Annotated in this window: 55 protein-coding genes and 1 tRNA gene (2 of these 56 only partly in view); 31 read left to right on the forward strand and 25 right to left on the reverse strand. The window is 42.9% G+C overall.

Annotated elements, in window-relative coordinates; translation table 11 throughout:
- Both R2Q85_RS04795 and R2Q85_RS04800 read right to left on the reverse strand, forming a co-directional pair.
- On the reverse strand, window positions 1-707 hold the 5' portion of the coding sequence (locus tag R2Q85_RS04795; protein WP_316810608.1) for a class I SAM-dependent rRNA methyltransferase. The gene continues 478 nt to the left of window position 1, outside the view; the window shows 707 of its 1,185 coding nt (coding positions 1-707); its start codon is at window positions 705-707; the stop codon falls past the left edge of the window.
- A gap of 255 nt (window positions 708-962) precedes the next feature.
- Window positions 963-1,598: a LysE family translocator gene (locus R2Q85_RS04800; RefSeq protein ID WP_316810609.1), complete on the reverse strand. Its 636-nt coding sequence runs from the start codon at window positions 1,596-1,598 to the stop codon at window positions 963-965.
- Between the two features lie 99 nt (window positions 1,599-1,697).
- On the opposite strand from R2Q85_RS04800, the gene R2Q85_RS04805 reads away from it, so the two are divergent.
- From R2Q85_RS04805 to R2Q85_RS04820, 4 genes are all read left to right on the forward strand, one after another.
- Entirely contained in the window at window positions 1,698-2,033 is a 336-nt protein-coding gene (locus R2Q85_RS04805) for a tRNA-binding protein (protein WP_316810610.1), read from the forward strand.
- A complete protein-coding gene (locus R2Q85_RS04810) occupies window positions 2,034-2,507 on the forward strand; it encodes a nucleoside deaminase (RefSeq protein ID WP_316810611.1) in 474 nt (157 codons plus the stop codon).
- Between the two features lie 117 nt (window positions 2,508-2,624).
- Complete coding sequence (locus R2Q85_RS04815; protein WP_316810612.1) at window positions 2,625-3,230, forward strand: superoxide dismutase; 606 nt, start codon at window positions 2,625-2,627, stop codon at window positions 3,228-3,230.
- 214 nt (window positions 3,231-3,444) lie between these two features.
- Window positions 3,445-4,563, forward strand: coding sequence for a lactonase family protein (locus R2Q85_RS04820; protein ID WP_316810613.1), 1,119 nt, complete (start codon window positions 3,445-3,447; stop codon window positions 4,561-4,563).
- A gap of 27 nt (window positions 4,564-4,590) precedes the next feature.
- Here the strand turns inward: R2Q85_RS04820 and R2Q85_RS04825 are convergent, their stop codons facing one another.
- Window positions 4,591-5,523: a hydrogen peroxide-inducible genes activator gene (locus R2Q85_RS04825; RefSeq protein ID WP_316810614.1), complete on the reverse strand. Its 933-nt coding sequence runs from the start codon at window positions 5,521-5,523 to the stop codon at window positions 4,591-4,593.
- Between the two features lie 39 nt (window positions 5,524-5,562).
- Entirely contained in the window at window positions 5,563-6,492 is a 930-nt protein-coding gene (locus R2Q85_RS04830; RefSeq protein ID WP_316810615.1) for a GDP-L-fucose synthase, read from the reverse strand.
- Between the two features lie 117 nt (window positions 6,493-6,609).
- On the opposite strand from R2Q85_RS04830, the gene trmB reads away from it, so the two are divergent.
- Genes trmB through R2Q85_RS04845 form a run of 3 tightly spaced genes read left to right on the forward strand, consistent with a single transcriptional unit; the run spans window position 6,610 to window position 8,158 of the window.
- Window positions 6,610-7,260 carry a tRNA (guanosine(46)-N7)-methyltransferase TrmB gene (trmB, locus tag R2Q85_RS04835; protein WP_316810616.1) on the forward strand — a complete coding sequence of 217 codons (651 nt, stop codon included), beginning with the start codon at window positions 6,610-6,612 and terminating at the stop codon, window positions 7,258-7,260.
- Window positions 7,260-7,586 (forward strand): MGMT family protein, encoded by a 327-nt coding sequence (locus R2Q85_RS04840; RefSeq protein ID WP_316810617.1) that lies wholly within the window; start codon window positions 7,260-7,262, stop codon window positions 7,584-7,586. The genes trmB and R2Q85_RS04840 overlap by 1 nt, the downstream gene beginning before the upstream one ends.
- 11 nt (window positions 7,587-7,597) lie before the next feature.
- Window positions 7,598-8,158, forward strand: a complete 561-nt coding sequence (locus R2Q85_RS04845) for a DNA-3-methyladenine glycosylase I (RefSeq protein WP_316810618.1) — start codon at window positions 7,598-7,600, stop codon at window positions 8,156-8,158.
- Here the strand turns inward: R2Q85_RS04845 and R2Q85_RS04850 are convergent, their stop codons facing one another.
- Both R2Q85_RS04850 and R2Q85_RS04855 read right to left on the reverse strand, forming a co-directional pair.
- Window positions 8,159-8,854: a hypothetical protein gene (locus tag R2Q85_RS04850; protein ID WP_316810619.1), complete on the reverse strand. Its 696-nt coding sequence runs from the start codon at window positions 8,852-8,854 to the stop codon at window positions 8,159-8,161.
- 53 nt (window positions 8,855-8,907) lie between these two features.
- A complete protein-coding gene (locus tag R2Q85_RS04855; protein ID WP_316810620.1) occupies window positions 8,908-9,681 on the reverse strand; it encodes a hypothetical protein in 774 nt (257 codons plus the stop codon).
- Between the two features lie 126 nt (window positions 9,682-9,807).
- Here R2Q85_RS04855 and polA point away from each other — a divergent pair, with 126 nt between their 5' ends.
- Window positions 9,808-12,627 carry a DNA polymerase I gene (gene polA, locus R2Q85_RS04860; protein ID WP_316810621.1) on the forward strand — a complete coding sequence of 940 codons (2,820 nt, stop codon included), beginning with the start codon at window positions 9,808-9,810 and terminating at the stop codon, window positions 12,625-12,627.
- 252 nt (window positions 12,628-12,879) lie between these two features.
- On the opposite strand, the gene R2Q85_RS04865 is transcribed toward polA, so the two are convergent.
- The 3 genes from R2Q85_RS04865 to R2Q85_RS04875 form a co-directional block, all read right to left on the reverse strand.
- Window positions 12,880-13,557: a metal-dependent hydrolase gene (locus tag R2Q85_RS04865; protein ID WP_316810622.1), complete on the reverse strand. Its 678-nt coding sequence runs from the start codon at window positions 13,555-13,557 to the stop codon at window positions 12,880-12,882.
- Window positions 13,558-13,585: 28 nt separating this feature from the next.
- Entirely contained in the window at window positions 13,586-13,891 is a 306-nt protein-coding gene (locus tag R2Q85_RS04870) for a YbaB/EbfC family nucleoid-associated protein (protein WP_316810623.1), read from the reverse strand.
- A gap of 72 nt (window positions 13,892-13,963) precedes the next feature.
- Window positions 13,964-15,106: a M28 family metallopeptidase gene (locus R2Q85_RS04875; protein WP_316810624.1), complete on the reverse strand. Its 1,143-nt coding sequence runs from the start codon at window positions 15,104-15,106 to the stop codon at window positions 13,964-13,966.
- Between the two features lie 109 nt (window positions 15,107-15,215).
- Here R2Q85_RS04875 and R2Q85_RS04880 point away from each other — a divergent pair, with 109 nt between their 5' ends.
- The 10 genes from R2Q85_RS04880 (at window position 15,216) to argH (ending at window position 25,906) form a co-directional block, all read left to right on the forward strand.
- On the forward strand, window positions 15,216-16,418 hold the full coding sequence (locus R2Q85_RS04880) for an FAD-dependent oxidoreductase (RefSeq protein ID WP_316810625.1): 1,203 nt from the start codon (window positions 15,216-15,218) through the stop codon (window positions 16,416-16,418).
- 339 nt (window positions 16,419-16,757) lie between these two features.
- Complete coding sequence (locus tag R2Q85_RS04885) at window positions 16,758-17,459, forward strand: GNAT family N-acetyltransferase (protein WP_316810626.1); 702 nt, start codon at window positions 16,758-16,760, stop codon at window positions 17,457-17,459.
- Window positions 17,460-17,475: 16 nt separating this feature from the next.
- Window positions 17,476-18,669 (forward strand): argininosuccinate synthase, encoded by a 1,194-nt coding sequence (argG, locus tag R2Q85_RS04890; protein ID WP_316810727.1) that lies wholly within the window; start codon window positions 17,476-17,478, stop codon window positions 18,667-18,669.
- Window positions 18,659-19,630: an N-acetyl-gamma-glutamyl-phosphate reductase gene (argC, locus tag R2Q85_RS04895; RefSeq protein WP_316810627.1), complete on the forward strand. Its 972-nt coding sequence runs from the start codon at window positions 18,659-18,661 to the stop codon at window positions 19,628-19,630. Before argG ends, argC begins: the two co-directional genes overlap by 11 nt.
- A 114-nt stretch (window positions 19,631-19,744) precedes the next feature.
- On the forward strand, window positions 19,745-20,878 hold the full coding sequence (locus R2Q85_RS04900; RefSeq protein WP_316810628.1) for an aspartate aminotransferase family protein: 1,134 nt from the start codon (window positions 19,745-19,747) through the stop codon (window positions 20,876-20,878).
- A complete protein-coding gene (locus R2Q85_RS04905; RefSeq protein WP_316810629.1) occupies window positions 20,875-21,837 on the forward strand; it encodes an acetylornithine carbamoyltransferase in 963 nt (320 codons plus the stop codon). Before R2Q85_RS04900 ends, R2Q85_RS04905 begins: the two co-directional genes overlap by 4 nt.
- A gap of 5 nt (window positions 21,838-21,842) precedes the next feature.
- On the forward strand, window positions 21,843-22,634 hold the full coding sequence (argB, locus tag R2Q85_RS04910) for an acetylglutamate kinase (protein ID WP_316810630.1): 792 nt from the start codon (window positions 21,843-21,845) through the stop codon (window positions 22,632-22,634).
- A gap of 2 nt (window positions 22,635-22,636) precedes the next feature.
- Window positions 22,637-23,455 (forward strand): pyrroline-5-carboxylate reductase, encoded by an 819-nt coding sequence (gene proC / locus R2Q85_RS04915; protein WP_316810631.1) that lies wholly within the window; start codon window positions 22,637-22,639, stop codon window positions 23,453-23,455.
- Between the two features lies 1 nt (window position 23,456).
- Window positions 23,457-24,524, forward strand: coding sequence for a M20 family metallo-hydrolase (locus R2Q85_RS04920; RefSeq protein ID WP_316810632.1), 1,068 nt, complete (start codon window positions 23,457-23,459; stop codon window positions 24,522-24,524).
- A gap of 50 nt (window positions 24,525-24,574) precedes the next feature.
- Complete coding sequence (gene argH / locus R2Q85_RS04925) at window positions 24,575-25,906, forward strand: argininosuccinate lyase (protein ID WP_316810633.1); 1,332 nt, start codon at window positions 24,575-24,577, stop codon at window positions 25,904-25,906.
- A gap of 2 nt (window positions 25,907-25,908) precedes the next feature.
- Here argH and R2Q85_RS04930 read toward each other — a convergent pair whose 3' ends face one another.
- Complete coding sequence (locus R2Q85_RS04930) at window positions 25,909-27,489, reverse strand: peptide chain release factor 3 (RefSeq protein WP_316810634.1); 1,581 nt, start codon at window positions 27,487-27,489, stop codon at window positions 25,909-25,911.
- Between the two features lie 83 nt (window positions 27,490-27,572).
- Window positions 27,573-28,916, reverse strand: a complete 1,344-nt coding sequence (locus R2Q85_RS04935) for a DUF6600 domain-containing protein (RefSeq protein ID WP_316810635.1) — start codon at window positions 28,914-28,916, stop codon at window positions 27,573-27,575.
- Between the two features lie 300 nt (window positions 28,917-29,216).
- Between R2Q85_RS04935 and R2Q85_RS04940 the strand changes: the two genes are divergently transcribed.
- A complete protein-coding gene (locus R2Q85_RS04940) occupies window positions 29,217-29,930 on the forward strand; it encodes an SAM-dependent methyltransferase (protein WP_316810636.1) in 714 nt (237 codons plus the stop codon).
- On the opposite strand, the gene nadD is transcribed toward R2Q85_RS04940, so the two are convergent.
- From nadD to R2Q85_RS04955, 3 genes are read right to left on the reverse strand one after another with little or no spacing between them, the layout of a single operon-like run.
- Window positions 29,927-30,499: a nicotinate (nicotinamide) nucleotide adenylyltransferase gene (gene nadD, locus R2Q85_RS04945; protein ID WP_316810637.1), complete on the reverse strand. Its 573-nt coding sequence runs from the start codon at window positions 30,497-30,499 to the stop codon at window positions 29,927-29,929. The two genes, R2Q85_RS04940 and nadD, sit on opposite strands and share 4 nt — an antisense overlap.
- A 5-nt stretch (window positions 30,500-30,504) precedes the next feature.
- Complete coding sequence (gene gmk / locus R2Q85_RS04950; RefSeq protein ID WP_316810638.1) at window positions 30,505-31,074, reverse strand: guanylate kinase; 570 nt, start codon at window positions 31,072-31,074, stop codon at window positions 30,505-30,507.
- A 6-nt stretch (window positions 31,075-31,080) separates the two neighbouring features.
- Entirely contained in the window at window positions 31,081-31,944 is an 864-nt protein-coding gene (locus tag R2Q85_RS04955; protein ID WP_316810728.1) for a YicC/YloC family endoribonuclease, read from the reverse strand.
- A 110-nt stretch (window positions 31,945-32,054) separates the two neighbouring features.
- On the opposite strand from R2Q85_RS04955, the gene R2Q85_RS04960 reads away from it, so the two are divergent.
- Window positions 32,055-32,765 carry a hypothetical protein gene (locus R2Q85_RS04960; protein ID WP_316810639.1) on the forward strand — a complete coding sequence of 237 codons (711 nt, stop codon included), beginning with the start codon at window positions 32,055-32,057 and terminating at the stop codon, window positions 32,763-32,765.
- Between the two features lie 2 nt (window positions 32,766-32,767).
- On the opposite strand, the gene rnc is transcribed toward R2Q85_RS04960, so the two are convergent.
- From rnc to R2Q85_RS04975, 3 genes are read right to left on the reverse strand one after another with little or no spacing between them, the layout of a single operon-like run.
- A complete protein-coding gene (gene rnc / locus R2Q85_RS04965) occupies window positions 32,768-33,496 on the reverse strand; it encodes a ribonuclease III (RefSeq protein WP_316810640.1) in 729 nt (242 codons plus the stop codon).
- Window positions 33,497-33,505: 9 nt separating this feature from the next.
- Entirely contained in the window at window positions 33,506-34,759 is a 1,254-nt protein-coding gene (gene fabF / locus R2Q85_RS04970; RefSeq protein ID WP_316810641.1) for a beta-ketoacyl-ACP synthase II, read from the reverse strand.
- A 28-nt stretch (window positions 34,760-34,787) separates the two neighbouring features.
- Window positions 34,788-35,024: an acyl carrier protein gene (locus R2Q85_RS04975; RefSeq protein WP_008241990.1), complete on the reverse strand. Its 237-nt coding sequence runs from the start codon at window positions 35,022-35,024 to the stop codon at window positions 34,788-34,790.
- A 157-nt stretch (window positions 35,025-35,181) separates the two neighbouring features.
- Between R2Q85_RS04975 and R2Q85_RS04980 the strand changes: the two genes are divergently transcribed.
- The 3 genes from R2Q85_RS04980 to R2Q85_RS04990 all read left to right on the forward strand — a co-directional run bounded on the left by R2Q85_RS04980 (window position 35,182) and on the right by R2Q85_RS04990 (window position 37,309).
- Window positions 35,182-35,601 carry an IPExxxVDY family protein gene (locus R2Q85_RS04980; RefSeq protein ID WP_316810642.1) on the forward strand — a complete coding sequence of 140 codons (420 nt, stop codon included), beginning with the start codon at window positions 35,182-35,184 and terminating at the stop codon, window positions 35,599-35,601.
- Window positions 35,602-35,742: 141 nt separating this feature from the next.
- A complete protein-coding gene (pyk, locus tag R2Q85_RS04985; protein WP_316810643.1) occupies window positions 35,743-37,173 on the forward strand; it encodes a pyruvate kinase in 1,431 nt (476 codons plus the stop codon).
- A 48-nt stretch (window positions 37,174-37,221) separates the two neighbouring features.
- Window positions 37,222-37,309 (forward strand) — tRNA-Ser (locus tag R2Q85_RS04990).
- 135 nt (window positions 37,310-37,444) lie between these two features.
- Here R2Q85_RS04990 and R2Q85_RS04995 read toward each other — a convergent pair.
- Complete coding sequence (locus R2Q85_RS04995; protein WP_316810644.1) at window positions 37,445-38,332, reverse strand: winged helix-turn-helix domain-containing protein; 888 nt, start codon at window positions 38,330-38,332, stop codon at window positions 37,445-37,447.
- A gap of 182 nt (window positions 38,333-38,514) precedes the next feature.
- Here R2Q85_RS04995 and R2Q85_RS05000 point away from each other — a divergent pair, with 182 nt between their 5' ends.
- Window positions 38,515-39,057, forward strand: a complete 543-nt coding sequence (locus tag R2Q85_RS05000; RefSeq protein WP_316810645.1) for a hypothetical protein — start codon at window positions 38,515-38,517, stop codon at window positions 39,055-39,057.
- A 146-nt stretch (window positions 39,058-39,203) separates the two neighbouring features.
- On the opposite strand, the gene yiaA is transcribed toward R2Q85_RS05000, so the two are convergent.
- Window positions 39,204-39,671, reverse strand: coding sequence for an inner membrane protein YiaA (yiaA, locus tag R2Q85_RS05005; protein ID WP_316810646.1), 468 nt, complete (start codon window positions 39,669-39,671; stop codon window positions 39,204-39,206).
- A gap of 131 nt (window positions 39,672-39,802) precedes the next feature.
- On the opposite strand from yiaA, the gene R2Q85_RS05010 reads away from it, so the two are divergent.
- From R2Q85_RS05010 to ppsA, 3 genes are read left to right on the forward strand one after another with little or no spacing between them, the layout of a single operon-like run.
- Window positions 39,803-41,302, forward strand: coding sequence for a hypothetical protein (locus R2Q85_RS05010; protein WP_316810647.1), 1,500 nt, complete (start codon window positions 39,803-39,805; stop codon window positions 41,300-41,302).
- 53 nt (window positions 41,303-41,355) lie between these two features.
- Window positions 41,356-41,823 carry a MarR family winged helix-turn-helix transcriptional regulator gene (locus R2Q85_RS05015; RefSeq protein WP_316810648.1) on the forward strand — a complete coding sequence of 156 codons (468 nt, stop codon included), beginning with the start codon at window positions 41,356-41,358 and terminating at the stop codon, window positions 41,821-41,823.
- Window positions 41,820-44,435, forward strand: a complete 2,616-nt coding sequence (ppsA, locus tag R2Q85_RS05020; RefSeq protein WP_316810649.1) for a phosphoenolpyruvate synthase — start codon at window positions 41,820-41,822, stop codon at window positions 44,433-44,435. Before R2Q85_RS05015 ends, ppsA begins: the two co-directional genes overlap by 4 nt.
- A gap of 18 nt (window positions 44,436-44,453) precedes the next feature.
- On the opposite strand, the gene R2Q85_RS05025 is transcribed toward ppsA, so the two are convergent.
- Window positions 44,454-46,349, reverse strand: coding sequence for a beta-N-acetylhexosaminidase (locus R2Q85_RS05025; protein ID WP_316810650.1), 1,896 nt, complete (start codon window positions 46,347-46,349; stop codon window positions 44,454-44,456).
- Between the two features lie 340 nt (window positions 46,350-46,689).
- Here R2Q85_RS05025 and R2Q85_RS05030 point away from each other — a divergent pair, with 340 nt between their 5' ends.
- Entirely contained in the window at window positions 46,690-47,385 is a 696-nt protein-coding gene (locus tag R2Q85_RS05030) for a LytTR family DNA-binding domain-containing protein (RefSeq protein ID WP_316810651.1), read from the forward strand.
- Here the strand turns inward: R2Q85_RS05030 and R2Q85_RS05035 are convergent.
- The 5 genes from R2Q85_RS05035 to R2Q85_RS05055 all read right to left on the reverse strand — a co-directional run bounded on the left by R2Q85_RS05035 (window position 47,382) and on the right by R2Q85_RS05055 (window position 51,618).
- Window positions 47,382-48,113 (reverse strand): MIP/aquaporin family protein, encoded by a 732-nt coding sequence (locus tag R2Q85_RS05035; protein ID WP_316810652.1) that lies wholly within the window; start codon window positions 48,111-48,113, stop codon window positions 47,382-47,384. The two genes, R2Q85_RS05030 and R2Q85_RS05035, sit on opposite strands and share 4 nt — an antisense overlap.
- 32 nt (window positions 48,114-48,145) lie before the next feature.
- Complete coding sequence (gene glpK / locus R2Q85_RS05040; protein ID WP_316810653.1) at window positions 48,146-49,636, reverse strand: glycerol kinase GlpK; 1,491 nt, start codon at window positions 49,634-49,636, stop codon at window positions 48,146-48,148.
- Window positions 49,637-49,804: 168 nt separating this feature from the next.
- Window positions 49,805-49,981, reverse strand: coding sequence for a hypothetical protein (locus R2Q85_RS05045; RefSeq protein WP_015809985.1), 177 nt, complete (start codon window positions 49,979-49,981; stop codon window positions 49,805-49,807).
- Window positions 49,982-50,125: 144 nt separating this feature from the next.
- Window positions 50,126-50,770, reverse strand: a complete 645-nt coding sequence (locus tag R2Q85_RS05050) for a porin family protein (RefSeq protein WP_316810654.1) — start codon at window positions 50,768-50,770, stop codon at window positions 50,126-50,128.
- A gap of 239 nt (window positions 50,771-51,009) precedes the next feature.
- Window positions 51,010-51,618 carry a porin family protein gene (locus R2Q85_RS05055; RefSeq protein ID WP_316810655.1) on the reverse strand — a complete coding sequence of 203 codons (609 nt, stop codon included), beginning with the start codon at window positions 51,616-51,618 and terminating at the stop codon, window positions 51,010-51,012.
- Between the two features lie 414 nt (window positions 51,619-52,032).
- Here R2Q85_RS05055 and R2Q85_RS05060 point away from each other — a divergent pair, with 414 nt between their 5' ends.
- The 3 genes in view from R2Q85_RS05060 to R2Q85_RS05070 are tightly spaced (at most 41 nt apart) and all read left to right on the forward strand, a layout consistent with a single transcriptional unit that may run on beyond the window.
- Window positions 52,033-53,739, forward strand: a complete 1,707-nt coding sequence (locus R2Q85_RS05060) for a glycoside hydrolase family 3 protein (protein WP_316810656.1) — start codon at window positions 52,033-52,035, stop codon at window positions 53,737-53,739.
- A gap of 41 nt (window positions 53,740-53,780) precedes the next feature.
- Window positions 53,781-57,002, forward strand: a complete 3,222-nt coding sequence (locus R2Q85_RS05065; RefSeq protein ID WP_316810657.1) for a UvrD-helicase domain-containing protein — start codon at window positions 53,781-53,783, stop codon at window positions 57,000-57,002.
- Window positions 57,003-57,004: 2 nt separating this feature from the next.
- Window positions 57,005-57,671, forward strand: the 5' end (the start) of a protein-coding gene (locus R2Q85_RS05070; RefSeq protein WP_316810658.1) for a PD-(D/E)XK nuclease family protein. Its footprint extends 2,189 nt past the window's final position; the window shows 667 of its 2,856 coding nt (coding positions 1-667); its start codon is at window positions 57,005-57,007; its stop codon lies beyond the right edge, outside the window.

Genomic DNA, 57,671 nt, shown 5'->3' on the forward strand with positions numbered 1-57,671 from the left:
CTGTTTAAGGTAAATCCTCCGCTGTAGCAGAAACAATCCAGTACGGATTTACCCCTGGTATAGTCGGCCAGGATTTTCCGATTGTCCCGCTGGTCACAATAGAAGCCGGATTTCTGGCCATCGGCAATGTTGATGTGGTATAGGATGCCGTTTTCTTTGACTTCAATAAATTCGGGCGGGATTTCTCCCCATAAAAGACCCTGTGTAGCTTCCAGGTTTTCATGTTTGCGTGCCCCGGCATCACTTTTATCGAATATCCCTGTTGGGTTTAGCAATTCCCTGAGGATCTCGATGAGTGTTGCTTTTACGCTTTCCATGCCTGCACTTAATATTTGCAGGGAGAGAAAACCGGCATATTTATCTATGATCAGGCCAGGTAAAAAATCTGCTTCACTGAATACCAGCCTGCAGGTGTTGGTCTGTTCGTTTAATACATGGGTCCGTGAGGCAATGGCGGCTTTGAGTTTTTCCAGGTACCAGGGTTTGTTTATGCTGGTGTTTTCATCCCATTCCAGTAAACGAAGGGCTACTCTGGATTGATCGTTGTAATAAGCATAAGCCAGAAATTCTTTTGCTGCTGACCTTACGGTTACCACTTCACCGTTCGCCGGTTTCCCGTTTATTTTATCAATTGCGCCAGAAAAGATCCAGGGGTGACGGAGTATAGCGGCTTTTTCTTTGCCTTTTTTTAGGATTACATCGATCATTTTGCAAATATAAAGGTAAAAAATTGGTATCTCCTCTAAGGCTGCATAATTCGCAGAAAAGGCGAAAAGACGCTATGCCTTAGAGGAGATACCAATTTTTTGGAAAATGAATAATCCTCTAAGGCTGCATAATTCGCCGAAAAGACACTATGCCTTAGAGGAGATACCAATTTTTTGGAAATTCTACACCTCTTGGAAGATGTATAACCTTGCCAGCACTCATCAGAGGCTTAAAAAAAGCAAAGGGAAGTTATTTTATTTTTCTTTGCTTAGGGCCATTTTTATAGCGAGTGAGGCTAAGATACTTGCCATAAACCATTTCTGGATTTTTACCCAGCCGGGACTTTTTGAAAAAAACAGGGCAACTTTTGATGCAGTTAAAACGATGATGAAGTTAACTGTAAAGCTGATGCTTACCTGGGTAATGCCCAGTTGCAGGCTTTGTGTGAAGACAGAGCCATATTCCGGTTTGATAAAATAGGGGAAGAAGGACAAATAGAATACGGCAACTTTAGGATTCAGCACGGTGGTGAGTACGCCGATCTTGAACAATTTGGCAGGCCTGTCGTTTGCCAGGTCTTGCCTCAGTTCAAAAAGACCTTTTCCGTTGGGCTTAATGGCCTGGTAAGCGAGGTACAGCAGGTACATTACCCCCAGCGTTTTGATGGTGGTGTATACAAAGGGGACGGCAAAAAGTACTGCCGTAAGGCCTGCAGAAACCATAATGATGTGAAAAAGAAAGCCGGATATGATCCCTGCGAGTGAAATTAATCCCGATCGCTGGCCCTGGGTAATGGAACGGGAAATTAAATAGATCATGTTAGGGCCGGGGCTGATCACCAGGAGCAGGGCAGCCAGTGCAAAATAGGAAATTTCCTGGAGTGGTATCATTTGTGTAGAAATCAGAGGGTTAAGGAAATACTTTACAAATATATAGAGAACAGCAGAGATATGGTAGGCAGTACTGCTGATTAGTTGTAATTTTATCGCATGGAAGAAATCAGCTGGAACGATTTTGAAAAAGTGGAACTGCGTGCAGGGACAATCCTGGAAGTATTCGATTATCCTGAAGCCAGGAAGCCGGCGTATAAGGTCAAAGTAGATTTTGGTGAATTTGGAATTAAAATGAGCAGCGCCCAGATTACCACCTTGTATACCAAGGAACAGCTGATTGACCGGCAGATCGTTGGTGTGGTAAACTTTCCGAAAAAACAGATCGGAAAGTTTATGTCAGAATTCCTGGTAACGGGTTTTGCTGATGAAAATGGGGCTATTGTGCTGACAACTTTAAATGGTAAAGTGCCGAATGGCAGTAGAATGATATAAATGAGCTATTATAATTTTTCAGAAGAAAAGAACCCTGCGGCAGAAGATGAACATTTTATGCGTTTGGCTTTACAGGAAGCCCAAAAAGCATATGACCTGAAGGAGATCCCTATTGGGGCTATTGTGGTTTGCAAAGGCAAAATAGTAGGACGTGGGCATAATTTAACAGAACAGCTGAATGATGTGACTGCACATGCAGAAATGCAGGCTTTTACGGCAGCAGCTCAAACGCTGGGTGGTAAATATTTAAAAGAATGTACACTTTATGTGACCATTGAACCTTGCGTAATGTGTGCCGGTGCAAGTTACTGGACACAGATTGGGAAACTGGTTTACGGTGCCTCAGAGCCTAAAAGAGGTTTTACGACCAAAAGTGTTCAGTTGCTGCACCCAAAAACCGTTTTAAAGGCCGGAGTTTTAGCAGGGGAATGCGGGGCATTAATGACCAGATTCTTTGCAGATAAAAGGGATTAAACTTGACAAAGTATTGAACAAAACTTAACCCCCGATTGTTATATTTGCTGTTGAAGCCCATTGGCATGGACCAATTGGCCGGGAATAATAAATTTTTTAAACTTAAATCATACTAATATGGCTTTTGAATTACCTGCGTTACCATACGCAACAGATGCATTAGAACCGCATATCGATAAACAAACTATGGAAATCCACCATGGTAAACATCACCAGGCTTACGTTACCAATCTCAATAAAGCTTTAGAAGGCAAGCCGGAAGCTAGCCAAAGCATCGAAGAAATTGTTAAAAACATCTCTAAATTCCCGGTAGCAGTAAGAAACAATGGTGGTGGTCATTTTAACCACTCTTTTTTCTGGGAAGTTATCGGCCCAAATAAAGGTGGCGAGCCAACAGGAGAACTGGCGGATGCGATCAATGCAGCATTTGGTTCATTTGCTGACTTTAAAACTAAATTTGCTGATGCAGGAGCAACCCGCTTCGGTTCAGGCTGGGCCTGGTTAAGCGTTGGCGCTGACAAGAAATTAGTAGTTTCTTCTACACCTAATCAGGATAATCCTTTGATGGATGTAGCTGAAGTAAAAGGAACACCAATTTTAGGTATGGATGTATGGGAACATGCGTACTACTTAAAATACCAAAACAGACGTCCTGATTATATCGCTGCTTTCTGGAGCGTTGTAAACTGGGATGCAGTAGCAGAACGTTTCAAAAAAGCGTAGTTTATTTCCTGTTTGATACAGGATCAATGATATAAAAGAGGCCCCGGTATTTACACCGGGGCCTCTTTATTGTTAGAATATAAATAGATCTTAATAGAAATACCCCAAATTGCTCAATGGGGGAGTTAATTCCCTTGTAATCGATTAAATCCAGCTATGGCAACTACATAAATTTCTGTAACTTAGCTTTTAACAGCTAACCTCTAACGTTGAAATGTTGCGTAAATTTTGCCTGCTCATTTTTCTTGTATTTCCTGTTTTTCTTGAACTGAAGGCCCAGGAAACACTGCTTTTTATTGGATCTTACAACATGGATAAGGGCCTGCCCGGAATTTATATTTACAGCTTTGACAACAAAACCGGCAAGCTGTCCAGGATTACCGAATACGCAGGTGTACTCAACCCCTCGTTTCTGGCCCTGTCGAAGAATGGCAGATACCTATATGCCTGTACAGAATCGAGGGCAGCAGAGCGGGGTAGCGTAAGCAGTTTCAAATTTGATGGACAGCGGCTTTCTCTGATCAGCCAGCGTTTAACAGGCGCGGCAAACCCGGTTTACGTTGCCCTGGACAAGGGAGAGCAATGGCTGCTAAGCGGAAGCTATACTGGTGGTGGTGCGGCTGCGTTTCCCTTAATGGAAAACGGGGAGATTGGCGCAGCGGCACAGGTTTTTCTTTTTCAGGACAGCAGTATCCGGCCTCAGCAAAAGTCTGCGCATGTCCATTCGGTCAACTTTTCACCAGACCAGCAGTTTGTTTATCTACCCGATCTTGGGGCCGATAAGATCCGACGCTTTAATTTCAATGCTTCGTCGCCAATGCCGCTCAGCAAAGAAACCTACAGCGCAACGTCCGCAGGCAGCGGGCCCAGACATATGGCTTTTCATCCCAATGGCAGATTTGCTTACTGTATATCAGAACTTTCAGGAGCAGTAACTGCTTATTTGCTAAGCAATGGCAGGCTGGATTCCATTCAGGAAATAAAACTGCATCAGCAGTTTTATCAATCTTACAGCAGTGCAGATATTCATCTTTCTCCGGACGGGTTGTTTTTATATGCATCCAACCGTGGAAAAGAAAATAATATCGCCATACTTCGTCTGGATCCCAGTACCGGTTTGCTTTCAACAGTTGGTTACCAATCTACTGAAGGGGAACATCCGAGAAATTTTACCATAGATCCTACGGGAGCGTTTTTGTTGGTTGCCAACGAATATAGTGGCGATGTTATTGTTTTTAGGCGCAATCTGAAAACAGGTTTATTGTACAGAACCGGGAACAAGATTGCAGTAAAAGGCCCTTCTTGTTTGCTTATGCGGAAGTATGGGAAATGACATGCTGTTCTGCAACGCATCTAAATTTTACAGGCTAACAACATCCCTTTTCCTTTTCTGTTTCATGGCTTTCGGCACAACAGCCAGGATCTCTTCTTTCAACGCATTTAACATTCTTTTCTTGATGAAGTTTTTATGCGTTACCAAACTGATTTCACGCACTGGTTCAGGCGATTTGAAATGTCTTACCTTACTGAGCTGTTTGCTGCTCAGTTCTTCCAGCGCCAATTCCGGAAGCAGCGTAGCCCCATTGTTCATATCTACCATGCGGATCAGCGTTTCTACACTTCCCGTATTGTAAGTTAAGCCTTGCAGCCGGTTGTGTTTGGTAGAACGGCAAATGTTTAAGACCTGCGAACGCATACAATGCCCTTCATTTAATAACCAGATATTTTCATCTTCCAGGTCATTGGCATCTATGGTCTTCTTTTTATACAGTTTACTGTTTTTACTGATATAGGTAACGAAGTTCTCGTAATAAAGGGGCTGCTCCTCCACCACAGCGTCTGCAAGAGGGGTAGCCAGGATCCCGCAATCCAATACACCTGTTTTGAGGTGATGGATGATGTCTTCGGTGGTGTATTCCCAGATCAGCAGCTTTAAATCCGGAAATTTCTCCATCATGGCAGCAATCACTTTAGGCAATAAATACGGGGCTACAGTGGGAATAATGCCTACTTTAAGTTCGCCGGTCACCTCCTGTTGCTGGTTGCTGATGATTTCTTTGATCTTTAAGCTTTCCTGTAAAACCAGTCGCGCCTGTTCAATGATCTGGGCACCGATCTCGGTAGGTACAACGGGCTGCTTGCTGCGGTCAAAGATTTTTACCTTGAGCATTTCTTCCAGTTTTTGGACCTGCATGCTCAAGGTAGGCTGGGTAACAAAGCATTTTTCTGCGGCACCAACAAAGCTCCTGTAAGTATCTACTGCTACAATGTATTCCAGTTGTACGAGTGTCATATAGCTAAAGTTTATTTGTCTTTAGCAAAGGTATCAGTTTTAACTATGTTTAGCTAAGAAATCGGCATAAGCTAATTTTATCCCTTCTTCCAGTGCGATCCGATGTTTCCATCCAAGGGCATGCAGTTTGGATACATCCATTAGTTTACGAGGAGTGCCATCGGGTTTACTGCTGTCAAAAGTAAGTTTTCCTTCAAAGCCGACGATGTCCTTGATCAGGAGGGCAAGGTCTTTAATTGTCAGGTCTTCGCCGGTACCAATGTTGAGGAACCCGGCTTCACTGTAATTCTGCATCAGAAAATAGCAGGCATCTGCAAGGTCGTCGGCAAAAAGAAATTCCCGCATCGGGGTTCCGGAGCCCCAAATGGAAACTTCGGCACTGCCACTTACTTTGGCTTCATGAAACTTGCGGATCAGTGCAGGTAAAACATGGGAGTTCTGCGGGTGATAGTTATCGTTATAGCCGTAAAGATTGGTAGGCATTACAGAAATGAAATCGCAGTTGTATTGGGCGCGGTAAGCATCGGCCATTTTAATGCCCGCAATTTTGGCAATGGCATAGGGTTCATTGGTTTCTTCGAGCAGGCCGGTAAGCAGGTAATCTTCCTTTAAGGGCTGAGGGGCAAGCTTAGGGTAAATACAGCTGGAACCCAGGAACATCAGTTTCTTTACCTTGTTTTTGTAGGCCTGGTGGATCACGTTGTTCTGGATGCAAAGATTTTCATATAAAAAATCGGCCCGGTAGGTATTGTTGGCAACAATGCCGCCTACTTTGGCAGCAGCCAGAAATACGTATTCAGGTTGTACCTTCTCAAAAAAATCAGTTACGGCCTGCTGGTCACGAAGGTCAAGTTCGGCAGATGTCCTGACGATCAGGTTTTCAAAACCTTCATTTTGTAATTTGCGGTAAATGGCAGAACCAACCATTCCCCGGTGCCCTGCAACATATATTTTTGCGTTTTTTTCCACGTATGCCTTAATAATTGATGCAAAAGTACGAAATAGAATTAAACCCTGTGGCCGAAGCTTGAAATCGGTCATTTAAATTGAAACAATTTCTATAAGTTTGCATAAAATATTTAAGCAGTGGGTAAAGATAAATTAAGAAAATTTGCCGAAATAGATACTTTTCCAAATGTTTATCAGCTGGATGAAGGTAAGGAACTGAAGGGCAAATGGGCGGCACAGCATTTTAAAAATGACCATCCTGTTGTGCTGGAACTGGCATGTGGTAAGGGAGAATATGCGGTAAGTTTAGCCAGGATGTTTCCTAAAAAGAACTTTATCGGTGTGGACCTTAAAGGGAACAGGATATGGCGGGGTGCCCGTACCGGGGTTGATGAAGGTATTGCGAACCTGGCCTTTTTAAGGATACAGATTGAGGATATTATAGATTTTTTTGGGGAGAATGAAGTGGATGAGATCTGGATCACTTTTCCTGACCCCCAGCCTCAGGACAGCCGTGAAAAGAAACGCCTTACCTATCCCGGGTTTTTAGACCGCTATAGAATGTTTTTAAAGCCCGGAGGTAAAATTAATTTGAAAACCGACAATGATGGTTTGTATCTTTATACGGTAGAGAAGGTGGAAGAACTGGGGTTAAAATGCCATAAAAAGACAGACCAGCTGTATAAATCTGAGCTATATGACGATGTGCTTTCTATTAAAACCCATTATGAGCGGATTTATTTGAAGCACGATAAAAATATCAATTATATACAATTCTCTTTTGCATAATGGAGCAATCGTTTTACGATCAGGTGTTTGAATTGGTGAGGTTAGTTCCGAAAGGGAGGGTAACCTCTTATGGGGCAATAGCCAAAAGCCTGGGTGCAGGCGGATCAGCGCGCATGGTAGGTTATGCCATGAGCAATGCGGGACTGGCTCATCCGCGGGTTCCGGCACACCGGGTGGTAAACAGCAGCGGATTGCTTACGGGGAAGTTTCACTTTAACCCGCCGGAATTGATGCAGGAGCTCCTGAAGCAGGAGGGCATTGTGGTAAAGGACGATAAGGTCCAGAATTTTAAGAAATTGTTCTGGGACCCACTTTTGGAATTATAACAAAATATATAATGGCAGATGTGATTAGATGCGGCTGGTGCGGAGCCGATCCGCTTTATGTAAAATATCATGATGAAGAATGGGGAAAGCCTGTTTATGATGACAAAATACTTTTTGAATTCCTGATCCTGGAGGGTGCGCAGGCTGGCTTAAGCTGGATCACCATTTTAAGAAGGAGGGAAGGCTACCGGAATGCATTTGCGGATTTTGATGTAAAAAAAGTGGCTGCATTTGATGAAAAAGATGAGGAGCGGCTGATGAATGATCCTGGTATCATCAGAAACAAGTTAAAAGTGAAAGCTGCCATTAACAATGCCCGGCTTTTTATAGCCCTGCAAAAAGAATTTGGTTCTTTTGCGGATTACATGTGGGGTTTTCTTCCTGATAAAAAGCCGGTCCAGAATCCCATTAAGACCTTAAAAGATGTTCCTGCACGTACAGAAATATCTGATGCCATTAGCAAAGACATGAAAAAAAGAGGTTTTAAGTTTTTTGGCACCACCATTTGTTATGCCCATATGCAGGCAACCGGAATGGTGAATGACCATGTTGCAGATTGTATCTGCAGATAATTAGTTCTTGTGCATTGCATTATAGGCTGCCACAAAAGACCGGATCAGTTTGGAATCAAAGCTTTCGGTTGCTTTAATGCGCTCGGCCAGGTCCTCGTCATTGGTCAGCTTTAGCAGCAAGGTATTTTTAACCTGTTGATTTTTACTGTCAGCGTTTCCCGCATCTGCCGGTAATTCCAGCATAGGACCTGTTCCAAATTTTTCTATAAAGTAGGATGTTGGCGCTGCTGACCTTGGCTGCTGCTCTTCCTGCCGGTTCCTGCCCCCGCCAATGGTAATGCCTACTCCGCCTCCCAGACCACCGAAGCCGCCCGTTCCTCCGCCAATGCCTATGCTCGGTCTTACCCTCGTCCTTTTTGGCTGTACTTCTTCAACACCGGTACTGCCCCCAATGCTGTAAAGGTTTACCGCACCTTGTTCCAGGAGCTTAAAAAAGCGGTGCTCCATCCTTTTTTTGATCACAATGGGCTTGCTTACATAAGTTTCACCGTTCCATAAAAACTCCTTGATGTCTTTCGCTTTAAACTGTGAAAGGGATTCATCTTCATTTTTAAGGATAACGGTCGAAAAATCAGTGCCCTGTATGGTTCCCCTGATAAAATTTCCTGCAGAAATGACCACAGCATCCTGCGCTTTTACTGCGATTGATGTGCTTAAAAGTGCAAGTAGCAGGAGATGTATTTTTATTGAGCTCATAACGATCAAATAACGGAAATTATTCGGTTTTTGTTATGATGAAGCACCAACAATTATTTAAATATGGTTTGAAGATCCCCGGTTTTTACTTCCGGGTGTACTTTTACAAACTTTTGAAAAGCCAGCTTCATTTGATCATAGGCATATTGCTTGGGGTTTTTAACATCCTTTGCGTAAGCATAAAATTTGCTGATCATATACAGGTGTCCCAGGTGTGTTTTAAGGCCCTGGTCTGCCCCGGCATCGGCCATTGCTGCACTGAGCATGTCAGGATCAATAAATGGAGCCGTACCCATATTCTGGTAGATGTAAGTTAACAGCTGAATTTTGGTTTCTTTTAAGGCAAATGCATCGGGGGCGGCATCAATTTCTTCAACCTGTTTAACATAGGGCGCAAGTTCTTTTGCCAAAATAGGTGTGGTTAATGCCACCAGTCCTTCAGGGACGAAATAGCTTGCCTCTTCCTTATACGGATCAACAAAAAGCCTGATGGTGTCTGTTGTGCCGGGTTTAACCAGGGTGTAGCAGTCTACAATGCCATCCCCGTTTTTATTTCTGGTGCTGAACCTTTTTGAAAAGTCGAGGGGTTGACCATCCGGCCATCTGTAACTGTTCTTTAACTTTTGCATTTGGACCTGCATCTTGTTTTTATCGGCTATGTACTTAAATGCTCCTGAGGGAATTGGCGCTGCCTTCGTTCCGTAACCGGGCTTAACTTTGTTTTCAAGACCATTGAAAATGATGATCTTTAACAGTTCGGCGGATGGTAGTTGCGATTTAGCTACAATTGCCGAAGACATTAGCAATAGCGTTAAGATTTTCTTCATAGCATTGGTTTTCTAACAGGATGCATTAATGTATGAAATTTCATAAGATTGGAGAAAAATTATTTCGAGGTGTTAATTTGATCAGCAGAGTATTAGTACCTTTATCGGAGTAACATTATAGAGCATATGAAAAAACTTTTTCTTCTTGACGGTATGGCGCTGATTTACAGGGCGCATTTTGCACTGAGTAAAAACCCAAGGTTTACTTCAACTGGGATCAATACTTCAGCAGTAATGGGCTTTGCCAATACCTTGATGGAAGTGCTGAAAAAGGAGAATCCAACACATATAGCCGTAGTTTTTGATACAGAAGCCCCAACCGAAAGGCATACCGATTTTGAAGCCTATAAAGCACACCGGCAGGCCATGCCTGAAGATCTTTCGGCTGCGCTTCCTTATATCTTTAAGCTGATCGAAGGATTCAGGATCCCGGTGATTACAAAAGATGGTTTTGAGGCGGATGATATCATCGGAACTTTGGCTAAAGAAGCAGAGAAAAAAGGCTTCCAGGTGTATTGCATGACCCCGGATAAAGATTTTGCCCAGCTGGTATCAGATAATATTTTTATTTATAAGCCGGCACGGATGGGCAATGAGATGGAAATATTAGGGGTTAAAGAGATACTGGCCAAATGGGAGATTGATCATGTGGAACAGGTGATCGATATTCTTGGTTTATGGGGAGATGCCGTAGACAACATTCCCGGCATTCCCGGTATCGGAGAAAAAACAGCAAAAGCACTCATCAAACAATATGGTTCTGTAGAAAACATCATCGCCCATTCACATGAACTTAAGGGCAAGCAACGGGAGAACGTGGAAACCTATGCTGAACAGGGGATGATCTCTAAAAAACTGGCAACCATTATATTAAATGTTCCGATAGAATTTGACGAAAAATCATTGGAAATAGAGGAGCCAAGCAGGGAATTACTGGAGCCGTTATTCGCCGAGCTGGAATTCAGGACTATTGGAAAAAGGGTATTTGGGGAGGGTTTCAACAGAGGAACAACAACAGTCATTTCCCAGCAAACAGACCTTTTTGGAAACGTAGTCAGCGAAACCATCAGTTACGTAGAAACTGTTGTGCAAGTGGAACAGGAAACCCTTGACCTGGCAGAAACCAAGCCGCTCAACACCATCGAGAACACCAGACACCATTACCAGATTGCAGATACGCCTGAGCTGCGGAGCACATTGATTGAACTGTTGCTGAAGCAGGAAAGTATTTCCTTTGATACCGAAACAACAGGTACGGATGCAAACCTGGCCGAACTGGTTGGCCTGTCCTTTAGCATTAATCCTGGTGAAGGTTATTATATCCCGGTGCCGGCCGAACGGGAAGCTGCACTGCCAATTGTAGAAGAATTCAGGGTGGTATTGGAGCATGAAGGGATTGCTAAAATAGGGCAGAATATTAAATATGACATGCTGATCCTGAAATGGTATGGTATATCGGTAAAGGGCATTTTATTTGATACCATGCTGGCCCATTACCTGATTGATCCGGACACCCGCCACAACATGGATGTGCTGTCGGAGAATTATTTAAATTATTCGCCGATCTCTATCACTACGCTCATTGGCGCAAAAGGCAAGTCCCAGGGTAATATGCGGGATGTTCCTGTAGAAAAAGTAGTGGATTATGCGGCTGAAGATGCGGACATCACCTTGCAGCTGGCCAATATTTTCAAGCCCTTGCTGAAGGAGTTAAATGCTGAAAAACTGGCGACCGAGGTGGAGAACCCCTTGATCTATGTACTCGCGGATATCGAAAAGGAAGGGGTCAGGATTGATATGGACACCCTGATCAACTATTCAAAAGAACTGGAACTGGACATCAGGAAGTTTGAACAAAGCGTTTATGATAAATGTGGGATTAAATTTAACCTGGCCTCGCCGAAGCAATTGGGTGAAGTGCTTTTTGATAAATTGCAGCTTGATCCTAAAGCAAAAAAAACAAAAACTGGGCAATACCAAACCGGCGAAGATGTGTTACTGGCGCTGGCGCATAAAAGTGACATTGTGCAGGATATCCTGGATTTTCGCCAGCTGCAAAAATTGAAATCAACTTACGTTGATGCCCTGCCCTTGCTGGTTAATCCAAAAACCGGGCGTGTGCATACCAGCTTTAACCAGGCGGTGGCAGCAACAGGCAGGTTAAGTTCTAACAACCCGAACCTGCAGAACATTCCCATCCGCACAGAGCGGGGCAGGGAGGTGCGAAAGGCTTTTATTCCGAGAGATGAAAATCATGTCCTGCTTTCAGCGGATTATTCCCAGATAGAACTGCGCATTATTGCCGACATCAGTAAAGAGGAAAATATGCTGGAAGCCTTTAATAATGGAATAGACATCCATACGGCAACAGCAGCCAGGGTTTATGGTATTGCTATTGAAGATGTAGACGCAACACAGCGCCGTAATGCCAAAGCGGTGAACTTTGGTATCATTTACGGGCAATCGGCTTTTGGCTTGTCCCAAAATCTGGGTATTCCACGTAAGGAAGCGGCAGAGATCATAGAACAGTATTTTGCGCAGTACCCCGGCATTAAAAAGTACATGTCTGATACGATGAACTTTGCCCGTGAAAATGGTTTTGTGGAAACCATTCTGGGCAGGAGAAGGTATTTGCGTGACATCAATTCTGCGAACCAGACGGTTCGCGGCTTTGCGGAACGAAATGCGATCAATGCCCCGATCCAGGGTTCTGCTGCAGATATGATCAAGGTAGCGATGATCAATATCCATAAAGACATTCAGGACCAGGGCCTGCAATCTAAAATGACGATGCAGGTACATGATGAGTTGGTGTTTGACGTATTGAAATCGGAGGTTGATGCCATGAAAAAGATCATTGCACACCGGATGAAAACTGCCATCAAAACGACTGTGCCGATTGAAGTGGAGATTGGTGAGGGAGAAAACTGGCTGGCTGCGCATTAACTTCGTAAATACTGAAAAAATAAATAGAATCACTAGTATAAAAAATCATGGAATGATTCGCCTCGCCAAATCTTAGGCCCTGAAGAAGGGCAAAGATTTGAATGTCGGCTCATCACACCATAATTTTTTTGAAATTTATCAAAAAAAGCATGCGTACTATGAAAAGGCCTAGCGTCTTTCCCGATTCTTCATCGGGAATTATGCAGCCTTTGAATAGTAAGCTTGCTTTTTTAATTTCTACTAAATTTCTTACTACAGTTCTATAGTTTCGCCAATTGCAGGTAGCAACAGCGTCTTATTTTCTCTTTTAAATTTAGCCACCGCCTCAGTAGTATCGATCTGGATTGGGGGAAAGGTATTGTAATGCACTCCAATCACTTTTTCACATTCCAGGTATTTGGTAGCAATCAGGGCGTCGTCTACATCCATGGTGTAATGTCCGCCAATGGGAAGGATTGCATAATCCAGGTTATAGAGGTCGGCAAGGAGTTTCATTTCCAGGGTCAGTGCAGTATCTCCGGCAAAATAAATGGTTTTTCCGCCCAGTTCCAGTACAAAACCGGCGGGATTTCCGCCGTAGCTTCCGTCTGGATTACTGCTGGAGTGTACTGCCCAGACAGTACGCAATGCCCCAAAGTCAAATTTAGATTTCCCAAAGTTGATATCCGTTACATTTTTTACACCCTGCTTTCTGATCCAGTCGGCCACTTCAACCAGGGCAATAACATGGGCATTGGTTTGATTGGCGATCTGTACAAGATCTGCAATATGATCAGCATGCCCATGGCTGACCAGCACATAATCAGCTTCAATGCTTTTAATGGCAATGTCTTTAGCAAGTGGGTTATGGGAGATGAAAGGATCAAAAAGAAACTTTTTGCCATCAGCCTCCAATAAGAAACACGACTGGCCGTAATACGTATATTTCATGAGCTATTATTTTAAAGGTTATCGTTTACTAGCGGCCAAACATACCGCCCAAACCGCCAAGCATATCCTTGGTTGCAGCCTGCATTTCTGTCGCACTTACCTGTTCGGCCTGTGTTAAGGCCTTGTTTATGGCGGTAAGCAAGAGTTCTTCCAGTTCTTCTTTATCGGCTTCTTTGTAAAATTCTTCCTTAATTTCTACAGCGGTTATGGCTTTGTTTGCTGTGGCAGTGATGCGTATAGCTCCGCCTTCAACTTCGCCAAAAACTGAAATGGTATCCAGTCTTTTTTTTATTTCATCGGCCTTTTGCTGTGCGGCCATCAGTTTATCGAACATAATGTGTTTTTTTATTAAACAACGAAATTAATGGAAATTGGTTTAAAAATGTTGATGAATTAAAAAGAAGGCTTACCTGATCAGTTCCCGGTTAAAATCCACAAAAAGTTTAAAAAGGTTGTTGTATGCTGTGAACGGCAATGTTGCAGGCCGGTCATAAATGTCGTGATAAGCGCGGATACCTCCGTTAGTATAAATAAAAAATGCCGGAACACCCTTTTCAGAAAAGAAATAATGATCGCTGTTGGCAGCCTTGCCCCTGGGGTTAATTTTTGCAAGGTAGCTATTGGCGGCGTTAATTTTATTCAGCAGGGCAAACTCTTTAGGATGGAAGGCGGCATTAACCACTGTTATGCCGGTTTCTCCAGTGCCTACCATGTCTACATTAATTAAGAAACGAATTTTGTCCAGTGCTGTCAGCGGATGTTCAGTAAAGTACCTGGAACCCAGCAGCCCGGCTTCTTCTCCGGCAAAACAAAGGAAAGCTATGCTGTAAGGGGCCGGGTTGGCTGCATAGTATTTAGCCATGCTGAGCAAAAAGGAGATGCCACTGGCATTGTCATTGGCCCCTGGAAAGTAAGTGTGTGCTCCCATTCCTCCAAGATGATCGTAATGGGCTGTCAGCACAATCAAAGAATCGGGCCGGCTGGTTCCTTTTACCATTGCACAGATATTTGCAGCTTTAAAATCAGGAACAAATTGATTTTCTATGTTTAGCTCGAAACGATCGGGTTTTTCTGTTGCAGTTTTCAGGACCTGAATGCCAGTATGATCAGCTTGTTCAGTACTTACTGACCAGGTAAGCTTGTCTTTCAGGGTAATGATGAGCTTTTCCTGAGCCGAAATAAAGACTGTGCTATCTTTTTGTTCCAGCTTTCCGCTTGCCTTTTTTCCTTTGCTTTCGGGCGTCAGGATAAAATCTTTGCCTGCAGTAAGCGCTTTCCCGTTAATTTTGAGCGACATTTTTCCCGGAAAAGTATTTACAGGGAAGGAAAAGGTTTGCTGGAAGCTGTTGCCATTCATTGGTATTAATCCGTATGCTTCAAACTGTGCGGTGATGTAGTCAGCGGCTTTACCCAGGCCATTTTTGGTGTAACCCCGGCCCCACATGGTTTTAGCTGTCAACCTGTTAAGGATCTTTTTAGCCAGACCGGGGTCCTGCGAAAAAGCGGGTCTGGAAATGAGCAGGCATAGCAAAAGCAAGCATTTCTTCATATGTCTCTTTGTGTTGTTAGGGTAAATATATAGAAATGAGCTATAAATAATAATAGCCTGCTGAAACAGATTGCGCAAAGTGGTGTTATAAAGAAGCTAATTTAAAATTATGGATATACGTTCTAACGAACCCTTCTGGCTGGTAAAAAATGGGATTAAATATACTTACCCTTCCTTAAGAGCAAACCTGGACTGTGAAGTTTTAGTGGTTGGGGGTGGAATCACCGGGGCCTTAATGGTGCACGCCCTGATCAAAAAGGGCTATAACACTGTTTTGATTGATAAAAGGGAAATTGCCAATGGCAGTACCTCGGCTACTACATCCATGTTGCAGTATGAAATAGATGTTCCGCTGTATAAATTAAAAACCTTAATTGGCGAACAGGGCGCAATAGCCAGCTATAAAGCTTGCAGAACTGCCATTTATAAATTGGAAAGCCTGGTACAGGAGATCGGGTCTGAATGCGGATTTGAAAAGAAAGACTCTGTTTATTTTGCAGGCCGGCGTAAGGACATCTCCTGGCTGAAAAAGGAGTATGAAGCACGTAAGTCGGCAGGTTTTGAAGTAAGGTGGCTGGATAAAGAAGAATTATCTACAGCCTATGGCCTGCTGGCAGAAGGGGGAATCTTATCTGCCGATGGGGGTAGCCTGGATGCGTTTTGCCTGGCGCACGAGTTGTTGCACTATAATTCAAAGAAAGGCTTAAGGGTTTTTGATAAGACGGAATTGAAAAAGGTAAAGTATGAAAAGGATGGCATTCGGGTAACCCTGGATACCGGGGCGGAACTCAAAGTGGGAAAAATTATTTATTGCACAGGCTATGAAACGCAAAGTATGCTGCCGGATAAAGTGGTGAACTTAAAAAGCACCTATGCCATGATCAGTGAAAGTGCAGACCCGCATGCGAAAGTCTGTGAAAATACTTTATTCTGGAATACAGATAGCCCTTATCTGTACATGCGGACCACTGCAGACGGACGGTTGCTGGTAGGCGGGGAAGACGAAAATTTCAAAAATGCCACCAGAAGGGACCTGTTACTGAATAAAAAGAAAGACAAGCTGATCAAAACCTTAAAGAAGTACCTGCCTGATGTCACCTTTATTGAAGACTTTTGCTGGTGCGGAACTTTTGGGGAAACAAAAGACGGCTTACCCTATATTGGAAGGCATCCTAAGTTCCCTGATAGTTATTTCCTCCTGGGTTTTGGAGGGAACGGAATTACCTTTTCGGTGACCGGTGCAGAGATGATCACAGACATGATGGAGGGAAAGCCCGATTTATTGTCGCATTATTTCAGGTTCCAGCGTTAAATTAAATGCATTATTTCATTATAAAAATGTAAAAAAATAAAAAACGTATTGCACAACTCGATATTTATTTAAACCTTTGCGCCTCAACTCATTCAAAAAATTATTATACACAGAAAATGATTAAGCACATAACACATAAACTTTCTATTGTTGAAGCAAAAAATATTGCTTCGAGAAGTTTGTTTATTGAGCGCTTGCGACCCATATTTTTTGTGACAACGAACCGGCAAAACTATACGCCGCGGATCTGAGTATTCTTTACAACAGCTCATTTACGAAGAGGATTGCCTCTCAAAAAACAATTAATCAGAACATTTATATTTTTTCGTTATCATATTAATGAATATAAACGATTTTATAGTGCAGGTTGCACTTCCTGAACATCGTGTCTTTGCAGAAGAAATCTGTGACGAGATGGCTGAATCGGCAAAAGCACGAGGTACAGGTATCGCTAAACGCTCTCCGGAGTACGTAGCAGCTAAGATGGCTGACGGTAAAGCCGTTATTGCCTTTCACAAGGATGGCTCATGGGCAGGATTCTGCTACATAGAAACCTGGACACATGGACAGTTTGTAGCCAATTCCGGGCTGATTGTAAGTCCCAAATACAGAAAAGCAGGTCTGGCTCATGCCATTAAAGAAAAGATCTTCGAACTTTCGAGACAGAAATATCCGAAAGCTAAAATATTTGGCCTGACAACAGGTCTGGCCGTAATGAAGATCAATTCTGATCTGGGTTATGAACCGGTTACCTATTCAGAACTTACCCAGGATGAAGAATTCTGGAAAGGGTGCCAGAGCTGCGTGAACTTCGAAATCTTAAAAATGAAGGAGCGTAAAAACTGTATGTGTACCGCCATGCTGTACGATCCGGTAGAACAAAAGCATGATGCGGCAAAGAAATTTGCCGAAGAACTGCACAAGAACCCGACATTGTACGAGCGTTTTATGAGCATTAAGCAACGACTGGTGCTCAAATCGAAACCCAATAAGAAGAGGTTAAAGTCTCTGTTTTTTATATTTACTGTATTATTTAAATAGCTGTTATATTAAGATGATGAAGAAGAAGGTTGTTTTAGCTTTTAGCGGAGGTTTGGATACCTCGTTTTGTTGTATTTATCTTGCTCAGGACCGTGGACTGGAAGTTCATTCTGTAATTGTAAATACAGGTGGTTTTTCTGAGGAAGAATTAAAGGAAATAGAAAAGCGTGCTTATGCGCTTGGGGTAGCTTCTCATGCAGTGGTTGATGAAACCGATAACTACTATAACAGTTGTATTAAATACCTGGTGTTTGGTAATGTGTTGAAAAATGCTACTTATCCGCTTTCTGTTAGTGCAGAGCGTGTGAGCCAGGCTACCGCAATTGCCAATTATGTAAAAAAGATTGGTGCCGATTATGTGGCCCATGGCAGTACCGGTGCCGGAAATGATCAGGTGCGTTTTGACATGATCTTTAACATCATCATCCCTGATGTAGAGATCATTACGCCGATCAGAGATTTGAAATTATCCCGCGAAGCGGAAATAGAATACCTGAATGCTCATGGTGTGGAATACAGCGCTGAAAAAGCAAGGTATTCGATCAACAAAGGATTGTGGGGAACTTCAGTTGGCGGAAAAGAAACGCTGACCTCTAACGAAACCCTGCCTGAAGGAGCCTGGCCTACCCAGGTTTCAGAAACACAAGCACGTAGATTGGAGCTGAGCTTTGAAAAAGGAGAACTGGTAGCCGTTGATGGTGAAAGTTTTGAACCGGTTAGGGCAATCCAGAAATTGCAGGCCATTGCACAGCCTTATGGTATCGGCAGAGACATTCATGTGGGTGATACGATCATCGGGATCAAAGGACGTGTAGGTTTTGAAGCCGCCGCCCCTGTATTGATCATTAAGGCCCACCATACGCTTGAAAAGCATACCTTGACCAAGTGGCAGCTTTCCTGGAAAGAGCAGTTGTCTTCTTTTTATGGCAACTGGCTGCATGAAGGACAATTTCATGATCCGGTTATGCGCAACATAGAAGCTTTTTTAACTGACACGCAGAAAGTGGTTAGCGGAAAGGTATTTGTAGAGTTACTGCCTTATCGTTTCAATATTATTGGTATTGAATCTGAACATGACCTGATGAGCAATAAATTTGGCAGTTATGGCGAGATGAACAATGCCTGGAGCGGTGAAGATGTAAAAGGGTTCTCTAAAATTTTTGGCAACCAGGTGATGATCTGGCATAAAGTAAACAATCATGAAGATTAAAGCAGGTATAGTTGGCGGGGCCGGGTATACGGGAGGCGAAATGCTCCGCATACTGGTAAACCATCCATCGGTTGAAATTAAGTTTGTGCACAGCAACAGCAACGCCGGCAATCTGATCTCTGATGTGCATACCGATCTGCTTGGAGATACGGATTTAAGGTTTACAGATGTGCTTTCTCCTGAGATTGATGTGTTGTTTCTGTGCGTTGGTCACGGGGATGCAAAAAAATTCCTGGATGCCAACGATATTGCAACAGGGATAAAAATCATAGATCTTAGCCAGGATTTCAGGCTAAAGGCCAATGCGGGTGCCAAATGGGTTTATGGCTTGCCAGAACTGAACCGTGAACGCATTAAAAATGCCAGTTATATTGCCAATCCGGGTTGTTTTGCTACCTGTATCCAGCTGGGGCTATTGCCTTTGGCGGCTAAGGGCCTGTTGAAAGGCGAAGTGCACATCAATGCCACTACCGGATCTACCGGGGCGGGACAAAGTCTGTCTTCCACTTCACACTTTAGCTGGCGCAACAATAACCTGTCGGTATACAAGGCTTTTGAACACCAGCATCTGAATGAGATTGGGGAGAGTTTAAAACAACTGGACCCTGTATTTAACCAGGTGATCAATTTTATTCCGCAACGCGGAGATTTTACCAGGGGTATTCTTGCAGCGATGTACCTGGAGAGTGATTTGACAGCAGAAGAGGCCCAGCGCATTTATGAAGATTATTACGCGGAACATGTTTTTACCCATGTGAGCAGGAAAAATATTGATTTAAAACAAGTGGTAAATACGAATAAGGCACTGGTACATGTGGAAAAGCATGGCAGTAAGCTCTTTATTGTGAGCGTAACTGATAATTTGTTAAAAGGTGCAAGCGGACAGGCGGTGCAGAATATGAATTTAATTTTTGGATTGGAAGAGGGGACAGGACTGCGGCTTAAAGCAGCGGCGTTTTAATTAAACCCGCTGCGCTATTCTTAGCCCGTCTCCCGGCACCAGAAGAGATCTCTCCTGGCGTCGGGATGACGAAAAGTAGAGCACACCATTATTCAAACATTAAAAAACAAAAAAATGAACTTATTCGACGTATATCCATTAAATAATATAGAAATAGTAAAAGCATCAGGCAGTAAGGTATGGGATGCTGAAGGCCAGGAATATTTAGACCTGTACGGTGGTCATGCGGTTATCTCTATCGGCCATACACATCCGCATTATGTGAAGCGCTTAACTGAACAGCTCAACAAGGTTGGCTTTTATTCTAATTCTGTTTTAATCCCTTTACAGGCGGAACTCGCAGAAAAACTGGGTAAGGTTTCCGGTAAAACAGATTACCAGCTGTTTTTGTGTAATTCGGGCGCAGAAGCTAATGAAAATGCTTTAAAGCTGGCCTCGTTTTATAACGGCAGAAAAAAAGTAATTGCATTTAAAGGGGCTTTTCATGGCAGGACTTCTTTAGCGGTGGCTGCCACAGATAATCCAAAGATCATTGCCCCGGTAAATGAAACGGATAACATTGTCTTTTTACCACATAACGATGAGCCGGCCTTAGCGGCAGCTTTTGCGGAATATGGGAATGAAATTGCTGCGGTAATTATTGAAGGTATACAAGGCGTCGGCGGTATTAAAGAGGCTTCGGTCAGTTTTTTGCAAAAGATCCGTTCGCTCTGCGATCAGTACAATGCCGTTTACATTGCCGACAGTGTGCAGTGTGGCTATGGCAGGACAGGAAAGTTTTATTCGCATGATTATGCGGACGTTGATGCCGATGTATATACCATGGCCAAAGGTATGGGTAATGGCTTCCCGGTTGCGGGTATTGCGATTGCCCCTAAATTTAAACCATGGCATGGTATGCTGGGTACTACCTTTGGTGGCAATCACCTGGCCTGTGCTGCCGGTTTAGCGGTACTGGAAATTATCGATCAGGATAACCTGATGCAGAACGCAGCGGAAACAGGCAGCTACCTGATCACTGAACTAAAGAAAATAGAAGGGGTAAAAGAAGTGCGTGGGCGCGGTTTAATGATTGGCATAGACTTGCCGGAAAGCGCTGCAAACGTAAAGAAAGACCTCTTGTTTAAACATAAGATCTTTACCGGAGAGGCAAAGCCAAATGTAATCAGGCTGTTGCCTGCTTTAAACTTAACGAAAGAACAGGCAGATCAATTTTTGAATGACTTTAAAATCGCTTTAAAAGGATGAACCAATTTACCTCAGTGAATGATGTGCAGGACCTTAACCAATTGGTTAAAGACGCGCTTGCCCTAAAGGAAAACCCGTATGCGCACCAGCATTTAGGCAAAAACAAGACCCTTGGTCTTGTTTTTCTGAACCCAAGCCTGCGTACCCGTTTAAGTACGCAAAAAGCTGCCCTTAATTTAGGGATGAATGTAATGGTGATGAATATGGATAAGGAAGGCTGGGCATTGGAAACACAGGATGGTATAGTAATGAACGGGACTACTGTAGAGCACATCCGTGAAGCCGCGGCAGTAATGGGACAGTATTGTGATATTTTAGGCTTGCGTTCTTTTCCTAAGCTGCTGAACAGAGATGAGGATTACAACGAAGATTTTTTCAATAAATTTATAAAATATTGTAAGGTACCTGTGGTCAGTTTAGAAAGCGCTACACGACATCCATTACAAAGCCTGGCAGACCTGGTTACGATACAGGAAACCTGGAAAGCCGAAGGTAAGCCTAAAGTTGTGCTGGCCTGGGCACCACACATTAAAGCATTACCGCAGGCAGTACCGAATTCATTTGCTGAGTGGATGTGTAAGGCACAGCAGGAAGGTCTGCTTGATTTTACCATCGCGCAGCCTAAAGGATATGAACTGAGTGAAGACTTTACACCGGGTGCCCGTTTAACCGATAACCTGGATGAAGCTTTGGCTGGCGCGGACTACATTTATGTGAAAAACTGGTCGAGTTATCAGGAATATGGTAAGGTACTTACCTACCCTGAGGGTTGGATGCTGAACAATGATAAATTAAAAGGCACCAATAATGCGAAAGTGATGCATTGCTTACCGGTACGCCGGGATCTGGAACTTTCTTCTGAAATACTGGATGGGCCTAACTCTTTGGTCATCCATGAAGCAGGGAATCGTTTGTGGGCTGCACAGGCCGTATTGAAGCAAATGCTGGAGCAACTATAAATCCTATGAAGAAGATACTCAACGTAATTAAAATAGGGGGGAATGTAATTGACAACTCAGAAAAACTACATCAGTTTTTGCTGGACTTTACAGCGCTTCCGGGGGATAAGATTTTAATTCATGGTGGCGGAAAGATTGCCACTGAACTGGGTACTTCTTTGGGTGTTGAAGCCAAAATGGTGGATGGCAGACGCATTACGGATATAGAAACGCTTAGGGTGGTTACCATGGTATATGCCGGGCTGATCAACAAAAATATGGTAGCGCAGTTACAGGCCAAAGGTTGTAATGCAATCGGACTTACCGGAGCAGACGGAAATGTCATCAAAGCGGTAAAGCGCCCCGTAAAGGAGATAGACTATGGTTTTGTAGGTGATCTGGATGCTACATCTGTTTCAACCGGGACACTGGATAGCCTGTTAAGCGCAGGATTCGTGCCCGTACTTTGCGCCATTACGCATGACGGAGCGACACAGTTGCTGAATACGAACGCGGACACCATTGCTTCGGCAGTGGCAGTGGCCATGTCCTCCTTATATGAAACCTCACTGATCTATTGTTTTGAAAAGCGGGGGGTAATGCGGGATATAGAGGATGAGGATTCCCTGGTTGCAGAGATCAGGATGAGTGAATTTGATACTTTAAAAAATGAGGGTGTGGTTTCGGGCGGAATGATCCCTAAATTGCACAATGCTTTTGAAGCCATAAAAAGTGGGGTTGCTGCCGTCTATATTGGTAAAGCTGATGAATTACCGCAGATTAACGGAGGCAATTTCGGAACCAGATTAATTCAATAATTATGAACAAGTTTAAAGGCAGGGTTGCCATTTTGGGAAGCGGAAATATTGGTATTTCTTTAGCTAAAGGTCTGGTTAAATCTAATTATGCGGAGGCGGGTCAGATCCGTCTGACAAGAAGGAATGTTGCTGGTTTATCCGCTCTTGCAGAACAAGGTTTTGTAGTTAGTGCAGATAATGCTGCGGTAGTTGCTGATGCGGATATTGTTGTTTTAGCCGTATTGCCCCAGCAACTGAACCATTTGCTGGCACAGATCGGGGAGGTTGTTGATGCACAGAAACAGGTATTTATTTCAGTTGCATCTGGTGTGAGCTGTGCCGATATCCGGAATAAGCTCGGGGAAGAAGTGCAGGTGATCAGGGCAATGCCAAATACGGCAATTGCGATCGGTCAATCGATGACCTGTGTAGCTACCGATAATGCAAGCCAGGAAAACGTGGAAGAAGTAACCCGGATGTTTGAGACGGTGGGATCTGTAGTTAAAATAAATGAAGACCTGATGACTTCCGCTACGGCGCTTTGTGCCTGTGGTATTGCTTTCTTTTTACGGGCAATAAGGGCTGCATCGCAGGGTGGGGTAGAGATTGGTTTTCATGCAGATGAGGCGCTGAAAATGGCGGTGCAAACGGCCAAAGGTGCGGCAGATCTGCTCTTGCTGATGCAATCGCATCCGGAACAGGAAATCGATAAGGTGACTTCCCCTAAGGGTTGTACCATAGCCGGGCTGAACGAGATGGAGCACAATGGGTTTAGCTCGTCCTTAATTAAAGGCATTAAACTTTCGGCCATTAAGGCAGGTGCTTTATACACAAAAGAATAATATGATAGCGCAACTGCAAAAAGATAGCATCGAATTGTTGAAACAATTGATCAGCATCCAGTCGTTTAGTAAAGAAGAAGACAAAACTGCTGATGCAATTGAGGCTTTCCTGCAGCAGCGGGCTATAAAAACGAACCGTAAGCTGAACAACATATGGGCCTATAACAAACATTTTGATGTTGCTAAGCCAACTTTGCTTTTAAATTCACATCATGATACGGTAAAGCCGAATTCAGGCTATACACGCGATCCTTACGCGCCGGCAGTTGAAGATGGGAAATTGTATGGGCTGGGCAGCAATGACGCCGGAGGATGCCTAGTTTCGCTTATAGCAACCTTTTTGTATTATCATGAGCAGGAAGACCTGAACCATAACATTTGCCTGGCTACCACTGCAGAAGAAGAGATCTCGGGCAATAATGGCCTGGAGTGTGTACTCCCGGATCTTGGGGAACTTGAATTTGCCATTGTAGGGGAACCTACATTGATGAACTTGGCCATTGCCGAGCGTGGTTTACTGGTTCTGGACTGTACCAGTCATGGAAGGGCCGGACATGCTGCGCGCGAAGAGGGGGACAATGCCATTTACAAGGCGCTAAAGGATATAGAGTGGTTCCGTAACTATCGTTTTTCAAAGGTTTCCGAAATGTTTGGCCCCTTAAAAATGTCGGTTACCATCATCAATGCGGGTTCGCAGCACAATGTGGTACCGGCAACCTGTACTTTTACTGTTGATGTCAGGGTTACAGATGCCTATACCAATGAGGAAGTGTTAAAGATCATCCGGACCAATGTGGATTGCGAAGTTATGCCCCGTTCCATCAGGCTAAAGCCTTCCTCCATTGATAAGGCGCATCCCATTGTACAATCCGGTCTTGCGCTTGGAAGAACTACCTATGGTTCGCCTACTACTTCAGACCAGGCCTTACTGAGCATCCCTTCCCTGAAGGTTGGCCCGGGCGATTCCGCACGGTCACATATGGCTGATGAGTATGTTTACCTCAGCGAAATTGAAAAGGGAATTGAACTTTATATAGACATGCTAAAGCCGGTTGTTAAGGGTAAATAGCATTAAATTTAGAAACAGGAGCCTTTTTTGGCTTTCATAATACAAGATACATGAAGATCTGGCAAAAAAACATTGATGTAAACAAGGATATTGAAACTTTTACGGTAGGTAAAGACAGGGAGCTGGATTTGCAGATGGCAGCTTTTGATGTGCTGGGTTCATTGGCACATGTAGAAATGCTGGAAAGTATCGGTTTGTTGACTGCCACTGAACTGGCTTCCATTCAGAAAGCGCTTAAAGATATATATGCTGAAATAGCAGCCGGGGATTTTGTTATCGAAGATACCGTGGAAGATGTGCATTCACAGGTAGAGTGGTTATTGACGCAGCGAATCGGCGAAGCAGGTAAAAAAATCCATAGCGGGCGTTCCCGCAACGACCAGGTGCTGGTTGACCTGAAACTGTATTTCAGGAGCTGCATTGAAGAGATGGTGGGCAATACTTCGGTGCTGTTTGGGCAACTGATTGCACTCAGTAACCTACATAAGGATAAATTATTGCCAGGTTATACTCACCTGCAGATTGCCATGCCATCCTCATTTGGCCTTTGGTTTGGTGCTTATGCAGAAAGCCTGGTTGACGATATGGAACTGATGCTGGCCGCCTGGAAAGTGTGCAATAAAAACCCATTGGGATCTGCTGCGGGCTATGGCTCTTCCTTCCCTTTAAACCGGACGATGACTACCGGGCTGCTGGGGTTTGAGCGCTTAAATTACAATGTGGTGTATGCCCAGATGGGCAGGGGCAAAACCGAAAGGATACTGGCCCAGGCCATGTCTTCGGTTGCGGCATCACTGGCAAAAATGGCGATGGATGTTTGCCTGTTCATTAACCAGAACTTTGGTTTTATCAGTTTTCCTGATGAGCTGACAACCGGATCGAGCATTATGCCACATAAAAAAAACCCGGATGTATTTGAACTGATCCGTTCGCGCTGTAATAAGATCCAGGCTTTGCCCAATGAAATCGCGATGATGATCACCAACCTGCCTTCCGGTTACCACCGTGACCTGCAGCTGCTAAAGGAAAATCTTTTCCCGGCCATGGTCTCATTAAACGAATGCCTGCAGATGACGACTTACATGTTGCAGCACATTACTGTTAAAGATGGCATATTGGAGGATAAGAAATATGCTTACCTGTTTAGTGTAGAGGTAGTGAATGAGCTGGCCTTACAGGGCGTGCCTTTTAGAGAGGCCTATAAAATTGTAGGGGAGACCATTGAAAACGGCACTTTTAAACCTGGAACGCAAGTTAACCATACCCATGAGGGCAGTATTGGCAATTTATGCAATCCGGAGATAAAGGCGATGATGGATGAAATATTGGCGCAGTTTAAGTTTGAAAAAACACATCAGGCGATAGAGAAATTGCTGGCTTAGGGTTATTTAAACTCCGAAGTTTTATGGAATTCAATATCCGGGTAATCCCGCATCGTCATATTGATCATGAACTCATTGTCTGCCAGGTAAACTGCATTACCATCTTTATCCTCACCGATATGCTGCTGTTTCCTTTTCAGAAATTCTGCAAGCTTGGTTTTGTCTTTTGAGGTTACCCAGTTGGACCGGGTATAACTCAACATCCTGAATGCGGCTTTGGCACCATATTCATGTTCCAGGCGGAAAGCAATTACCTCAAACTGAAGCTCCCCTACAGCACCTACCACCTTACGGTTTCCGGGTTGCATGGTAAACAATTGGGCTACTCCCTCTTCGGTAAGCTGCTGGATGCCTTTTTCCAGCTGTTTTGTTTTTAAAGGGTCTCTGTTCTCCAGCTCCTTAAATATCTCGGGAGAGAAGCTGGGAATGCCTTTAAACTGAAGTTTCTCTCCTTCAGTAAGGGTGTCGCCTATTTTGAAATTCCCGCTATCGTATAAACCCACAACATCTCCTGGCCAGGCTTCTTCTACAATGCTTTTTTCATTGGCCATAAAGTCCATCGGGTTAGAAAATTTCATTTTCTTGTCCTGACGGGTATGGTAGTAGAACTTATTGCGTTCAAATTTTCCGGAGCAGATCCTTAAAAAGGCAATGCGGTCGCGGTGTTTAGGGTCCAGGTTGGCATGGATCTTAAATACAAAGCCGGAAAAATTCTTTTCTTCTGCAGCTACCTCCCGTTGTTCGGCTTCACGGCCTTTTGGGCTTGGGGCAATATTGATGAAAGTATCCAGGAGCTCCTTGATGCCAAAGTTATTGATGGCACTGCCAAAAAATACCGGGGCCAGTAAACCCTCAATGTACATGCTCTTGTCCAGGTCGCCATAAACCCCATGAACCAGTTCCAGATCTCCTTTAAGGCCTTCCAGTTCTTTTGGTTTTAAGAAGTTAGTCAGGTTGTCATCGTTTAGGTCGTTCACGGCTATAACCGGCTCACTGATCTTACTCTTATCTGGCTCAAACAGGTTCAAGTGTTTGTTGTAAATGCTATAAACGCCTTTAAAAGTATGTCCCTGGCCAATTGGCCAGGATAAAGGGCACAAACTGATGCTTAATTTATTTTCTATTTCATCCAGCAGGTCAAATGCATCTTTACCTTCGCGGTCCATTTTATTGATAAAAATGATCACAGGGGTATTGCGCATGCGGCATACCGACATCAGCTTTTCCGTTTGCTCTTCTACACCCTTCACACAGTCAACTACCAGGATTACACTATCCACAGCAGATAAGGTACGGTAGGTATCCTCCGCGAAATCTTTGTGCCCCGGGGTATCCAGAATGTTAATGCGCTTGTTGGCATACTCAAAACCCATCACCGAAGTAGCCACAGAGATACCACGCTGTTTCTCTATCTCCATAAAATCGGAGGTATTGCTCTGGTTGGCTTTGTTGCGTTTTACCGCACCGGCCGTATTGATGGCTCCGCCAAAAAGCAGGAATTTCTCTGTTAAGGTTGTTTTACCAGCATCGGGATGGCTGATAATGGCAAATGTTTTGCGTTTTTCTATTTCAGGGTGAATCATAGCGGCGGCAAAGATAACTATAATATACAAAAGAAAAACCGGCTATTGTTTGCCGGTTTTTCTGGAATTGTGATCTGATGTTGTTAACCTCTGCCGCCCCGGCTTGGTCTTGAACTTTCTGTTCTTCCACCGCCGCCCTGGTTACCACGGCTTTCGGAGCTTCTGGCAGGAGGAGCACTTTGCTGTATCCGTTCAGGTCTCTGGTACTGGGGCTGTGGCCTGCTTTCCTGGCGCTGCGGTTGTTGCTGTGGTCTTTCCTGAGGTTGAGCCGGCCTTTCCTGGCGTTGAGGCTGCTGTTGCTGCGGTCTTTCCTGCATGCGTGGCGCTTCCGGACGACTTTCCTGACGTTCAGGACGTGCCTGACGTTCCGGGCGCTCCTGACGTTGTTGTGGGGCAGGTTGCATTTGCTCTGGCCTTTGTGCCGGGGTTTCCCTTGGGTTATTTTCCCTTGATGGGTTTCCTCTTTCTGTCCTTTGAGGCTGTGTGCTATTGTTTTCACGGTTTCCAATTCTGGACGGTCTGCCATTGTTTTCGCCAGCAGGCCTTTCTCCTCTTGACGGAGCCGTTACGCCAGAGCCGTTATCGCCTCTTGAAGGGCGTGTAGATGGTGAACCATTACTGCTTGTGCCCCTGTCTCCTCTGGCTGTAGTATATCCCTCTCCACGGATGGCTTCCCTTGGTCTGGCATTGGCATTGGAACTGCCTCTGCTTGGCCTTGGCGTATAAATGTCAACGTTGTTTCCATTGATATTGCTCCGGCTTGGTCTGCCTGTGGTATTTACATTATAAACCCTTACGTCTCTTCCGGTTGCCCTCCTGATGTCATCAGCCCTTGGGCCACTATAATAAGTACGGCGATTATTTACGTACGTATTGTTGATGATGATCGTATTGTGGATGATGGTCACATTCCTGCGGGAGTAATACCTTGGAAAACTGTCATAATAAATATTCCGCTGCGGAATGAATACCCACCACAGATCAGGGATGTTAAAATTAATATTGACATTCATCCCAGGGCCCATTGGTGCCCATCCATAATAACCGCCACCACTTCTCCAGCTCACCCATGCCGGTCCCCAGGTCGTATCGGGAATCCAAACCCATTCATTGTAACGGTTATATACCCATCTTCCGTAGTGGAATGGCGCCCAGCCCCAATCGTAATTGGAAACCCAGGTATTGCCGTATTCGGTCATCGCCCAGCGCCCATTGGAATAATAAGGCCTGAAATCGCCTTGTTCTACATCCGGCCGCCAAACGTAGCCATATTGTGGATCCTGTATCCAGGTTCCATAAGGAGATAGCTCATCATAAAATGATTGTAGGGAAACATCATCTCCCTGCGCCATAACCTTCTGTGTTGCACCGGTCAACAAGAGCAGGAGCCCAAGTACAATGGCCGGTAATTTGATCATGTTTTTCATTGTGTGTGTGTTTTAATTTACCTAACGCTTTTATTATATCAATTTGAGTTCCAAAAATTACTCAAAGTTTAATTTGTCTATTAAAATATTACATTGTCATGTTGATGTTAAGCCTAATTATATTGGTTTAATAGGCAGAACGGCAGATTTTAATTTAAACATGGAATATACAATTTACGGTTTTTCCTCTTATTAACGGCAATTTGCTGCTTAAGATTACTTAGCAACTACAGTTTTATGGCAGGAAAAATGTGCTTTGCCGTAATATTTTTCTTCTTTTGTAGTAAAATCAGCATGACAATGACAAAAGGCATACTATATCTTATCCCCGTTCCCCTGGCAGAAAATGCGGCCCAAAAATCATTTACCCCATTTCTTGGGGATACGATAAATGAACTCAAGACCTATATCGTTGAAAATGAGAAAACAGCGCGTAAATTTTTAAAAGAGGCCGGGTTAAAGCTGCCACAGTCTGAGCTGGTTATTCACGATTATGGCAAGCACAAGCGTGGAAATTCAATGGTTCCTTTTTTTAAAGAGCTGATGACCGGTACAGATGTAGGTTTGATGAGTGAAGCCGGATGCCCCGGTATTGCTGATCCGGGAGCTGATGTTGTTGCTGAAGCACATAGAAGAGGAATTAAAGTGGTGCCATTGGTTGGGCCCAGCTCTATTTTACTGGCGCTGATGGCTTCGGGTTTTAACGGACAGAGCTTCACTTTTCATGGCTATCTGCCCATCGATAAAGTCGAAAGGGCAAAACAGATCAAAGAGCTGGAGGCGTTGTCACAAAAGAACAGGCAAACCCAGCTGTTTATCGAAACCCCATTTCGTAACAATCACCTGTTTGAAGATATACTAAAGAATGCTTCCGGACAAACCCAGCTGTGTGTAGCCTGCAATTTAACTGCTGAAGATGAATATGTTAAAACTTTGCCCATAGGATTGTGGCGTAAAGAGCGCATAGACCTGCATAAAAAACCAACTATATTTTTATTGTATAAAGGCAGTTAGCGGTACATGTTCTTGCTGTCTATAAAAGACAGTACATTATCTGGTACAAAATACTGCAGGTTTTTTCCTGCAGCAATTCCCTTGCGTATAAAGGTGGAAGAGATGTCCATCTGCGGGGTATCTGTAATTTTTACGGCAGGGTGCCCTAACCATTCGCTGATATCTACGCCTGGCCGGGGATAGACATAAATCTCGTAACGCTGCAAAATCACTTCATAGTTCTTCCATTTTTTGAAAGAAGAAAGGTTATCAGCACCCATAATTAACGCAAATTCTTTTCCCGGATACTTTTCCTGTAAATAAGTGAGTGTATCAACCGTATAGGAGGGTTGCGGTAAACCGAATTCCATATCACTCACTTTAATGTTTTCTGCATTTTCAGTGGCCAGTTTTGCCATTTCAAGTCTGTCGTACATGTTCGACAGGCCATTTTTATTTTTCAGTGGATTGTGGGGAGAAACAACCAGCCAGACTTCCTTAAGTTCCGTAAAAGCCGCCATATAACCGGCTATAACCAGGTGACCGGTATGAATAGGGTTAAAAGAGCCAAAGAATAATCCAGTTTTCATTTGCGTTATTTTTTTATAAAATCTCCCACCAGTTTTTCTGCTTCCAGGCAAGCGGTTTGCAGGTCAAAGTTTTTAAGCACCACGTCAAACTTATCTGCGTAGGCCAGTTCCTTTTCTGCTTTAATAAAACGCTCCTGCAGTTTTTCAGGGCTGTCTGTACCCCTGCCGGTCAAACGTTCCTTGAGTACTTCCAAAGACGGAGGCTGTACAAATATAGCTAAAGCATCATTTTCATATTTGCGTTTTAAGCGCAATCCGCCTTCTACATCAATATCAAAAATGACATGTTTATCTTCATCCCAGATGCGTTGAATTTCCGATCTCAGGGTGCCGTAAAAAGTTCCGCTGTATACCTCTTCAAATTCTACAAATTCCTGGCGTGCAACTTTATGCAAAAAGTCTTCTTTGCTGATAAAATAATAGTCCTTGTCGTTTTTTTCATCGCCACGTAGCTCCCTGGTAGTTGCCGATATGGAAAAGCTCAATGAAGGGAATTTCGTGAGCAGGTGTTTAACGATGGTGGTTTTACCTGCTCCCGAAGGGGCAGAAAATATAATCAGTTTACCTTGTTTCATCAGGGCTTACAACACGTTTAATAATTGTTCTTTAATCTTTTCCAGTTCTTCTTTCATTCCAACAACCAGTTGCTGAATCTGTGCATCATTGGCCTTGGCGCCCATTGTATTGATCTCCCGGCCAATCTCCTGCGAGATAAAACCCAGCTTTTTACCATTGGCATCCTTACCTTTTAAGGTTTCGATAAAATAATCACAATGACTTTTTAACCTGATCTTTTCTTCGGTGATGTCTAATTTGTCAATATAATAGATCAATTCCTGTTCTAAACGATTCTGGTCTACGTTCAGTTTACCCACATTTTCCTCTAAGAACTGGTTCAGCCGGTTCCTGATCTGAGGGATCCTAAGTGGTTCCAGTACCTCAATCTGGCTAAAAAAATCCAGGATATTCTTGATCCGCAATTCCAGATCTGTCTTCAATACCGCGCCTTCTGTTTCCCGGAACTGGTTAAAGCTGGCTAAAGCTGTGTTAAAAGTGTTAAACAGAATGTTCCAGTCATTTTCACTTACTTCATCCTCTGTATAACTGATCACTTCAGGGAAGTTAAGGACAGCCTGCAACAGGTTGCCCGAATTTGCGCCCAATTGGGTATTTATCTCTTCCAGTTGTTTGTAATACCTGCTCAGTAAAGCGGCATTGATTGTGGCTCCTTTCAAAGCTTCTTCGCCACGTTCAATGTTTATGGAAACACTGACTTTACCGCGTTCAATTTCTTTGCTGCAAATGTTGCGCAATAGCAATTCCTTATCTGAAAAGGCTTTAGGTAGTTTTAGATTGAGTTCTAAAAACTTACTGTTTAAGGATTTTATCTCTACAGCAAATTTTACATTCTCATGATCTGCAGAGGCCAGGCCATATCCTGTCATTGATTTTATCATGTGCAAAGATATAATTTATTGGCTTTTCCTGCCTATTTAACTTTTTTTAACTAAGGTATTTGGCAAACAATGGTTAATTTTACGTTATTATATAACCTATGTTCAAATTTAATCGTCTATATATCCCACTGTTCCTGGCAGTTTTGCTCTTTAGCCTGCCTGCTGCTGCGCAAGATTTTTTACTGGGGGGTGTCGTTTTTGAGAAAGGTACTTCAAATCGTATTGCCCGTTCCGAGATCGTCAATAAAAGAACAGGATACAGGGTAAACAGCAATGATCTGGGCTTGTTCCAGATCAGGGCCATCGTAGGGGATACCTTACTGGTTATGAAGACGAACTTTTCGGATGCTGAAACTGTTGTATCCTCCAGTAAAGACATATTGGTTTACCTGACCGGAAGCCGGATGCTTAAAGAAGTGAACATCAGCGGACAGACCAAGAAACAGGAACTGGATGAACTGAAAAGAGATTATAAAAATAAAGGCTCCTTTTATCAGGGTAAACCGCCCTTCCTTTCCTTTCTTTTTAAGCCCTTAACTGCAGTTTACGAGTTGATTGGCCGTACCCCAAAAAATGCAAGGAGGTTTGGCCGCTATTATGAAACAGAATTACAGCAAACGCAGATAGATGGCTTTTTTAATGAGTTTTTAATCCAGAACAATACAGACCTGAAGGGCCCGGACCTGGAGAAATTTATGCTGGATTACCGGCCCGAATATGAAAAGGCCAGGAACTGGACGCAATATGACGCGGTAAAGTACATCAGGGACTCCTATAAAAAATATGCTGATACACTCAAAAAGAATTAGGCTTAAATAGAAAGGGCTTCGCAGGCCTTTTCTGCAGCCAGTTTTTCCGCATTCTTTTTGTTGTAATCCCTGCCTATGCCGTAGCTTTCGCCCTCAACAACGGCCTGAATGGTAAATAATTTAGCACTTTCGCCTTCGCCATTTTCCACCATATCAAAGGTAATGTCTTTCCCATGGCGCTGGCACCATTCAATCAGTTTACTTTTGAAATTCGTTTCTGTTAGTTCCAGGGTATGGATGTCAATGTAAGGCTTCACAATCCTTTTGAGCAGAAATTCCCGGGTAAAATTGTAGCCCTTATCCAGATAAATGGCACCAATAAGGGCTTCAAAGGCATCACCCAACATAGAGTGGTGTTTGGTTTGCACATTTACGGCTTTCTGGTCAAAAACAATCAGCTGATCGAAGCCCATTTTTCGGGCAAGCTGGTTTAAATTGGCTCTGTTTACAATTTTGGAGCGCATCTCGGTCAAAAATCCTTCTTCTTTATAAGGATAACTTTTGAAGAGTAATTCGGCTATTACAGAGCCCAGCACTGCATCGCCCAAAAACTCCAGGCGTTCATTGCTGCTCCTGCTGCCATTTTTTAAAACTTTTGCCACAGACCGGTGCCTGAATGCCATTTTATATAAGGTGGCATTTCCAGGCACAAAGCCTAAAATGTTTTTCAACTTTCTTATAAAGACTTTATCAGGTGAAAGATAGAGCTTATACAGGTCAAATAATGGCATTAATTATGTTTACTCTTCGTATTTTTTGAAAATTACAGACGCATTATGACCACCAAAACCAAATGTATTACTCTGAGCTGCACGAATGGTACGCTTCTGCGCCTTGTTAAATGTGAAATTTAATTTTGGATCACATTCAGGATCGTCATTAAAGTGGTTGATCGTTGGCGGAACAATGTCATTTTTTACTGCAAGTATTGCAGCAATGGCTTCAATTGCCCCGGCAGCCCCCAATAAGTGTCCCGTCATTGATTTGGTTGAACTGATGTTCAGTTTGTAAGCATCTTCGCCAAAAAGATCTACAATTGCCCTGCTTTCGGAGATATCACCTAAGGGAGTAGAAGTTCCGTGAACATTGATATAATCAATGTCTGCAGTAGTCAATCCGGCGTCGTTTAAGGCATTGGTCATCACCATTCTTGCGCCCAATCCCTGCGGATGAGGTGCTGTAATGTGATTCGCATCTGCGCTCATCCCTCCGCCAATCAGTTCGGCATAGATCTTGGCACCACGTTTTTTCGCATGTTCCAGTTCTTCCAGGATGATGGTTCCAGCACCTTCACCGGCAACAAAGCCATCACGGTCTTTGTCAAACGGCCTGGAGGCTGTTTTAGGGTCATCGTTTCTTGTAGAAAGTGCATGCATGGCATTAAAACCACCAATTCCGGCCTCGTTAATAATTGCTTCAGAACCACCACTGATGATCACGTCGCACATATTCAAACGAATATAATTGTATGCGTCAATCATGGCATTGGTAGATGATGCACAGGCAGAAACTGTGGCAAAATTTGGCCCTCTTAAACCATATTTTATAGAAATATGGCCGGGCACAATGTCAATAATTACTTTTGGAATGAAAAAGGGATTGATACGCGGGGTACCGTCGCCTAAAAAAAAGGCTTTCATTTCATCCTGAAAGGTTTTAAATCCGCCAATACCCGATCCCCAGATTACACCGATACGATTGGTGTCCAACTGTGAAAAATCGAAATTGCCATCTTTTACAGCCTCTTCTGTAGATACTAAAGCGTATTGAACAAATGGATCTAATTTGCGGGCTTCTTTTCTGTCCAGAAAATCCTCAGGATTGAAGTTTTTAAGTTCGCATGCAAATTTGGTTTTGAACTTTGAGGTATCAAAACCTGTAATAGGGCCTGCGCCACTCACCCCATTAACCAAACCATCCCAGAACTCTGGAATGGTATTGCCTATTGGAGTGAGCGCACCTAACCCTGTAACTACTACTCTTTTTAATTCCATTTATACGGATTATACGGAAACCGTATTTTTACTTAACGTTTTTCTCTAAGTAAGCAATTGCCTGACCAACTGTGCCGATCGTCTCAGCCTGATCATCAGGGATTGCTACATTGAATTCTTTTTCAAACTCCATAATAAGTTCTACTGTATCTAAAGAATCCGCACCCAAGTCGTTAGTGAAAGAAGCTTCTGGTGTAACTTCGTTTTCATCCACACCTAATTTTTCAACGATAATAGCCTTAACTCTTGAAGCAATATCAGACATAATGTTATAATTTAATGGTTAAATAATTCAGTGCAAAGAAAAATAAATTCTTACACATTTCAAATGTTTTTATTTCTGTACCAATTTTAATGTTTTTATTTTGAAGATCAATGTAAAATTAGTTTTATAATTTCGTATTTCCGTAAAATATTCTGTTTTGAACAAAACTTACTTAAAACTTTCATTAGACCTTGACTTTGTATTAATTGCCATCACTGCATCCTTAAAGGATTATGTACTTTGTCATAAAATTAATACTCGTCTTAATTTTGGTTTTGAGAAGACGGACGACCATGAAGTTTATTTCAATATTGATGAAGCGCCGCTCGCCTTTTCAAAATATTATTTTTTTGTGGAGCAGGGCGAGATCGAATACTATATTATCAACAACAGAAATGCCGAAGGTTTTTTAATTCCGGAGATGAATAAGGTTGATTTTTTCATGATTATCCATCAGTATATTGATAAGGAAGATCTGAATTTTATCCTCAATGGATTGAATAAACTTGTTGATATTCAGGTTGCTGCACAAATAAATCCAGCTAAATTAAGGTCAAAGGAAAATTTGATAATGTAAATTTTATATTGAAGGTGTACAAAATACACTATATTTGGATTTACATAACCAAACAGATAACTTTAATAAATCAGACTAGCATCGGTTTTCTGTGATACGAACGCTCGTTTTGTTGGTCTGTAATAAAATTTAAATAACTCAATGAAACCATTTCATTCTAGAACAAAAATCGTAGCCACTTTAGGCCCCGCCTCAGCTAAACCAGACGTTTTATATAGTATGTTTAATGCCGGACTGGATGTTTGTCGTTTAAACTTTTCTCATGGCTCACAAGCAGATCACCAGGAAGTGCTGGATACCATTCGCGGCCTTAATGAAAAACACAATTATAACGTTGGTATACTTGCTGATCTTCAGGGTCCTAAGATTCGGATCGGAATGGTTAAGGATGGTGGTATACAGTTAGTTAATGGGGCGAAAACCATCATTACCACCAAAGAATGTGTGGGTAACGAAGAACGGATCTACATCACTTATGAGTCTTTTCCGAAGGATGTTAAAGCCGGGGAGATCATTTTATTGGATGATGGTAAATTGCAGATGCGCGTACTGGAAACTAATCTTTCAGATGAGGTACTTTGCGAAATTGTTCATGGAGGAATACTGACTTCCAGAAAAGGTGTAAACCTGCCAAATACCAAAGTTTCTATTCCTTCACTTACTATCGAAGACCGTAAAAATCTTGAATTTGTTCTCGAAAACGATGTAGAATGGATCGGACTTTCTTTTGTGCGTAACGCTGAAGACATTATTGAACTAAAAAATATCATTAAGGAAAGAGGTAAAACAGCTCGTGTGATTGCCAAAATTGAAAAGCCGGAAGCCATTGCAAATATTGATGAAATCATAGCAGTTTCTGACGGGATTATGGTTGCCCGTGGAGATCTTGGGGTAGAAATGCCAATGGAAGAAGTGCCTTTGCTGCAAAAAATGATCGTTCAAAAGTGTCGTGCAGCTTCCAAGCCGGTAATTGTAGCGACCCAGATGCTGGAAAGCATGATCACCACACCAAGGCCAACACGTGCCGAAGTGAACGATGTGGCCAACTCTGTATTGGACGGAGCAGATGCTGTAATGCTTAGCGGAGAAACCTCTGTTGGTGAGTTTCCACTGATCGTTATTGAAACGATGCAAAAGATCATTCAGAACATAGAACAAAACAATTATCCTTTCCATCCTGACAAGTTTCTTAAGCCTAAAGCCGAGAGCTTTTTAAGTGATGCGGTTTGTGATTCGGCCTGTACCTTGTCTAAACAAACGAATGCGGTTGGTATCGTTTCCATGACCTTAAGCGGTTATACTGCTTTCGAAATCTCCAGCCACAGGCCTAAGGCATTGACTTATATTTTTACCAGCAACAGGTCACTATTGAATACTTTGAGTCTTTTATGGGGCGTACAGGGCTTTTACTACGATAAATTTGAAAGTACAGACGAAACCATTCAGGATGTGAATGACTTGCTTAAAGCGAATAAAATGGTTAAAAAAGGAGATGTTATCATCAACACTGCAGCCATTCCTATGGAACGCAAAGGCAAAACGAATATGTTAAAAGTTACTGTTATTGAATAAAATACTTTAGCATTCAATTTTTTTTCTACTTTTGCATTCCGTAAAAACGGAGAGTTGTCCGAGTGGTCGAAGGAGCACGCCTGGAAAGTGTGTATACCTCAAAAGGGTATCGAGAGTTCGAATCTCTCACTCTCCGCATTGTGATACAAATAACCTGCTAAAGCATTAGTTTTAGCAGGTTATTTTTTAAAAACTAATCTGAAATTTCTCTTCGATAGCTATTTTAAAATGCTGACTATACAAACCCTATTTACATTGAGTAGAGGGTTTTTTATTGAATATTCTCAAGCTTATATCCTTTGCCGCGCACAACAGCAATTTTGATATTCGGATCAAATTCCAGTTTTTTTCTAAGTTTTGATATGAACATATCCAGGCTACGCCCTACAATAACACCTTCATCCTCCCATATCTCTTTTTGCAACCGGCTTCTCTCTATAGTCTGGTTAGGAGACAGCGCAAAAATAAGCAGCAGACGTGTTTCAGTTCCGGTCAGGTTTATGGTTTTCCCATTCATTGTCAATTGCCGATTTTTCGCATCGAACAACACCGAGCCCAAAGTTAAAATGCCAGGATTTTGAGTCCCAGGCGCGGCGCTTCGCAGTTTAACCGATCTAAAAAAAATAAAACCAACAAATGCTAAAACCGACAGGCTGCCCAGAAGATATCCATTTGCCGTATTTATTCCTGTCGGTTTAAATTTAATGTTGACCATGTAACAGCCCTTGGGTTGCACCCTTCCTCTACAAGCTACAATATCATCTTTTTTATTGTTGGATATAGCGTATCCATAGGCTACACTGGAGTTGCCACAGTTCAGGACGTTAACTACATAATCACTTGCGAGGGGGTCTTTGGCCAACAAATGCCGGGTAGTATTCACCAGCGAGTCAGGTTGAAAAGTAAGCTCATTCTCAAACCTGATCTGGTACTCATTTTCCGCGATCTTTTTTACCGGAAGAACCCTTGATTTACTGTCGCCCGACTGGGTGAGTAGTTCATCTCCTATCCTCCGAAGCAAAACTTCTCTCCTGGCGATATCAAAATAGTCACTGCCGGTCATACTGAATGCCGCGCAAATCACAGAGACAAACGAGAGTAATATCACTCCCCACAGGTACTCGCGTTTCCCGGAAAGTAGATTATGGCCATAAAACATACCATTTACAATTTATTTACAAAGGTTACATTTTTATTTACAATGCAAGTTCTTCAGGCTGAAATATATCAAAGTATTTTTGTTGCACCAACTTTAAAAGGATATGAAAAATAAAAAAAATGCCTTAAACGGATCTGATTTATCAGCAGATAGATCCATGTTAAATTAAACCTACAAAAAATATGAGAAAAGTTATTTATGCGCTGATCTTACCGCTGGTTGTGGTAAGCGGACTAGTATTTGCTAATCGCGAAATTAAAAATGGAGCTTCTAAAGAGCCAACCCCAAAACCCCTCTCAGCTGCTGAAAGGGAAGCCGAATTGAAAAAATGGAAGGCTACCCCTGAGGGTGTAAAGTTTACAAAATGGGAAGCGTCTCCCGCAGGTAAAAAAGTGTATGCCGGTGCTGCTAAAATAAGGAAGCATATCACTGATTTTTCCAATATGGAGGCTGTTATAACCTCTCTTTCTCTTCCACCAGGGTCAAGATTAGGTTTCGGTTTGATGGCCAGGATTGATGGTGGCGATTATATTCTTAGTTTTGGGTCGGAAAAGTCTAATGAATTTCAGCAATTGCATAGCCTGAAAGTTAACGACAAAATAATTATAAGAAGCCATTTTGTATCGTACGCGCCCAAGTATTCATATCCAATAGTATCGGGCGACTATGTTGAACGAGATAGTAAAATAATTTATAAACGTGCCCCCCGCAAAGGCGGTTGCTGAGTGATTTCGAGTAAAATAAAGTGTATTTCAGTTACAAACAACAAAACCCACTTAGTATTTATTTTAAGTGGGTTTTGTTTTTCAGGCTACCTAAATAAACCCCGCAGGCTTGATAAGCAAGGCGCTGCGGGGTGGCAACCGCTACGTTACAGCTCTTTATCCTCGAACATCTTAGCGTCGCGGGTGTTCTTTTGTACGGCAATGGCCGAAAACATACTCAGGCAGAATGCCATGGCATAAAAGCCTTTCTCACTTAGCGTAATATCTGCATTCCATAGGCCAATCGTCAGCAGGATCATTGCCGCAATAGTGGCAAACCAACTCAGGCTGTAGTAAAGATCCGTAACGGCAAGCCCTTCAGACCTGTCCCTCACGCTTTTTTGTACGGAGATTACTGCGAATAAGCCAAATAATAAAATAGTGAAATAATAGCCTTTTTCGTTCAACTCCATACTTGCATTCCATAAGCCGATGCAATATCCCACCGCTCCTGTTAATAAGGCAAACCAGGAGGCGCCGATAAATGCGGCAGTCGGTTTAAACGGGCTTCTAACCTGCTCACCATGTTTTACGTTAGGTAAATTTTCTTCAATTCTGTTTTGTAGCGGTTCCATAATATTTTGTTTTTTGATTGATATGAAAGCAAATGTCGGATGTAAAATACACTTGTAAAAAGTAGAATTTGAAAATTACTGACGATATAAATTTGTAATTATCGTACTTTTACAGATACTAATATATCCATATGGACTCCATTCAAGAGTTAATAAGCCTGCTTAATAGCCCTGAAAAAAGACTTTTCAGGCAGTTTTTGCAGCAAAAAAACAAAAGAGAGGATGTGAAAAATTTGCAGCTGCTTGATTTGATAGAAAGTGACGATATAAATGGTTTAAACAAGCTCTACAACCCCGAGAAAAATAATGATGCATATTATGCTTTACGTAAAAGGCTGCAGGATAATTTGCTGCTATTTTTATCGCAGAAAACCTTTGAAAGCAATCATTCTGATACCTATGACGCGCTGCGCCTGCTCGTGGCGGGGCGTTTTTTGTTAGAAAATGATGTGGTCAAGATCGCATTTAAATGTTTGAATAAAGCTGAACGGCTGGCTGAACAGTTAGAACAGTTTAATTTGTTGAACGAGCTCCTGTTGCTGAAGATGCAGTATGCCCATCTGCCGGGAGCAGAAGACCTCGAAGCTTTGACCGGGCGCTTCCTGCAAAACCAGTCGAATATGCAACGCGAGGCCAAGCTCAATATGGCCTATGCCTTTTTGAGGCAAGAACTGAAGGAAATACACCTGAAAGGAAAAATCGTTAATTTGACTACCTTGATCCTGACCACAATCCGGAAATACAAAATTTCCGAACAGGACCTGATGACCTATAAGTCCATTTACCAAATCCTTTTCATCGCAAATGAATATGCGGCGATACAACAGAATTACGGATTGATAGAACGCTATATCAATCGAACGAATCAATTTATACAAGACCAGGCGTATAAAAAATCCTATGTTTTTTACCATTTATCCATTTTATATTTTTTGGCAAATTTTCATTTACGACGAATGGATTTCGCAAAGAGTAGGACCTATCTTAGAGAAATGATGGATTTAATGGAGACAGATCGTCGTTATTACGCGCTGTTTTACTTACGGCATCAGTTACTCTCTGCGCTCAACCTGTTCTTTACAGGCTTTGCTGAGGATGCAATCGAACTATTGCAGGAATCGCTCTCCAATACAAAGCATAAATCCAAACCAGAAGACATTGAGGATTTACGAATATGCCTAACCATGTTTTTAGCCTTGTGTAATGACCGAAGAAGTTTGAAACAACTGACTTTACTGACACGCAGCGATGCCTGGTATGAAAAAAAAATGGGGATGTTATGGACGATCCGAAAAAATCTGATGGAAATTCTGGTCCAGGCTCAATTCTCTAACATCGAGATTGCCATGTCTCGGCTAAATAGCTTCCGGCGGCGATATAAAAAATATCTGCTGAAAACTTCGGAGGAACGTGTGATATTATACCTGAGGCTGGTTGAAAAATATCTGCTAAAACCCGATGTGGCTTTTGAAACTGCCTATAGAAAGGCGGTTTTAAACCAGCTCAAGGGGGTAGAAAATGACGATATCTTTACGCTGAGCTTTATCGCCTGGTTGATTGCATGTTGGGAGAAAAAAACAGCGTATAAAGTTGTTCTGGCACTCATGCAGGAGGGAATCTCTACCAGGTGAAATTATTTTGAAGCATTACAGATTAATATTATCTTTGTAACTAAGATAATCAGTTGATAAGATATAAGATGGACAACGAGACACTCACACATATAAGAAGGCTGAGCCAGCAGTACGCATACACCTCTATTCAGATGCACGAAGCCATTGCGCGAAAGGCGGGTTTTTCAGGAACCGATCATAAGTACCTGGGGTTCTTCTTACAAAAAGGAGAAATGACAGCGGGTGAGTTGTCAGGTTTAACCGGCCTGACAACAGGTGCTGTTACCGGTTTAATTGACCGGTTTGAAAAGAGAAACCTCGTAAAAAGACGATTTGCCCCGGATGACAGACGGAAAGTTATCATTGTACCAAATGCGGAAAATATAATGACAGTCCTGGAACCACTGTACAGGGAGTTTCGCAGCAAGTCAGAAATTCTTTTAGCGTCATTTTCAACGGAGGAGATCAGGGTTATTGAAACCTACTTTTTAGATGCAATTGAAATCATGAATGAAACAACAGATAAACTCAAAATATGAGCGGTTATATACTTGCTTTTCAGGAAATCGATAGCACAAAGCTTGCAATGGTGGGGGGAAAAGGAGCCAATCTTGGGGAATTATCCCGAATTGAGGATGTACTGGTGCCGGAGGGTTTTTGTGTGACTACAAAAGCCTTTAAAGAAATTATAGGGGCTAATGAAGCGTTTAATTCACTGCTGGATCAACTGGCCATTTTAAAAGCAGATAAAAGAAATGATATCAGCGAAGCCAGCGCAAAAATCCGAAAGCTGATCGAAGAAACAGCGATTCCAGAAGATATCGCCAATCAGGTTACCCGATATTTGCAACAAATGGGTGAAAACAATGCCTTCGCTGTGCGTTCCAGTGCCACAGCTGAGGATCTGCCAACTGCGTCTTTTGCCGGTCAGCAGGATACTTATTTAAATATTATCGGGATAGGGCCAATTTTAAAACATATCCGCAAATGCTGGGCATCGTTGTATACAGACAGGGCAGTAGTCTATCGTTTGCAAAATGGATTTGACCATAGAAAGGTTTATTTGTCTGTTGTTATTCAGAAAATGATTTTTCCGGATGTAGCAGGAATTATGTTTACAGCAGATCCGGTTAACTCAAACAGAAAGGTCCTTTCTGTTGATGCCAGCTTTGGACTTGGCGAAGCGTTGGTTTCCGGACTTGTAAATGCCGATAATTATAAGGTTTCTGAGGGCAGGATTATCGATAAGAAGATACCCGCCAAGAAACTGGCTGTTTATGCCTTAAAAGATGGTGGCACGAAAACGCAGGAGGTAGAGTTAAAGAAACAGACCTGGCAAGCGCTGACGGATGAGCAGGTTTTACACCTGCATCGCATAGGCAGAAAGATAGAAGCACATTTCGAATGCCCGCAAGACATCGAATGGTGTTTGGCTAAAGGTACATTTTATATCGTCCAAAGCCGGCCAATCACTACTTTATACCCGATTCCTGAAGCAAATGATCAGGAAAACCACGTTTACATATCTGTAGGTCATCAACAAATGATGACTGACGCTATGAAACCCCTGGGGTTGTCTTTATGGCAGTTAAGAGCTGCCAGACCCATGTTTAAGGCTGGTGGAAGGTTGTTTGTTGATGTTGCAGATAGCCTGGCTACACCTGCTGGCAGGGAAAATTTATTAGAAGCCATGGGTCAGCATGATCCGCTCATAGAAGAGGCCCTGCAGACCGTCGTAGCACGCGGGGATTTTATAAAATCGTTACCAAATGATGAAAAAGCACCGATTCCTGTTAAAAGCACTAAGGGTATGTCGTCTGCGGATATTTTGGCGCAAGTGGGAAACGACCCTGCAACCGTCGCTGATCTGGTCAGACATAATGAGGCATCAGTAGCAGCGCTCAAACAAGACATCCAGACTAAATCAGGACCAGAGCTGTTCGATTTTATTCTGGAAGACATCCGGCAATCGAAGCAAATGATATTTGATGCACAACATATGGGTGTGATTATAGCTGCAATGAATGCTTCATCCTGGATCAATGATAAAATGAACGAATGGCTAGGTGAAAAAAACGTAGCAGACACATTTTCTCAATCCGTATCAAACAACATCACTTCGGAGATGGGGTTGGCGCTTTTAGACGTCGCAGATACAATTCGTCCTTATCCTGAGCTAATTGAGTATCTGCAACAGGTAAAAGACGATAATTTTTTAGATGAGCTGGTTCAGTTTGATGGTGGGCAGGAAGTCCGGAATGCTATTGAGGCCTATCTCGATAAATACGGTATGCGTTGTGCCGGTGAGATCGATCTGACTAAAACGCGGTGGAGCGAAAACCCCACTATACTTGTCCCGATAATTCTGGGTAATATTAAAAATTTTGAGCCTGGGGCCGGCAAGCTAAAATTTGAACAGGGGCTACAGGAGGCTTTGAAAAAAGAAAGGGAATTAGCAGACCGCCTGGCGACATTGCCGGGTGGTGAACAAAAAGTGAAGGAGACAAAACAAATGATCAGCCTGCTCCGCAATTTCGCGGGTTATCGGGAATATCCAAAATACGGTATTGTTAACCGCTTCTTTGTTTATAAGCAGGCTTTGCTGAAAGAAGCCGAACAGCTCTTACGAGCTAAAGTCATAACCGATAAAGCAGACATCTACTACCTTACTTTTGAAGAATTACGCGAAATGATACGTACCCATAAACCAGCTCATCAGCTCATCAGCAAACGAAAAGACGAGTTCAAAGCCGATGAAAAACTAAACCCGCCACGTGTGATCACCTCTGATGGTGAAATTATTTCCGGTAAATACAAACACGAAAATCTTCCGGGTGGTGCTATTGCAGGTCTGGCGGTTTCTTCAGGAATTGTAGAGGGACGGGCACGTGTCATTTTAAACATGGAGGATGCAGACCTGGAAGATGGAGATATATTGATTACCACCTTTACCGATCCTAGCTGGACACCATTATTTGTGTCGATAAAAGGCCTGGTTACCGAAGTTGGCGGAATGATGACCCATGGTGCAGTTATCGCACGTGAGTATGGCTTGCCGGCAATTGTTGGAGTAGACAATGCTACCAGGCTGATTAAAAATGGGCAGCGGATCCGGCTGAATGGAACGGAGGGATATGTGGAACTACTGTAACCTAGATCTGATATGGGTTTACTTTATTCTTGTTCTGAGTTCGGCAACAGGCATTTTTATTAATTTGCCCATTTGCTTCCCATTCCGATAAGTAACAAGGATTACATCATTTACGTCTTTTGGTATGATAAGTGGTCTTGTGTATTCCGGATAGTAATTATCAGGAAAGGAACCATCGTAGGAATAATGTACCTTCAGGTTGCTGACCTCCGTATCAAGCGTGAGTTTTACCAGATCGCCCTCCATCGCAGGTCGAAACATTGGATCGTACATACTTTTGGCGTATTTAATTTCGCCTATATCCATTCTTGTAAATTCGTGTTCAACCCGCCGCACAAAATCTGGCCAGTTTTTACTTTTTTTAGGTGACCAGACACATTCCGCTATTGCCAAGCCCCTTGGCCACAACATATATTGAGCGGCACGCATATTTTGAATCTGTTCAGTCCACAAATTTCCCTGAGCACCGAGAATAAGTTTTTCGTCAATACCATTGGGTACTGGCTCGAACGAGTATGTCTTTTTTAAACGAACCATGCCAGAGCTAGCTGGTTCTGCTGTCCATTCGCCCTGATTTTTATCACAGTATACAAAGTCTTCCGGACTCATCACCACCTGGTGACCAGCATTTGCAGCCTGTATGCCACCTTTCATTCCTCTCCAGCTCATCACTGTTGCCTCAGGTGGCAATCCCCCCTCTAGTATTTCATCCCAGCCAACCAATTTTTTCCCTTTTGACTTCAATATATTTGCCACCCGCTTGATAAAGTAACTTTGTACTTCATCCATATCTTTTAACCCTTCTCTCTTCATGAGTGCAAGTATTGCAGGATTGTTTTTCCAGAAAGTCTTTAAACATTCATCACCGCCAATATGGATATATTCAGCCGGAAAAAGAGCCGCCACTTCTGTAAAAACCGTCTCTAAAAAGGTGTAAACCTGTTCATTAGCAGGACAAAGGGTATTGTCTAGTAGAGCAATTGGTCCATCACTATGCCAGTTAGCAATTGTTTCGCCTACATTAACTGCATAAGTGCTATCGGTAGTACAACTAAGAGATGGATAGGAAGCAAGGGCAGCAAGGCTATGTCCGGGTACATCAAATTCAGGCAGTATAGTTATAAAGCGGTCGCCTGCATATTTTATAATCTCGAGCATATCATCCTGAGTATAAAATCCGCCATATGATTTAGGTTCATTTGCAGACGGTTTCCCGGTATTATTCCATTTTCCTTTGCGTTCCGGCCTCCAGGCACCCACTTCCGTGAGTTTAGGTAATGACTTGATCTGTAGGCGCCATCCCTGATCATCGCTAAGATGAAGATGTAGTAAGTTAAATTTATACTTTGCCATATGATCAATAAAATCCTTCACCTCTTTTTTAGAAAAGAAATGCCGGGTTACGTCGAACAGGATACCACGCCAGCCAAAGCGTGGGTAATCTTTAATTTTCACTCCGGGAATGGTCCAGGATAAATTGCTGATTTTCTTTTTACTTTCGATTTCTGCCGGTAACAGCTGAATCAGCGTCTGAACTCCGTAAAATAGACCAGCTCCAGAATCTGCAGTGAGCGATACACCAGAAGCCGTAACATTTAATTCGTATCCTTCTTTTATTCCTTTATTCCCTCCAGATAAGGTAAGGTGAATATTGTTTTTTGAAAATAACTTAACGATTTTAACTGGCATAAGATAACCCGTTGGCCCTGATAACTTTGCCGACAGGTATGCTGCAACACGTCTCAATTCATCATTATCTGAATTGATCTGAATGACTGTATTTTGCCCAAGCCTGAATTTACCTGCAGTTGTTTCAAGGCTTACAGGTTGAGGTATGATAGAAACCGGAGCTTTCTGGCTGTAACAATTTGACACCAGTAAAACAAGAACCTGAAAAAGAATAATTGGTTTCATAACCTCGTAATTTGTGCTATTCCCAAGCCATCCATGCCAATTGATTGAAAACCAATCTTAGAAAACACCATACACTTGCTTGTTATATAGCTGATAAAATTAGGACAAAGGGGCCCCGGATAATTCCGATTATGAATTGATTTTGCATACTTTATTAACATACCTCGACATTGTCCAGTACTGATGGATTTACTTGACCCAGTTTAAATGCGGAATCCGCGGCCATTTTCACCGAGATATGCAGCCCGGGAACAGAACAGTTTATTTTCCTGTTCAATCCGTTCAGCATTATAATATCTGGGGGATTATAGCTATTTTAGAGTAATCATTCCCGGTTAAAATGAACTGCTTAATTGTAGATGACAATATTATAGCGCTCACTGTGCTCAAAAAGCTGATCAGTATGGAACCTGCACTGGTAGTGGTGGGGGAGTGCTTTGACGCGGTAGCCGCTTACAAACAAATTCAGATAAACGATATTGATATCTTGTTCCTGGACATAGAAATGCCGGATATGAGCGGTATTGAACTGGTGAAAAGCCTGGGTGAAAAGCGGCCCATGGTGATCTTTACCACCTCTACAACTGGCTATGCAGCCGAAGCCTTTGACCTGAACGTAGTGGACTTTTTAATCAAACCCGTTCATCCCCCACGTTTTCTTCAGGCAGTAGAAAAAGCAAAAAGAATGCTCCTTACAAAAGGTATTTCTGTTGCCGATAAAGAAGACGAATTTGTATTTATACGCGACTCTAACGTGGTGCGGCGGGTTAAGGTAAGTGATATTTTATATATGGAAGCCAGAGGTGATTATGTGAGGATCAATATGACTGACCATACCTATTCCATTCATTCTTCCTTAAAATCAGTAGAAGAGAAGTTATCTAAAAATATGTTTTTAAGGGTGCACCGCTCGTTCATTATCAATGTAAGCAAGATAGATACCATAGAAGGGGGTACATTGATCGTACACCGCAACATGGTACCTGTCTCTGATGCCTACCGTGCAGGCTTATACAAGCGGATGCAGATCCTCTAGATTTTAATCCATAAATACAGTGCAGCGGCCAGTGCGCAGCCTATGATCGGGCCAATCACCGGTATCCAGGCGTATCCCCAGTTGTTTCCGCCTTTGCCGGCTACCGGCAATATCGCGTGCATAATCCTTGGCCCAAGATCTCTTGCCGGGTTAATGGCATAACCAGTGGTGCCACCCAGTGAAAGACCGATTACCCAAACCAGTAAGGTTACAGGCAATGCGCCAATAGAGCCCAATCCAATCGGACTTTTATCCGCACCCATTTCTGCATTGGTAAAATGGAAAATGACAAAGATGAGCACAAAGGTGCCAATGATTTCGCTGATCAGGTTAGATACCGTATTTGGAATAGCAGGCCCTGTGCAGAAAGTGGCGTGTTTGGCACCTTTGTCTTCCGTGCCGGCGTAAAAGTCTTTAAACAATAGCCAAACCAGGAAAGCGCCGGACATTGCCCCAATAAATTGCGCTGCAATATAGCTAGGCGCATCTGCCCATGGAAATTTTCCGGCAATGGCCAGTCCGATAGTTACCGCAGGGTTAAGGTGTGCACCACTATATGGCCCGGCAATAACGACGCCGACAAAAACGGCCAGGGCCCAAGCTGTGGTAATTACTATCCATCCACCGTTATTGCCTTTGGTTCCTTTCAAAACCACGTTGGCAACTACGCCGTTGCCCAATAAGATCATAAACATCGTGCCGAGCACTTCGGCTGAAAAAGGAGACATGTTGATTAGGTTTAAATTTGGTTTATAAATGATTAATTTTCGGCATTGGCTTTTGCTGCCTTTACTGCCCTGTTCCAACCTTTTATGCGTTCGGCAATGTCATCGGTATTGCCTGCGTTAAAATTCTTGTCAATTTGCCACTGTCCGCTGATGTCATCCATGCTGTTCCAGTAACCTACTGCCAGACCGGCAAGGTAAGCGGCCCCCAGGGCAGTTACTTCAGTCACTTTAGGGCGGATTACTGTGGTATCCAGCAAATCGGCCTGGAACTGCATCAGGATATCGTTGCTGGTGGCGCCACCATCTACACGTAATTCTTTAATGCGATGTCCGGAGTCTGCTTCCATGGCTTTAAGTACTTCCATGGTTTGGAAGGCGATACTTTCAATAGCTGCCCGGGCAAGATGAGCGGAAGTAGTTCCACGAGTGATTCCTGTAATGGTTCCGCGGGCATCCTGATTCCAGTGTGGTGCACCCAGGCCGGCAAACGCAGGTACCAGGTATACCCCCCCGGTATCCTTTACTTTCAGGGCCAGTGTCTCCACCTCGGCAGAGGAGCTGATGATGCCCAGGCCATCTCTCAACCATTGAACCACAGCGCCGCCAATAAAGATGCTGCCTTCCAGGGCATACTGTACTTTGCCATTTATTTTCCAGGCTATAGTGGTGACCAGGTTGTTTTGTGAAACGATCGGTTGATCGCCAATGTTCATAAGCATAAAGCAGCCGGTGCCATAAGTGTTTTTTACCATGCCCACTTCTGTACACATCTGTCCAAATAAGGCCGCCTGCTGATCACCGGCAATACCGGCAATCGGGATTTTTGCGGCCAGTACATTACCTGTGGTTTCTCCATAAACTTCACTGGAGGATTTAACTTCAGGAAGGATGTTTTTAGGGATGTTAAAAAGCTCAAGCAGCTCCTGGTCCCAGTCCAGGGTATGGATGTTATAGATCATGGTTCTGGAAGCGTTAGTTACGTCTGTAACATGAACGCGGCCATCTGTAAGTTTCCAGATCAGCCAGGAATCGATAGTTCCGAAGGCAATATCTCCAGCTTCAGCTTTTGCCCTTGCACCTTCTACATTATCCAGGATCCATTTGATTTTTGTGGCAGAAAAATACGCATCGAGTATCAGGCCTGTTTTTTCCTGTATATTTTTGGACTGGCCTTTGGCTTTAAGTTCATCGCAATAAGCAGAAGTACGCCTGTCTTGCCATACTATGGCGTTGTATAAAGGCTCCCCGGTTTTTTTATCCCACAGCACTGTTGTTTCGCGCTGGTTGGTGATGCCAATGGCTGCAATATCTGTTGGGGTAAGGCTTGCTTTTACAATGGCTTCGGTAGCTACTGCGATCTGGGTAGACCAGATCTCACTGGCGTCGTGTTCTACCCATCCAGGTTGAGGATAGATCTGTTCAAACTCCTTTTGGGCGATGGATACAATGCTTCCTTCCTTATTAAATACAATTGCCCTTGAACTTGTGGTTCCCTGATCAAAGGATAAAATAAACTTGCTCATAATTTATAATTGCAATAATGTGTAACAAAACGTAAGTATACGCAATCATTATCGAAAGTAAAAGATACTACGAGAAATTCAGCAATATTTTTATAAAAAAAGCATCCTCAGACGAGGATGCTTTTTGGGGATTACATAGGAATATATTATCCTCACACACAATAGAGATTAATTATTTTCGCGTTTGCGCTGGTTATCTCTGTTGGAAGTTTGATCAGAGCGCTGACCGCCTCCATTTGAGATGCCCTGTTGCTTTTTGTCTTGTTTTGCATTGTGAAAAACCCGGTCTGATGTAGGCCTGCCTTGCTCATTACCGGTATGCTTTTGATTGGGTTGATTTTTCATACTCTTACAGATTATTGGATAAACAGATTCGTTTATTTTATAACAGACCACAGCACGATATGTTTTATAAAAAATAACCCCGGCACTACATCGTAGTAACCGGGGCCTGTTTTCCATAGGGATTATGGAAGGGATATAGGATCTTTAAAATGTATAGCCAAGGGATAGTGCAAAACCGCTGTTCTTGCCTTTATCCTGGTTTTGATCATCTTTAGCAGCCGATTGAAAGTCCATCATGTACCTGCCATTGATGTTGATGTTTGGCGTAATGCTATAACCCAGGCCAATAACTCCGCCAGCTATTGACTTTCTTAAAGCATCGGTATCTGTTGTCGACGAGATTTCATCGCCATTGGCTTTTATTTCCGTTTTTTGCGATAACAGGAAAGAGGCCTGAGGTCCTGCAAATATGGTAAACTCAGGTGAAGGTCTGTATCCGATCAAAACCGGTATGTCCAGATAGTTCAGCTTTGAATTGATTTCTCCTGTGGTTTCGCCAACAGTCTCTTTTAATTTAAAACCTTTTTGGGTAAAAGTTGCTTCAGGTAAAAATGCGAATCCACCACCCAAAGGTAAATCAGCATATATCCCTGCTTGAAAACCGACTTTATAATCGGTTGAATATTCCTGGTCCAGAAAGTTATATTTACCAATTTTCATCAAATTGGCTCCAGCCTTAATACCAAATCTTATCTGGTCGTTTGCAGCTGTCTGCGTAGTTTGTGCGCTTGCCTTAAAGGTTAAACTACCTGCAGTTAAACCCAATGCTATAATGAATAATCGTTTCATAATCTTTGTTTTTAATAGGTTAAATTTAGGATGTGTATTGTAATAACCATGCCGGAATTGCAATGTAAAGGCCTTTTTATACGGTTATTTTTATTTTAAATTGCTGATAGTCAGCTTGTTTTTATTGATTTGTTTGCGCCGGTTTATAGCTAGTATCCGTTTTTTAGAGTTGTATTAAATCTGGTACAGGTCAAAAAAAAGCCACCCGATCGGGTGGCTTTCCTTAGGCTTTTGAGCGTTTAGAATTTTACGCCAAGTCCTACAGAGAATACCTGGTTTTTATATTCAGGGGTTTCTCTGCTGCCATCTTCATTGTTTTTCTGGAAATCTAAGGCATAACGGCCATGGATGTCAATTTTCTCATTGATGTCATACCTGAAACCAATCAGACCACCCACCAGGCTTTTTTTGAACCTGTCAGACTTGTCTTCAATGATCTCCTGCTCTGCTGTTCCAAAGCCGCTTTCAAATTTATTTTTTGTAGACATTAAAAAGGAAACCTGCGGTCCTGCTACCAGGTTTAAACCGCTGCCACCCAGGTTAATGCTGGCCAGGATCGGAATGTCAATAAAACTGGTGGTTTGCGTAAAATCGCCAAAAGCAGTTTCTGCTTTATAACCTTTGGTTGCATAAAGCAATTCCGGTGTAAAGGCAAGGCCTGTGATTAAAGGAATATCCAAAGTTACACCGGCATTAAAACCAGGATTTACTTTTGTTTTAAAATCATTATTGCCATCACCTTTAATGATGTTTGGAACGTTTAATCCTGCCTTAACACCCAGTCTGATCTGTGCATTGGCGGCAGTTGCTGCGAATAGGCCTATAGCCAAAATAAATACTTTTTTCATGTTGTGTTATTTTTTAGTTCATGTTACAAGCTGGCTTATGCAGTAGATATTAAGCTGCGTTAATCAGCCGGATGGCTCATCCCATCTGTATAGACATGTGAAAGAAATGTGCCAGAACTCAATGCTTAAACTGTCAAAATTTGTTAAATAGTGTTAAAAAGCATTTTGTTGATGTGCATTAGGAGTTTTAACATGTATTGATGTATATTTTAGATCAGGGAAGGCTTGGGTTATATTGTATCAAATTTGATACAATTACTGCCGGATACCTGTAAAATTTAGTTTAACTCATTTAAAGCAATTATCGCAATTGTGTTTTGCCGGAAAGAAAAATACCGCCCAACTGAAATACCTGTTAGACAAGCAAAAATGGAACTTTTGCTTAACTTTGAGGTTTAACCAACCATCGCACCAATGAATGTTAAGCATTTTCTTATAACTACTTTACTTTTAATAACTACTGTATTTGCTGTACAGGCACAACAAAAAACATATCTACAAACGTTGCAGGAACCAAATGAATGGGTAGATTCTGTATTTAAAAGGCTAAGCAAGCGACAAAAAATTGCCCAGCTTTTTTTTGTAAGAGCACATACCAATTTAGGAAAAGCCTTTGAAGACTCTATTGGTAAGGTGATCAGGAAAGAACGGGTGGGTGGACTGGTATTTTTTCAGGGAGGCCCTGGCAGGCAGGCCATTTTAACCAATACCTATCAATCGCTGGCAAAAGTGCCCTTATTGATCACTTCTGATGGAGAATGGGGGTTGGGTATGCGCCTGGACAGTACCATTTCTTATCCTTACCAGATGGCGCTCGGTGCTGTACAAAATAAAGAGCTGCTGTACAAAATGGGATTGGAAGTTGCCAGAGATTACAAAAGAATTGGCATGCACATGAACCTGGCACCCGACGTGGATGTAAATAATAATCCTAAAAATCCGGTAATCAATTTCCGGTCCTTTGGTGAAAACAAATACAATGTGGCCACAAAAGCCGCCGCATATATGAAAGGCATGCAGGATGGAGGTTTACTGGTAAGCATCAAGCATTTTCCCGGACATGGAGATACAGATGTAGATTCACATTATGACCTGCCCCAGCTGAAGTTTACCAAGGCCCGCTTGGACAGTCTGGAAATTTATCCTTTCAGGGAATTAATCCGTGAGGGAGCTGCAGGAGTAATGATTGCACATATGAATATTCCGGCATTGGACAATACGCCTAATATGCCCTCTACTTTATCTAAACCGATTGTAACCGGGCTGCTGAAAGAAGAGCTTGGCTTTAAGGGGATTGTGATCTCGGATGCGATGGGTATGAAAGGTGTAGTGAAACATTTTAAAGATGGTGAGGCTGATGTAATGGGAATTATTGCTGGCAATGACATTCTGGAGCTATCGGAGAACAGCGCCAGGGCTATAAAACTGGTTCGTAAAGCGGTAAGGGCAGATAGGATCAGTATGGACCAGATTGATGCCAGTGTGAGAAAGATCCTTATGGCTAAATACTGGGCAGGCTTAAATGTTAAGCAAAAGGTTAATGAAAACAACGTTGTAACAGAGCTGAACAGGGCAGAAAGCCTGACGTTGTTGCAACAGCTGGCCGATGCATCCATGACGGTACTGACCGGTAAAGACAACATCAGGCAGTTAAGCGCAGAGAAAAGAACTGTGGTTATTAGCATAGGCACTCCTGAAATAACCACATTTCAGCGTGAGCTGGGTGCCCATTATAAGAATACGGTTTTTTATACACTGGATAAAAATGCTTCAGCCAATCAGATTGCGAAGGTATTACGCGACCTGAAAGCATTTGACCAGATCGTAATTGGTATCCATGATACCCGCTTGCGTCCTGGAAATGGAATGGTGCTGAGTGCGGACCTGAAAATGTTTATCAAAGATATGTCGTTGAGCAATGCGGTATTTGCCTTATTTGCAAACCCGTACAATTTAGCGGCTTTACCTGGTTTGGAACAAAGTAAGGGCTTGATTGTAGCCTATCAGAAAGAAGATTTCATGCAAAAAGCTGCGGCCTCGGTAATCAAGAATCAGTTGAATGCTACAGGAAAGTTGCCGGTAACGGTAAATTCTTTTTTTAAATACGGAGACGGACAGTAGTATTTTTCTTGGCTTAAGCTGATTTTAGTTAACTTTACTTAATGCCTCAACAGCCTTTAAAAATATTACAAGCCTCCGCCGGATCGGGTAAAACATTCAGTTTAACAGCACATTACCTTACTTTGCTGTTGTCTGGTGAAAATAAATACCGAGAAATTCTGGCGGTAACCTTTACCAATAAGGCAACCGAAGAGATGAAAAGCCGGATATTGGATGTGTTACATGGCTTTGCAACCGGCGATGAAAAATTTAACAGTTACCGGAATATCATTATTAAAGCGAACCCTTCGTTAAACACTGAGATTTTAAAAGAAAAAGCAGATAAAATTTACCGAAAGATACTGCACGATTACAGCCGGTTTTCGGTAAGTACCATCGATGGTTTTGTGCAGAAGGTGATCCGTGGTTTTGCTTTTGAGTTGGGCCTGGATGCAGGTTATAGCCTGGAAATGAACTATGACAAGGTGAAAGATGACCTGGTTGGGAAGCTGGATGAGGCCCTGGACCACAACAAACAACTGTTGCAGTGGATCATTGACCTGGCCATTGAGCGGATCAACGACAATAAAAGCTGGAATTATAAAGCAGAACTGTATAACCTGATCAGTGAAATATTTAAAGAGCGTTTCCAGGTATTTGAGGAAGCCATTGAAGCGATCGGAGCTGACCATATCGATGAGCTGTTTAAACAGTACATCAGTATTACCAAGGCTGCAACCAAAAGCTTTGAAGAAGAGCTTACCGATCTGGCGATACAGGCCCAGGATGTATTCAACAGGTTTGGTGTGGAGAAAGAACAGCTCAACAAGAAATCCGTTAGCCCTCTGGCCAAAATTCCATTGATCATTAATGGTGATTTTTCTAAAGTAGAGGGGTTGTTCAATTATATAGATGAGCCAGAGATCTGGTTTCAGAAGAATACCCATCTGGATGAGTTTTACCAGGCGCTGAATCCTATACTGAAAGCTATAAAGGATTATTATTTGAGCAACCTGCCAGATTATACACTGGCCATTGCCTTTAGCAAAAACCTGTATTATCTCAGACTGATGCAGGAAATCGCATCCCTGTTAAAGGTATACCGGCAGGAGAACGACAATTTACTGATCAGCGATGCGCAAAAGCTGATCACCGGCATTACAGATGATGCAGGTGATAACCCTTCTTTCATCTGGGAAAAAGTAGGTTCACGCTACCGTAACTTTTTATTTGACGAATTTCAGGACACTTCGGTCAGCCAGTGGAATAGTTTCAGGTCACTGCTGACTAATGCCATTGCAACACCAACGGAAGAATTTACAGATCATCTGATTGTAGGGGATGCCAAGCAATCGATTTACAGGTGGCGCAATGGTGACTGGAACATTTTGCACAGGCAGGCGAAACTTGACATTGGTGCCGGCAGGGTGCTGGAGGAAAGCCTGGAAGAAAATTACCGCAGTGCTGAACACATCATTACTTTTAACAATTTCATCTATAAGTCTATCCCGCTGCTGCTGCAGAATGAACTGAATCAGGGTTTAGCGGGTAAGCCTGATGACTTATCCTCCTGGTGGCAGGAAAGAGGGTTTGACCGCATCATTACCGATATATACAGCTCCGCAACCCAAAAGTTTGCAGCCAACACTGCTAAAGGGGGGACGATTAAGATCAGGAAAATAAGTAAGGAAGATGTGCCTGAGGAGCAGCGTTTTACAGAGACGGTATTCAGGGACATTGCATTGAATGAGGTCATCTCAGAGATCAATTATCTTAAAACTGAACAGGGATATCTGGCAAAAGACATGGCCATCCTGGTGCGCTCAAACAGCGAAGCGGTTACTACCGTTAAGAAGCTGATGAGCCATGGTATAGCTGTAATTTCGGGGGAAGCCTTGCTGGTTTCGAATAACCTGGGGGTACAGCTGATCATAGACACCATGAAAGTTTTGATTGGTCTGGATAACCAGACAGCTTTGTACAAAGCAAACTGCATTGCCTTATACAATTCGCTGAATCAGGTGAGTCCTGATGCCAATCATTACCTCAATTTAAATAATGTTTCTTTTAGTGGATTAACTGCGGTTTTACCACAATCTTTATGTGAAAACTGGCAGAGCTGGATGCAGCTGCCCCTGCCTGAACTGGTTGAAATGCTGATTGAAAGTTACGGCCTGGGACGTATGGAAGCTCATTTGCCTTACCTGCTTGCTTTCAGAGACCTGGCGGCCAATGCAACAAGATTGGGTGAAAAGGGAATTGTTGCGTTTTTGAACTGGTGGGATGAGGAAGGTGTCAAAAAATCTTTACCCTCACCGGAAAGCGCCGAGGCAATACAGATCATTACCATTCATAAATCAAAAGGTTTGGCTTTCAGGGCTGTTTTCATTCCATTTTGTAACTGGGAAATTAAAGGTAAGGTCAACTCGGTTTTCTGGGTTTCGGCAGAAGAGACGGCTTTTAAGGCACTACGTGGCATACCCTTAAAGTATAGTGAATCGTTGGGTAGCTCAGCTGTGGCTAAAGCCTATTATGAGGAGTTGCTGTACAACAACATGGATGCCTTAAATATGTTGTATGTGGCCACTACAAGAGCGCGTGATTATTTGTATATCGCTACCATGGCAAAAAAAGATGCCAGTAAGCTCAGTACTATGGGCGATGTACTCAACCAGCTGTTTGAACAGGAGTTTGAGGAAAATAATGTCTATGAGATTGTTGCACATGTACCTGTATCAGCGCGAAGCACTGAAGACGGCCACCGGATAGCACTGGATCATTATCCAACCACCAACCGTTTGTCTGAACTGTACCTGCCTACCCAGGACAAACACTTAAAACACATCCTGAATATTCAGAAATCGGGAAGGAGGGGATCCTTGCTTCACGATGTGCTGGCTAATGCAGGCACAGAAAAGGAAGTGGATGACTACCTGTCGTACCTGGTTATGGAAGGGATGATCCTGGAGGAAGAAAATCCGGAACTCAAACTGGCGGCGTTGGATGTATTGAATAATCCTGAGCTGCAGGCCATTTTTGGCCGGGTCAGGGAGAGCATTACCGAAAAGAATATTGTGGATACACAGGGTAAAATGCACCGGCCTGACAGGGTATTGTTGAGTGCGGATGAAGTGATCATCCTGGATTATAAGTTTACCCTGACCGAGGCCAGGGAACATATCGACCAGGTTTTGAATTATAAAGCATTGTTTACAGAGATGGGTTATGAGAAAGTAAAAGGTTATTTGTTTTACGCGGTTACCGGCCAATTGAAATCAATTTAAATATGAAACCATTTTTACAGGAAGTTGCAGAAGATCTGGTCGCGAAATTTGGGAATGATTTACAATATTGTGCGGTCATTTTTAACAATAAAAGGCCTGCAGCCTATTTGCAGAAGTACCTGGCAGATATCCTGAAGAAGCCCTTTTTCAGTCCTTCTTTTTTTACGGTACAGGAGTTTTTTGCAAAATCGACCGATTACCGGATCGCTGATTTTTACATTCAGTTCTTTACCCTTCATAAAATCTATAACCGCTTGCTGAAGGAGGAAGGGATGGAAACGATCCCGGGAAATAAATTTTTTCCTTTGGCCAAAATTATGCTGGCCGATTTTGCACAGATCGACATCGACCTGGTGAATGCAGATCAGATTTACCGGGACCTGGAAGATATTTCGCTGATCAACAGGGATTTTGATTACCTGAGCCCGGAACAATACCAGTTTTTATCACAATTCTGGACCTCTTATTCTGAGGGAAAGCACAAACGGCAGCAAGAACTTTTTATCAGGATGTGGCACCGGATGCCTAAACTTTACCAGCAGTTTCATGCGGCACTAAAGGAACAGGGCTATGTGACCAACGGCCACGTTTACAGGAGTCTGGCAGAAGGAAATGTAAGCAAGACCGCTTTTATACAGGGATTTGAAAAAGGGAAAATCATTTTTGCCG

It is taken from the genome of Pedobacter heparinus (assembly GCF_032678725.1).
GTDB lineage: Bacteria > Bacteroidota > Bacteroidia > Sphingobacteriales > Sphingobacteriaceae > Pedobacter > Pedobacter heparinus_A.

Coding starts and splice junctions, on each gene's coding strand:
- R2Q85_RS04850 (WP_316810619.1), bottom strand. CDS start 8,854: ATGAGCTCAATAAAAATACATCTCCTGCTACTTGCACTTTTAAGCACA.
- R2Q85_RS04815 (WP_316810612.1), top strand. CDS start 2,625: ATGGCTTTTGAATTACCTGCGTTACCATACGCAACAGATGCATTAGAA.
- R2Q85_RS04955 (WP_316810728.1), bottom strand. CDS start 31,944: ATGACAGGATATGGCCTGGCCTCTGCAGATCATGAGAATGTAAAATTT.
- R2Q85_RS05050 (WP_316810654.1), bottom strand. CDS start 50,770: ATGAAACGATTATTCATTATAGCATTGGGTTTAACTGCAGGTAGTTTA.
- R2Q85_RS05060 (WP_316810656.1), top strand. CDS start 52,033: ATGAATGTTAAGCATTTTCTTATAACTACTTTACTTTTAATAACTACT.
- gmk (WP_316810638.1), bottom strand. CDS start 31,074: ATGAAACAAGGTAAACTGATTATATTTTCTGCCCCTTCGGGAGCAGGT.
- R2Q85_RS04825 (WP_316810614.1), bottom strand. CDS start 5,523: ATGACACTCGTACAACTGGAATACATTGTAGCAGTAGATACTTACAGG.
- R2Q85_RS04975 (WP_008241990.1), bottom strand. CDS start 35,024: ATGTCTGATATTGCTTCAAGAGTTAAGGCTATTATCGTTGAAAAATTA.
- argH (WP_316810633.1), top strand. CDS start 24,575: ATGAAGATCTGGCAAAAAAACATTGATGTAAACAAGGATATTGAAACT.
- pyk (WP_316810643.1), top strand. CDS start 35,743: ATGAAACCATTTCATTCTAGAACAAAAATCGTAGCCACTTTAGGCCCC.
- proC (WP_316810631.1), top strand. CDS start 22,637: ATGAACAAGTTTAAAGGCAGGGTTGCCATTTTGGGAAGCGGAAATATT.
- R2Q85_RS04805 (WP_316810610.1), top strand. CDS start 1,698: ATGGAAGAAATCAGCTGGAACGATTTTGAAAAAGTGGAACTGCGTGCA.
- R2Q85_RS05065 (WP_316810657.1), top strand. CDS start 53,781: ATGCCTCAACAGCCTTTAAAAATATTACAAGCCTCCGCCGGATCGGGT.
- R2Q85_RS05055 (WP_316810655.1), bottom strand. CDS start 51,618: ATGAAAAAAGTATTTATTTTGGCTATAGGCCTATTCGCAGCAACTGCC.
- R2Q85_RS05000 (WP_316810645.1), top strand. CDS start 38,515: ATGAGAAAAGTTATTTATGCGCTGATCTTACCGCTGGTTGTGGTAAGC.
- R2Q85_RS04865 (WP_316810622.1), bottom strand. CDS start 13,557: ATGAAATATACGTATTACGGCCAGTCGTGTTTCTTATTGGAGGCTGAT.
- argG (WP_316810727.1), top strand. CDS start 17,476: ATGAAGAAGAAGGTTGTTTTAGCTTTTAGCGGAGGTTTGGATACCTCG.
- R2Q85_RS05030 (WP_316810651.1), top strand. CDS start 46,690: ATGAACTGCTTAATTGTAGATGACAATATTATAGCGCTCACTGTGCTC.
- R2Q85_RS04900 (WP_316810628.1), top strand. CDS start 19,745: ATGAACTTATTCGACGTATATCCATTAAATAATATAGAAATAGTAAAA.
- R2Q85_RS05035 (WP_316810652.1), bottom strand. CDS start 48,113: ATGTCTCCTTTTTCAGCCGAAGTGCTCGGCACGATGTTTATGATCTTA.
- R2Q85_RS04940 (WP_316810636.1), top strand. CDS start 29,217: ATGACAAAAGGCATACTATATCTTATCCCCGTTCCCCTGGCAGAAAAT.
- R2Q85_RS04820 (WP_316810613.1), top strand. CDS start 3,445: ATGTTGCGTAAATTTTGCCTGCTCATTTTTCTTGTATTTCCTGTTTTT.
- R2Q85_RS04880 (WP_316810625.1), top strand. CDS start 15,216: ATGGATATACGTTCTAACGAACCCTTCTGGCTGGTAAAAAATGGGATT.
- R2Q85_RS04960 (WP_316810639.1), top strand. CDS start 32,055: ATGTTCAAATTTAATCGTCTATATATCCCACTGTTCCTGGCAGTTTTG.
- argB (WP_316810630.1), top strand. CDS start 21,843: ATGAAGAAGATACTCAACGTAATTAAAATAGGGGGGAATGTAATTGAC.
- R2Q85_RS04845 (WP_316810618.1), top strand. CDS start 7,598: ATGGCAGATGTGATTAGATGCGGCTGGTGCGGAGCCGATCCGCTTTAT.
- argC (WP_316810627.1), top strand. CDS start 18,659: ATGAAGATTAAAGCAGGTATAGTTGGCGGGGCCGGGTATACGGGAGGC.
- R2Q85_RS05010 (WP_316810647.1), top strand. CDS start 39,803: ATGGACTCCATTCAAGAGTTAATAAGCCTGCTTAATAGCCCTGAAAAA.
- R2Q85_RS04875 (WP_316810624.1), bottom strand. CDS start 15,106: ATGAAGAAATGCTTGCTTTTGCTATGCCTGCTCATTTCCAGACCCGCT.
- R2Q85_RS04810 (WP_316810611.1), top strand. CDS start 2,034: ATGAGCTATTATAATTTTTCAGAAGAAAAGAACCCTGCGGCAGAAGAT.
- R2Q85_RS04870 (WP_316810623.1), bottom strand. CDS start 13,891: ATGTTCGATAAACTGATGGCCGCACAGCAAAAGGCCGATGAAATAAAA.
- polA (WP_316810621.1), top strand. CDS start 9,808: ATGAAAAAACTTTTTCTTCTTGACGGTATGGCGCTGATTTACAGGGCG.
- R2Q85_RS05045 (WP_015809985.1), bottom strand. CDS start 49,981: ATGAAAAATCAACCCAATCAAAAGCATACCGGTAATGAGCAAGGCAGG.
- R2Q85_RS04920 (WP_316810632.1), top strand. CDS start 23,457: ATGATAGCGCAACTGCAAAAAGATAGCATCGAATTGTTGAAACAATTG.
- R2Q85_RS04885 (WP_316810626.1), top strand. CDS start 16,758: ATGAATATAAACGATTTTATAGTGCAGGTTGCACTTCCTGAACATCGT.
- R2Q85_RS04855 (WP_316810620.1), bottom strand. CDS start 9,681: ATGAAGAAAATCTTAACGCTATTGCTAATGTCTTCGGCAATTGTAGCT.
- glpK (WP_316810653.1), bottom strand. CDS start 49,636: ATGAGCAAGTTTATTTTATCCTTTGATCAGGGAACCACAAGTTCAAGG.
- R2Q85_RS05025 (WP_316810650.1), bottom strand. CDS start 46,349: ATGAAACCAATTATTCTTTTTCAGGTTCTTGTTTTACTGGTGTCAAAT.
- R2Q85_RS04800 (WP_316810609.1), bottom strand. CDS start 1,598: ATGATACCACTCCAGGAAATTTCCTATTTTGCACTGGCTGCCCTGCTC.
- R2Q85_RS04905 (WP_316810629.1), top strand. CDS start 20,875: ATGAACCAATTTACCTCAGTGAATGATGTGCAGGACCTTAACCAATTG.
- fabF (WP_316810641.1), bottom strand. CDS start 34,759: ATGGAATTAAAAAGAGTAGTAGTTACAGGGTTAGGTGCGCTCACTCCA.
- yiaA (WP_316810646.1), bottom strand. CDS start 39,671: ATGGAACCGCTACAAAACAGAATTGAAGAAAATTTACCTAACGTAAAA.
- R2Q85_RS04930 (WP_316810634.1), bottom strand. CDS start 27,489: ATGATTCACCCTGAAATAGAAAAACGCAAAACATTTGCCATTATCAGC.
- ppsA (WP_316810649.1), top strand. CDS start 41,820: ATGAGCGGTTATATACTTGCTTTTCAGGAAATCGATAGCACAAAGCTT.
- R2Q85_RS04840 (WP_316810617.1), top strand. CDS start 7,260: ATGGAGCAATCGTTTTACGATCAGGTGTTTGAATTGGTGAGGTTAGTT.
- R2Q85_RS04935 (WP_316810635.1), bottom strand. CDS start 28,916: ATGAAAAACATGATCAAATTACCGGCCATTGTACTTGGGCTCCTGCTC.
- nadD (WP_316810637.1), bottom strand. CDS start 30,499: ATGAAAACTGGATTATTCTTTGGCTCTTTTAACCCTATTCATACCGGT.
- rnc (WP_316810640.1), bottom strand. CDS start 33,496: ATGCCATTATTTGACCTGTATAAGCTCTATCTTTCACCTGATAAAGTC.
- R2Q85_RS04995 (WP_316810644.1), bottom strand. CDS start 38,332: ATGTTTTATGGCCATAATCTACTTTCCGGGAAACGCGAGTACCTGTGG.